The organism is Symbiobacterium ostreiconchae (assembly GCF_055396975.1).
In genome coordinates this window covers 57672-114592 of the sequence record NZ_AP042454.1, presented here as the reverse complement: position 1 = coordinate 114592, position 56921 = coordinate 57672, and the positions used below count along the sequence as shown (strand labels likewise).

At 68.0% G+C, this 56921-nt stretch carries 54 protein-coding genes, 2 tRNA genes and 1 pseudogene (2 of these 57 cut by a window edge); 45 read left to right on the top strand and 12 right to left on the bottom strand.

Annotated elements, in window-relative coordinates:
* Positions 1-426 carry the 3' end of a DUF3794 domain-containing protein gene (locus ACZ5UM_RS00555; protein WP_464846147.1) on the top strand. The gene continues 918 nt to the left of window position 1, outside the view, so only the last 426 of its 1344 coding nucleotides appear in the window; its start codon lies off the left edge, out of view; its stop codon occupies positions 424-426.
* A gap of 115 nt (positions 427-541) precedes the next feature.
* Here ACZ5UM_RS00555 and ACZ5UM_RS00550 read toward each other — a convergent pair whose 3' ends face one another.
* The gene (locus ACZ5UM_RS00550; protein WP_464846145.1) at positions 542-1156 is read right to left on the bottom strand and encodes a hypothetical protein; all 615 of its coding nucleotides are present in this window, start codon (positions 1154-1156) and stop codon (positions 542-544) included.
* A 136-nt stretch (positions 1157-1292) separates the two neighbouring features.
* Between ACZ5UM_RS00550 and ACZ5UM_RS00545 the strand changes: the two genes are divergently transcribed.
* From ACZ5UM_RS00545 to ACZ5UM_RS00445, 21 genes are all read left to right on the top strand, one after another.
* Positions 1293-3008 (top strand): hypothetical protein, encoded by a 1716-nt coding sequence (locus tag ACZ5UM_RS00545; RefSeq protein WP_464846143.1) that lies wholly within the window; start codon positions 1293-1295, stop codon positions 3006-3008.
* A gap of 172 nt (positions 3009-3180) precedes the next feature.
* Entirely contained in the window at positions 3181-4683 is a 1503-nt protein-coding gene (locus ACZ5UM_RS00540) for an ISLre2 family transposase (RefSeq protein ID WP_464846141.1), read from the top strand.
* A 185-nt stretch (positions 4684-4868) separates the two neighbouring features.
* Positions 4869-6329, top strand: a complete 1461-nt coding sequence (locus ACZ5UM_RS00535) for an ISLre2-like element ISSyth4 family transposase (RefSeq protein WP_464846139.1) — start codon at positions 4869-4871, stop codon at positions 6327-6329.
* A 158-nt stretch (positions 6330-6487) separates the two neighbouring features.
* A tRNA-Val gene (locus tag ACZ5UM_RS00530) sits at positions 6488-6563 on the top strand.
* 215 nt (positions 6564-6778) lie between these two features.
* Positions 6779-8461, top strand: a complete 1683-nt coding sequence (locus tag ACZ5UM_RS00525) for a stalk domain-containing protein (RefSeq protein ID WP_464846136.1) — start codon at positions 6779-6781, stop codon at positions 8459-8461.
* A gap of 505 nt (positions 8462-8966) precedes the next feature.
* Positions 8967-9950, top strand: coding sequence for a phosphotriesterase family protein (locus ACZ5UM_RS00520; protein WP_464846133.1), 984 nt, complete (start codon positions 8967-8969; stop codon positions 9948-9950).
* Between the two features lie 32 nt (positions 9951-9982).
* A complete protein-coding gene (locus tag ACZ5UM_RS00515) occupies positions 9983-10906 on the top strand; it encodes a shikimate dehydrogenase family protein (protein ID WP_464846129.1) in 924 nt (307 codons plus the stop codon).
* A gap of 210 nt (positions 10907-11116) precedes the next feature.
* The gene (locus tag ACZ5UM_RS00510; RefSeq protein WP_464846125.1) at positions 11117-12169 is read left to right on the top strand and encodes a sugar ABC transporter substrate-binding protein; all 1053 of its coding nucleotides are present in this window, start codon (positions 11117-11119) and stop codon (positions 12167-12169) included.
* 115 nt (positions 12170-12284) lie between these two features.
* Positions 12285-13313 carry a Gfo/Idh/MocA family oxidoreductase gene (locus ACZ5UM_RS00505; RefSeq protein WP_464846123.1) on the top strand — a complete coding sequence of 343 codons (1029 nt, stop codon included), beginning with the start codon at positions 12285-12287 and terminating at the stop codon, positions 13311-13313.
* 14 nt (positions 13314-13327) lie between these two features.
* Positions 13328-14824 (top strand): sugar ABC transporter ATP-binding protein, encoded by a 1497-nt coding sequence (locus ACZ5UM_RS00500; protein ID WP_464846119.1) that lies wholly within the window; start codon positions 13328-13330, stop codon positions 14822-14824.
* Positions 14821-15810, top strand: a complete 990-nt coding sequence (locus tag ACZ5UM_RS00495) for an ABC transporter permease (protein WP_464846116.1) — start codon at positions 14821-14823, stop codon at positions 15808-15810. Before ACZ5UM_RS00500 ends, ACZ5UM_RS00495 begins: the two co-directional genes overlap by 4 nt.
* A gap of 28 nt (positions 15811-15838) precedes the next feature.
* Entirely contained in the window at positions 15839-16582 is a 744-nt protein-coding gene (locus tag ACZ5UM_RS00490; protein ID WP_464846114.1) for a GntR family transcriptional regulator, read from the top strand.
* Between the two features lie 79 nt (positions 16583-16661).
* Positions 16662-17231: a glucose-6-phosphate isomerase gene (locus tag ACZ5UM_RS00485; RefSeq protein WP_464846112.1), complete on the top strand. Its 570-nt coding sequence runs from the start codon at positions 16662-16664 to the stop codon at positions 17229-17231.
* A gap of 16 nt (positions 17232-17247) precedes the next feature.
* Positions 17248-18270 carry a zinc-dependent alcohol dehydrogenase gene (locus ACZ5UM_RS00480; RefSeq protein WP_464846109.1) on the top strand — a complete coding sequence of 341 codons (1023 nt, stop codon included), beginning with the start codon at positions 17248-17250 and terminating at the stop codon, positions 18268-18270.
* Positions 18271-18286: 16 nt separating this feature from the next.
* Positions 18287-19243 carry a phosphoglycerate dehydrogenase gene (locus tag ACZ5UM_RS00475; protein WP_464846107.1) on the top strand — a complete coding sequence of 319 codons (957 nt, stop codon included), beginning with the start codon at positions 18287-18289 and terminating at the stop codon, positions 19241-19243.
* 43 nt (positions 19244-19286) lie between these two features.
* Positions 19287-20813: a xylulokinase gene (gene xylB, locus ACZ5UM_RS00470; protein ID WP_464846105.1), complete on the top strand. Its 1527-nt coding sequence runs from the start codon at positions 19287-19289 to the stop codon at positions 20811-20813.
* Between the two features lie 13 nt (positions 20814-20826).
* Complete coding sequence (locus ACZ5UM_RS00465; protein ID WP_464846103.1) at positions 20827-21477, top strand: bifunctional 2-keto-4-hydroxyglutarate aldolase/2-keto-3-deoxy-6-phosphogluconate aldolase; 651 nt, start codon at positions 20827-20829, stop codon at positions 21475-21477.
* Positions 21478-21482: 5 nt separating this feature from the next.
* Entirely contained in the window at positions 21483-22355 is an 873-nt protein-coding gene (locus ACZ5UM_RS00460; protein WP_464846100.1) for a sugar phosphate isomerase/epimerase family protein, read from the top strand.
* A gap of 10 nt (positions 22356-22365) precedes the next feature.
* Positions 22366-23400: a Gfo/Idh/MocA family oxidoreductase gene (locus ACZ5UM_RS00455; protein WP_464846098.1), complete on the top strand. Its 1035-nt coding sequence runs from the start codon at positions 22366-22368 to the stop codon at positions 23398-23400.
* A gap of 4 nt (positions 23401-23404) precedes the next feature.
* Positions 23405-24445, top strand: coding sequence for a zinc-binding dehydrogenase (locus ACZ5UM_RS00450; protein WP_464846095.1), 1041 nt, complete (start codon positions 23405-23407; stop codon positions 24443-24445).
* Between the two features lie 21 nt (positions 24446-24466).
* The gene (locus ACZ5UM_RS00445) at positions 24467-26029 is read left to right on the top strand and encodes a xylulokinase (protein WP_464846092.1); all 1563 of its coding nucleotides are present in this window, start codon (positions 24467-24469) and stop codon (positions 26027-26029) included.
* A gap of 816 nt (positions 26030-26845) precedes the next feature.
* On the opposite strand, the gene map is transcribed toward ACZ5UM_RS00445, so the two are convergent.
* On the bottom strand, positions 26846-27592 hold the full coding sequence (gene map, locus ACZ5UM_RS00440) for a type I methionyl aminopeptidase (RefSeq protein ID WP_464846088.1): 747 nt from the start codon (positions 27590-27592) through the stop codon (positions 26846-26848).
* A 143-nt stretch (positions 27593-27735) separates the two neighbouring features.
* Here map and ACZ5UM_RS00435 point away from each other — a divergent pair, with 143 nt between their 5' ends.
* Positions 27736-28551 carry a histidinol-phosphatase gene (locus ACZ5UM_RS00435; RefSeq protein ID WP_464846084.1) on the top strand — a complete coding sequence of 272 codons (816 nt, stop codon included), beginning with the start codon at positions 27736-27738 and terminating at the stop codon, positions 28549-28551.
* Between the two features lie 83 nt (positions 28552-28634).
* Here ACZ5UM_RS00435 and ACZ5UM_RS00430 read toward each other — a convergent pair whose 3' ends face one another.
* Positions 28635-28880: a hypothetical protein gene (locus ACZ5UM_RS00430; RefSeq protein ID WP_011196695.1), complete on the bottom strand. Its 246-nt coding sequence runs from the start codon at positions 28878-28880 to the stop codon at positions 28635-28637.
* A 258-nt stretch (positions 28881-29138) separates the two neighbouring features.
* On the opposite strand from ACZ5UM_RS00430, the gene ACZ5UM_RS00425 reads away from it, so the two are divergent.
* Positions 29139-30101, top strand: coding sequence for an NAD(P)H-dependent flavin oxidoreductase (locus ACZ5UM_RS00425; protein ID WP_464846081.1), 963 nt, complete (start codon positions 29139-29141; stop codon positions 30099-30101).
* 278 nt (positions 30102-30379) lie between these two features.
* Here the strand turns inward: ACZ5UM_RS00425 and ACZ5UM_RS00420 are convergent, their stop codons facing one another.
* From ACZ5UM_RS00420 to ACZ5UM_RS00410, 3 genes are all read right to left on the bottom strand, one after another.
* Entirely contained in the window at positions 30380-30661 is a 282-nt protein-coding gene (locus ACZ5UM_RS00420) for a DUF3243 family protein (protein ID WP_464846079.1), read from the bottom strand.
* A 100-nt stretch (positions 30662-30761) separates the two neighbouring features.
* Positions 30762-31226 (bottom strand): DUF2103 domain-containing protein, encoded by a 465-nt coding sequence (locus ACZ5UM_RS00415; protein ID WP_464846077.1) that lies wholly within the window; start codon positions 31224-31226, stop codon positions 30762-30764.
* Between the two features lie 97 nt (positions 31227-31323).
* On the bottom strand, positions 31324-31545 hold the full coding sequence (locus ACZ5UM_RS00410; RefSeq protein WP_464846075.1) for a hypothetical protein: 222 nt from the start codon (positions 31543-31545) through the stop codon (positions 31324-31326).
* A 182-nt stretch (positions 31546-31727) separates the two neighbouring features.
* Between ACZ5UM_RS00410 and ACZ5UM_RS00405 the strand changes: the two genes are divergently transcribed.
* The 12 genes and pseudogenes from ACZ5UM_RS00405 to thrB all read left to right on the top strand — a co-directional run bounded on the left by ACZ5UM_RS00405 (position 31728) and on the right by thrB (position 42282).
* A tRNA-Cys gene (locus ACZ5UM_RS00405) sits at positions 31728-31802 on the top strand.
* 377 nt (positions 31803-32179) lie between these two features.
* On the top strand, positions 32180-32404 hold the full coding sequence (locus ACZ5UM_RS00400) for a hypothetical protein (protein ID WP_464846074.1): 225 nt from the start codon (positions 32180-32182) through the stop codon (positions 32402-32404).
* 12 nt (positions 32405-32416) lie between these two features.
* A pseudogene (locus ACZ5UM_RS00395) lies at positions 32417-32872 on the top strand (DsbA family protein); the annotation flags it as partial.
* Positions 32869-33303, top strand: coding sequence for a vitamin K epoxide reductase family protein (locus ACZ5UM_RS00390; RefSeq protein WP_464846072.1), 435 nt, complete (start codon positions 32869-32871; stop codon positions 33301-33303). The pseudogene ACZ5UM_RS00395 and the gene ACZ5UM_RS00390, both read left to right, overlap by 4 nt.
* A 105-nt stretch (positions 33304-33408) precedes the next feature.
* Positions 33409-34326 (top strand): putative sporulation protein YtxC, encoded by a 918-nt coding sequence (gene ytxC / locus ACZ5UM_RS00385; protein ID WP_464846068.1) that lies wholly within the window; start codon positions 33409-33411, stop codon positions 34324-34326.
* Between the two features lie 203 nt (positions 34327-34529).
* Positions 34530-36545, top strand: coding sequence for a sodium-translocating pyrophosphatase (locus ACZ5UM_RS00380; RefSeq protein WP_464848248.1), 2016 nt, complete (start codon positions 34530-34532; stop codon positions 36543-36545).
* Between the two features lie 125 nt (positions 36546-36670).
* Entirely contained in the window at positions 36671-37036 is a 366-nt protein-coding gene (locus ACZ5UM_RS00375) for a thioredoxin domain-containing protein (protein WP_464846065.1), read from the top strand.
* Between the two features lie 18 nt (positions 37037-37054).
* Entirely contained in the window at positions 37055-37294 is a 240-nt protein-coding gene (locus tag ACZ5UM_RS00370; RefSeq protein ID WP_464846064.1) for a thioredoxin domain-containing protein, read from the top strand.
* A 43-nt stretch (positions 37295-37337) separates the two neighbouring features.
* Positions 37338-37793: a PaaI family thioesterase gene (locus ACZ5UM_RS00365; RefSeq protein ID WP_464846062.1), complete on the top strand. Its 456-nt coding sequence runs from the start codon at positions 37338-37340 to the stop codon at positions 37791-37793.
* A gap of 350 nt (positions 37794-38143) precedes the next feature.
* A complete protein-coding gene (gene thrS / locus ACZ5UM_RS00360) occupies positions 38144-40099 on the top strand; it encodes a threonine--tRNA ligase (RefSeq protein ID WP_464846058.1) in 1956 nt (651 codons plus the stop codon).
* A gap of 28 nt (positions 40100-40127) precedes the next feature.
* On the top strand, positions 40128-41300 hold the full coding sequence (gene thrC / locus ACZ5UM_RS00355) for a threonine synthase (protein WP_464846056.1): 1173 nt from the start codon (positions 40128-40130) through the stop codon (positions 41298-41300).
* Positions 41301-41307: 7 nt separating this feature from the next.
* Entirely contained in the window at positions 41308-42282 is a 975-nt protein-coding gene (thrB, locus tag ACZ5UM_RS00350; RefSeq protein WP_464846055.1) for a homoserine kinase, read from the top strand.
* Between the two features lie 93 nt (positions 42283-42375).
* Here thrB and ACZ5UM_RS00345 read toward each other — a convergent pair whose 3' ends face one another.
* The 3 genes from ACZ5UM_RS00345 to ACZ5UM_RS00335 are packed head-to-tail and all read right to left on the bottom strand — an operon-like array spanning position 42376 to position 46929.
* Positions 42376-44730: a transglutaminase TgpA family protein gene (locus tag ACZ5UM_RS00345; RefSeq protein ID WP_464846052.1), complete on the bottom strand. Its 2355-nt coding sequence runs from the start codon at positions 44728-44730 to the stop codon at positions 42376-42378.
* Positions 44694-45989, bottom strand: coding sequence for a DUF58 domain-containing protein (locus tag ACZ5UM_RS00340; RefSeq protein ID WP_464846051.1), 1296 nt, complete (start codon positions 45987-45989; stop codon positions 44694-44696). The genes ACZ5UM_RS00345 and ACZ5UM_RS00340 overlap by 37 nt, the downstream gene beginning before the upstream one ends.
* Positions 45970-46929 (bottom strand): AAA family ATPase, encoded by a 960-nt coding sequence (locus tag ACZ5UM_RS00335; RefSeq protein WP_464846047.1) that lies wholly within the window; start codon positions 46927-46929, stop codon positions 45970-45972. The genes ACZ5UM_RS00340 and ACZ5UM_RS00335 overlap by 20 nt, the downstream gene beginning before the upstream one ends.
* Positions 46930-47132: 203 nt before the next feature.
* On the opposite strand from ACZ5UM_RS00335, the gene ACZ5UM_RS00330 reads away from it, so the two are divergent.
* Genes ACZ5UM_RS00330 through ACZ5UM_RS00315 form a run of 4 tightly spaced genes read left to right on the top strand, consistent with a single transcriptional unit; the run spans position 47133 to position 49126 of the window.
* A complete protein-coding gene (locus ACZ5UM_RS00330) occupies positions 47133-47780 on the top strand; it encodes a TlpA disulfide reductase family protein (RefSeq protein WP_464846043.1) in 648 nt (215 codons plus the stop codon).
* A gap of 28 nt (positions 47781-47808) precedes the next feature.
* The gene (locus tag ACZ5UM_RS00325) at positions 47809-48420 is read left to right on the top strand and encodes a DUF1405 domain-containing protein (RefSeq protein WP_464846042.1); all 612 of its coding nucleotides are present in this window, start codon (positions 47809-47811) and stop codon (positions 48418-48420) included.
* Between the two features lie 20 nt (positions 48421-48440).
* The gene (locus ACZ5UM_RS00320; RefSeq protein WP_464846038.1) at positions 48441-48737 is read left to right on the top strand and encodes a metal-sensitive transcriptional regulator; all 297 of its coding nucleotides are present in this window, start codon (positions 48441-48443) and stop codon (positions 48735-48737) included.
* Positions 48734-49126, top strand: a complete 393-nt coding sequence (locus ACZ5UM_RS00315) for a hypothetical protein (RefSeq protein WP_464846035.1) — start codon at positions 48734-48736, stop codon at positions 49124-49126. The genes ACZ5UM_RS00320 and ACZ5UM_RS00315 overlap by 4 nt, the downstream gene beginning before the upstream one ends.
* A 117-nt stretch (positions 49127-49243) precedes the next feature.
* Here ACZ5UM_RS00315 and ACZ5UM_RS00310 read toward each other — a convergent pair whose 3' ends face one another.
* From ACZ5UM_RS00310 to ACZ5UM_RS00300, 3 genes are all read right to left on the bottom strand, one after another.
* A complete protein-coding gene (locus tag ACZ5UM_RS00310; RefSeq protein WP_464846032.1) occupies positions 49244-49486 on the bottom strand; it encodes a hypothetical protein in 243 nt (80 codons plus the stop codon).
* Positions 49487-49582: 96 nt separating this feature from the next.
* A complete protein-coding gene (locus ACZ5UM_RS00305; protein ID WP_464846029.1) occupies positions 49583-50152 on the bottom strand; it encodes an ArsR/SmtB family transcription factor in 570 nt (189 codons plus the stop codon).
* 84 nt (positions 50153-50236) lie between these two features.
* A complete protein-coding gene (locus ACZ5UM_RS00300; protein ID WP_464846027.1) occupies positions 50237-51043 on the bottom strand; it encodes a class I SAM-dependent methyltransferase in 807 nt (268 codons plus the stop codon).
* Positions 51044-51167: 124 nt separating this feature from the next.
* Here ACZ5UM_RS00300 and ACZ5UM_RS00295 point away from each other — a divergent pair, with 124 nt between their 5' ends.
* From ACZ5UM_RS00295 to ACZ5UM_RS00275, 5 genes are all read left to right on the top strand, one after another.
* Positions 51168-51959 (top strand): hypothetical protein, encoded by a 792-nt coding sequence (locus ACZ5UM_RS00295; RefSeq protein WP_464846025.1) that lies wholly within the window; start codon positions 51168-51170, stop codon positions 51957-51959.
* A gap of 378 nt (positions 51960-52337) precedes the next feature.
* Positions 52338-53603, top strand: a complete 1266-nt coding sequence (gene icd / locus ACZ5UM_RS00290; protein ID WP_464846024.1) for an isocitrate dehydrogenase (NADP(+)) — start codon at positions 52338-52340, stop codon at positions 53601-53603.
* 34 nt (positions 53604-53637) lie between these two features.
* Positions 53638-54585 carry a malate dehydrogenase gene (gene mdh, locus ACZ5UM_RS00285; protein WP_464846022.1) on the top strand — a complete coding sequence of 316 codons (948 nt, stop codon included), beginning with the start codon at positions 53638-53640 and terminating at the stop codon, positions 54583-54585.
* Positions 54586-54620: 35 nt separating this feature from the next.
* Positions 54621-55940, top strand: coding sequence for a citrate (Si)-synthase (locus tag ACZ5UM_RS00280; RefSeq protein ID WP_464846020.1), 1320 nt, complete (start codon positions 54621-54623; stop codon positions 55938-55940).
* A 407-nt stretch (positions 55941-56347) separates the two neighbouring features.
* Positions 56348-56921: the 5' portion of a tripartite tricarboxylate transporter substrate binding protein gene (locus ACZ5UM_RS00275; RefSeq protein ID WP_464846019.1), read on the top strand. The gene runs 479 nt beyond the window's last position; the window shows 574 of its 1053 coding nt (coding positions 1-574); the start codon lies at positions 56348-56350; its stop codon lies beyond the right edge, outside the window.

Sequence of the window (56921 nt, the reverse complement as noted above, 5' to 3'; positions counted from 1 at the left end):
CTGAACAAGCCGGCCCAGAAGATCCAGGAGATCCAGGCCCGGGTCGAGGACGTGGCCGTGGAGGTCATCCCCAACAAGGTGATCGTCACCGGCACGCTCCACAAGCAGATCTTCTTCGTGGGCGAGGACGACATCGTGCGCCACCAGGGCGAGGACATCCCGTTCACCACCTTCGTCGACCTGCCCGGCGTGAACCCCGGCGACGAGATCTCCGTCACCCCCGTGGTGGAGCACGTCGGTTTCGACCTGCTCGACAAGGTGTGGGTGAGCCATCACGGCGACGACTGCGACGACGACGAGGGCCGCCCCGTCTTCCGGCGGCTGCTGCAGCGCACGGTGATCCTGATCTGCGTCGTCGCCAGCCAGGAGCATCCCATCCGCATTGCCCAGGCGCCCTTCACCGGGCTGCCGCTGGCGGCCGGTTAAGCATCCGCCCCCGCTCACCGGGGCCAGGGCGCCGGGTGGCTGTACAGCAGTCCTGGCGCCGGGGGCGGAAAAGGGGGAGGCGCTCCCCAGCGGGGCGCCTCCCCCGGCGCGCGGGCTAACCGCAGGACCACTCCAGCCACCACCACCGCTCGAACTCGTCGATGAGCCCCGGCGGGTTTACCTTGCGGCTGGCCTCCAGGCACCAGCGGTCGTACTCCCACTGGTGGACCAGCAGGGGCAGGAGCCGGCCGAACCGGCTCAGGATCACCCCGGAGTCGTGCAGCCGCCGTGCCACCCGGACCACCAGCTCCAGGAGCGCCCGGCGGGCGGCGCTCTCCCACGCGTCGTACCGGCTCGGATCCTCCAGGAGGGCGGTAAGCTGTCCGGGGCTGCGGTAAAGGCCCCTGCGCGCGAGCCAGCGGGCCAGCAGCCGGTGGCTCTCGGTATCGGCCATGCGGCGGCACTCCTCCGCGCTGAGCCCCACGGCGGTGATGAACTCCGGCTCCCACAGGGCGAAGTACCACCGGGCCTCGCCCGGCGCCTCCCCCTGGTCGATGGACTGGCGCAGGTGCCAGGGGGTGTTGTAGTAGAGCCAGAGTTTCATGCGCTGGGGCCCGTCGTCGAAATCGACATAGAGGGAGAGGACGTAGGCCTCCTCCAGCCGGGGGCACTCGGCCAGCAGGATCCCCTCCGCCAGACGCTGGTAGAGGTGTTCCGCGAACGGTTCCATCCGGTTCACCTCGGTCGTCGGGTTTGGGACGGAGACTAGTTCGACCTTCTTCCTTCTTTTTCCTCTCCAGGATGAATGATGAAATGCGGTTCTGGCGCGCGGCGGTGCGGCGTATACGTGCCCTGAGGTGGGACAGGTGCTCTTCTACCGCGCATGGGTGGACAGGCCGGCAGCGGCGGTCGGTGTGTCGCTGAGCCCGGTCCGCCCCGTCGCGGGCGCCTCGCCGGCCGGCCTCTGCGGCCGGGTGCGGGTAGTGGTGCGGTACGGCGACCCGTCGGGGCGCGTGGGGGTCCATCGGGGCTGGCTCCACACCGACCTGGCGCCTGGGCGCCGCCTGCGGCTGGCCGGCTGCCAGGCGGAGGGCGAGTCGCTGCTGCTGTCGCTGGGAACCATGCCCGCCCGGGCGGGGCGGGAGCGGCTGACGGACCGGTTTCGCCTGCCCTTCCAGCTCACCGCCTGGGGCGTCGAGGGCGTGGCCGGCGTGCGGGTGGAGCTGTTCTGCATTCCCTCCGTCGGGCCTGGCTTCCTGCTGCTCCGGGGCCGCGCCGCGGTGACGCTGGAGGCGCCGGCGGCGCGCCTCGTGCGCGTCGTCTCCTTCTGCCGGCGGCTGGCCGTCGACCTGAACCCCCACCTGTGCTGGCGGGCCTTTGCGGCGGTGGAAGGGCTGGACCTGCGGGTCGGGCCGGAAGGAGCGGTGGAGGGCTGGCTCCACGTGGCGGTGGCGTGCCGGGGGGAGCCGGAGGCGGCCCCCGACGCTGGCCGCCCCGGGATGGGCGGCGGGGGCGCTGGCGGCCGTGACGTCGCACAGGCGGGGCCGGTGGAACCGGCGGCGGTGCGGCGCGTGGATGCGGCGGTGGCCCGGCTGGAGGCGAATGTGATCCGGGACGGGTTGGCCCTGGTCTCCGGCGCAGTGGCACTGGACGTGGCCTGGGCGGACCGTTCGGGCCGGGGCCGCTGGACGGGCCGTGAGGTTCCGTTCAGCGCCCTGATGGAGATCCCCGGGCTCCGCGAGGGGGACAGGCTGGAGCCGGTGGCGCAGGTGGAGCGGCTGACCCGGGCGGGGGCGGGCGGGGATCTGCGCGCGCACCTGCTGCTGGGGCTCGGGCTGACGGCCCTGCGGCCGGTCCACCGGAAGCTGGGCGGCGACTGGTATCGGCTGGAGCAGGTGGTCGGCCAGGCGGTGGCGACGGTGGAGCTGGACGAGCCGCTCTTTCCCCGGGAGGACGCGGCTCCGCCGGTGGAGCCGTGGCGGCGGGTCCGGCTGGATACGGGGTTGGCCCACACGGGCGGGTTGGCGCACACGTGCACGCCGGGCCCCTGGACGGCCCTGCGCGCCCGGATCCGCCGCGCCGGCGGCCGGGCCTTTCTGGAGATCCGGGGCGAGCCGTTCGGGGCGGGGCGCGCGGCTTCGGCGCGCGCGGGACACGACGCACCGGTGAAGGCGATGCGCACTGCGCCAGTGACGGCGCGGGTGGAGTTACCCGGCGGTGTGGATGCCCAGATCAGCCTGGCCGCGGTCGGCGCGCGGGCAGAGGTGCGGGCCCGACGCGTCCCGGAGGGGGGCGTGGAGGTGTCCCTGCCGCGGACGGGGGCCGCGGGGAACTGGCACGCGCTGGGCGAGCCGGGGCACCGGGTCCTGGACGCCGTGCCCTGCGGAAACGGCCTGCGGTGCCTGTTGCGCTGCCCCGGCGGGCTGCGGCACGTCACCCTGACGCCGGGCGCGGGCGGCGGGGAGGCTGAGGGCCGCGGGGCCCCGCCGGCGGTCTGGACGGTCGCGGGCACGGCGGTGCGGGGCCTGGGGATGGACCGGCTGTGGGTGGAGGTCGGAGGGGGGCGAGAGCTGGGATCTTGACTGCGCTTTGACCCTGCGCATACGATTGTTGTAAGTTTGGCCGCAGACTGCGCGGCACTGCTTTGAGTAACATCAAATTGGGGCAAGCAGGACCTGCGAACCTGAAATAGTAAAGACCTCCCCTGAGTGGCCACACACTCAGAATCCCGAAGGATTCCGTGGGGGAGGTCCTATGTTCAAGGTAGCGGATTCTGTGACGTCCTTCAAGGATCTTGTTCAGTGGCTGTTGGAGAAGCTGGCGGCGGAGTTCTGCCGGCAGGTTGAGAGGGTGCTGGCCGAGATCGAGAACCAGCGGGAGCGAGACGAGAGCTTGAAGGGGTGGGAATCGATCGGGCCGCGTGAGCGGACGCTGGTCAGCCTCTTCGGGATGGAGATCCGGTTACAGCGCCGTGGCTACCGACAGCGGCGACCGGACGGCAGCTGGGCGTACCGCTATCCGCTGGACGAGATGCTGGGGCTGCTGCCGGAGGAGCGCTTCTGCCCGCTGGTGCAGGAACTGGCGGTGGAGCTGGCGGCGAGGATGTCGTTTCGCGAGGCGGCGACTGTGCTGCAGGAACATCTGAAGGTACCTGTCAGCCACCAGGAGGTGCACCGGTGGCTGCAGGAGGCGGGACAGGAGCGGGATCGGCAGTTCCGTGAAGAGGTGCAGGCGGTTTTTGAACGGGGTCAGGCACCTGAGAGCGAAGGCCGTGGCGCTGAGATGGTGGTGATCGAGGCAGACGGCATGTACATTCCGCTGCAGCGGGAATGCCAGAGAGTGGCGGAGTTGAAGCTGGCCGTGATGCACGAGGGATGGGAGGCCGAGAGCCCGGCAGGCGAGCGGTTCCGGTTGGTGAACAAGGCGGTCTGGGCCGGGTACATGCAGGCAGAGGCGTTTTGGGAGCGTGGGGACATCTGCTTTGCCCAACGGTACGACCCGGAGAAGGTAGGACGGGTGATCGTAAATGGCGATGGAGCGGAGTGGATCAAGGAAGCGCGAAAGCACTTCCCGAACGTGGAACTGTACCTGGACCCGTTCCACCGGAATCGGGCAATTCGAGAGGCGCTCGGCCTTGCGCCGGATCTGGTCAGGCGAGCGCTGAATGCGGTGCGCAGCGGGGACCTGAAGGGTCTTGGGCGGGTGTTGAACGAGGCGGTGGCTGCGGCCCCGGGCGAGGACCAGGTAAAGCGAGTGTGGGAACTGCGGCGCTACCTGAAGGCGAACTGGGACGGGCTGCTGGATTGGCGCGGCGGCCCAAAGCCTGCGCCTGAGGGGGCGAGAGGTCTCGGTGCGGCGGAGGCCGAGATTAACCATGTCCTTGCCGTGCGGATGACAAAGAAGGGGATGAGCTGGGGAACGAGCGGGGCGCACCACATGGCGCAGATTCGCGCTCTGGAGGCCGAAGGACAGCTCAAGCACTGGCTGGACGGATGGCAGAAGCGGCGCTGGCCCGAGGTGAAGGCTGTCGACAGGCGCCATGCCCCGAGCCGGGTCATCGAGAGGCTATCCACGACGGACCCTGCAAGCTGGTTGGCGGCACAGCTGCCGCTGTTGGCGAGCGCGGCAGGAAACAGCGAACTGGGCCGGCGATTGAAGCGTCTGGCGCAGACCGTGCCGACCTCAGAACTCATCTCCCGCGGACAGCCGACTCCGTGGCGCAGCCGCATGATCCCCAACCGGCAGGCGAGTGCATAGCAGGTGCAGGATGGGGTGTGACCAGGGGCGCGCTGTGCCGCAATACTTGCATTCGCAATTGCTGAACGAACACTCAGGGAGAGGAACCTCACCCCACTTTGACTTGGCAGCTACGCGGCACTGTGTGTGAGTAAAGTTTTCGTGGGTAGGCCACAACATTTCTGCTGAAAAAAGCAGGACGAGAGATGGCCCCTTCCAAAAGTGTTGTTGCTGGGAAACAAACACCAACACAGGGAGGGTCATCTCTCGTCATGGTTGAGATTCGTGCAGACAACGGCTTTTCCTTTGAGGAACTTGAAAGTGGTGTTTGGCAGCAGGTAGTGGAGTGTTTCCGCGAAGTGCTGGTTGAGGCACTCTCGCGGGTGGACACTTTGCTGTATGAAAACCGGGACGCCCAGCGGTATGTGTTCAAAGAGATGCGGTCCCGCACCCTCATGACCAAGTTTGGCCCGATCACATTCAAGCGCCGCTACTACTGGGACCAGGAGGAAAAGCGCTTTGTCTTTCTGCTGGATGAGGTGCTGCAGATCGCGAAGCGGCAGCGGGTGAGTGAATCGGTCAGGGCAGATGCGGTTGAAGCTGCAGTGACGGCCGGATCGTTTCGGGGTGCGGCAGCAGAGCTGGGGCGGCGGGACTGTCAGGTTTACGTCAGCCACGAGGCGATCCGGCAGTGGAGCATCGAGACGGGAATGGCCCTTGCGGCAGCGCAGAAGCAGCGGCAGGTGACCGAAGGGGGGACCCGCAAAGTCCGCTTCCTGTACATCGAGGCGGATGGATTCTGGCCGGGTCGTCAGCGCGGCAAGAAGGCGGAAGTGCGGCTGTTCGTGATTCATGAGGGTTGGGTAGAGCGAACCCCGGCTGGTACGGAGTACAGGCTGGTAAACCGCCGCGATTTCATTCCCGACAGCGGACGGGACAGCTGGGAGCAGTTGAGCGAGTTTCTGGAGAGGGAGTACGATCTCAGCGACACGTGGGTGATCATCAACGGGGACCGGGCCCGGTGGATTCGGGAGGGCGTGACGTGGTTTCCGAAGGCGCTGTACCAGATCGACCGGTTTCACCTGAAGCAGGAGCTAAACCACGTGCTGCGCCACCAGCCCCGGCTCCTGGAACGAGCGAACGCTGCGCTGGAGACAAACGACGCCGGAGGATTGCTGGCGGTACTGGAGGAAGCGCGTGCTGCTGAGACCGACTCGAAGCGTCGTGGAGAGATCCGCAGGCTGGTGGCCGACCTCAGGACGATGCCGGAGTCGATACGGGACTACCGCGTCCGACTTCAAGAGCGGGGCGTCAGCGTGGAAGGGTTACGCGGCCTGGGTGCAGCGGAAGGGGCGGTGGAGCGGTACTCAGCACGGCTGCGGAAGGTCGGCCGGAGCTGGTCCGAGAGGGGCTTGAAGGCGATGATGCACGTGCTGGCCGCCTACTTTCACGGCACTTTGCGTGGGGCCGTGGAGATGGTGGAACGCCAGCTGGGACTCGAATCACTGGCTGCAGTTCGGGAAAAGGTGCGGCACCGGGTCGTGGAGACCGTGGGGCAGGGCATTGAGGGAGTCCGCCACGGGCGCATGCCGATCTTGTATGCCGGTCGGAACGCCAGCGGCGGATACTCTCGGATGCTGAGGGCGGCCGCCGGCTTCACCAAGTAGAAGAGGCAACAGACGCATTCGGCGCCAATTCATGAACCAAAATCATACAGAACACTTTTGGAAGTGCGACGTACCCACTTTCACTTGACAGACCCCGGCACTGTGCGGCACTGGACACTGCTATCGCGGCATGTTAAAATACTGTTTGCTTGCGTAACGGTCGCTTAGCTCAGTTGGTAGAGCACGTGCTTTACACGCATGGGGTCGGGGGTTCGAGTCCCTCAGCGACCACCAACTGCCACAAGGGTTTGAGGTGTTCGCCCGAACACCGAATGGGGCTCGGTCGGTAACCGGTCGGTAACCGGCTTCCGATCGGCCCCGCAACCTGACCGGCCGGAGATACCCTGCGGGGTAGCTGGTCGGTAACCGTTGCTTTCGGCGGCGGCCGGTTCATCCTCACGGGAAGCCCGGGCACGTGGCTCGGCCAGTGGTCGGCGGATGGCTGGCGGATGCGGAAGACGCTGGACCGCGAATTCAGCCACGTTTCCTACGCAAATGGCTGGTTCTGGCTGACCGGCGGCAGCGTCGCCTTCCGTTCCGCTGACGGCGAACGCTGGGAGAAGCCGTTCCGGGACCCGAGGGCCTGGCCTGCAGAAACGGATCTTCCTGAGGTCACGGAGTTTGACGATCGACTGGGAAAGGTGCGCTACGGTCCTTACGGCTACATGATGATCAAAGACCTTGGGCACTTGCTGGTCACCCCGGATGGAAACCAGTGGAGCGTACTTCCCGTATCATCAGGGCTCCTGCCGGAGGGCGACATGGCGTATGGCGCCGGCCGCTTCGTGGTCGCCGGATGGTGGGGCGAGTTGCTCGCCTCTGAGGACGGGGTGAACTGGACCCGGGTCGACGAGACTCTGATCCCGGACCCCGTGTCGGTGAAGTTCGTAGGGGGCCAGTTCATCCTGAACGCCCGACTGGACGGCGGTTACCTGAATTACGTCACCTGGACCTCCCTCGACGGCAGGACGTGGTCCCGTGCGCCCACGGTACCGCCTGAGGCCGCCTGGGCGGTCTACGGGGCCGGCCGGTGGGTGGCCCAGGCACAGAAAGGCGGCGTCTGGATTTCGGCGGACGGGCGCCAGTGGGAGTGGGTTCAGACCGGAATCAAACACCGGGGGATCGTGTACGGAAACGGCCGGTTCCTCAGCATGACGGAGGACGGGACCCTCGCCATGTCCCTGGACGGGATAGCCTGGACGACGCACGCCGCCCCTCCGGGTGACGAGCTGGCCAGCCTCAGTTTTGTCAACGATCGTTTCCTGGCCGAGCAACGCGGCGGCGAGCCCGGAGTCTTCGGCGTGAAGCCTGTCATTGCGATCCTGTCGTCCTTCGATGGGATCACCTGGGAGGTCCTGCCGACCAGTGGGCCAGGGCTGCAGCCGCGCATCATCACCTACGGGAACGGGCGCTATGTGGCCTACCGGCCCGTCCGGGTGACCGGCCAGACAGACCCGCTGACGGGAAGCAACATCGCGCAGTTCGGCCTCAGCGTCTCCTCCAACCTCAAAGACTGGCAGGACACGCTCGTGTTGGAGGTCGGCAGTCCGATCATCACGTTTGGCGACTTCATTAACGGCCAGTTCATGTTCGCCGATACCCAGGGGTCGGTGTACACCTCCCTCGACGGCGTTCACTGGCAGGTCACTGCACCGCGCCAGCGGAGGAGCGCTTCCTGGCAGATCGCCTACGGGAACGGGCGGTACGTCCACGCCGGGGAAATGGGCGTTCTTGTCGCCGACGGGCCGGGGTATGCCGCCAACAACCCGCCGGTTCCCTCGCCGGACATCGGGGTGCTCCTGAACGGCGAACCGGTCCCGGTGGAGGTCGTCGTGCTGGACGGCCGGTCGCTGGTACCGGTGCGGGCCATCGCGGAGCTGATGGGAGCGGAGGTCCGGTGGCAGCCGGAGAGCCGCACCGCAGAGATCGTGCAGGGGGAGCGGGAGATCCGGCTCACCATCGGCGTCTCCGAGGCTGCCGTCGACGGGGAGCGGATCCTGCTGGACACTCCCCCGGTCATCTGGGCCGACCGGACCCATGTGCCGCTCCGGTTCATCGTGGAGACGCTCGGCGGGGAGGTCCGCTGGAGCGGCGCTAGCCGCACCGTGGAGATCTTTCACCCGGCGATCTAGCAGTCTGCCTGGCAGGTCGGGGCCTGTTGCCCGGCCTGCTTTTTCGTGCGCGCCGGTCACTTGATCTGTTCGTCTATCGACGCACGCCGGTGGCGCTAACTGGTATGAGAGAAAACCGGAACTAACGAGTCATACCGGGCTGTTGTGGTTTTCTGCTATACTGAGGTAGGCACCGGCGGGAGCTGCACCGCGGGCGCCGCCGGGCGTCCGCCTGCGGGACTGCGCCCGGCTGCCGGCCGCCGATAGGCCACAGGCCCGCCGCCTGCTGGGACGCCACCCCCCGGCCGGCCGCCGGTCTGATCACCGTCAAGTACACATCCCAGGAAGTCTGAATAGAAAACTGCGGGTATTTCCGAGAAAAAACACGGGTAGGGAGGAGGAAACTGGGGGCGCTCCAGAACCTAACTTGTAAAGACAAGTGGACATGTTGACATCATGACAACAAGGCAACCAGACAACATGACAACTTCGGTCTACACATCCGCACAACGAAGGTGGTACCCACATGGACCAAGTCAGCACGCCAAACGGTCGGCAGCCACCCAACCCGGCGGTGATCACCGTGCTCGGACCGCGTCCCTCCCGGCCCGCCGGCGTTGTCGATGCGCACGCCCACCTGTGGATCAGCCCTCCCGAGGGGGTCCAGGCCGCCGATGCCCCTGTCCTGGCCGATGAGCAGGCCATCGTCGCCGAACTGGCCGAGCTGCGTGCGGAAGGCGGCATCGGGGCCGTCGATTGCCAGCCCCCGGGGGCCGGAAGGGATCCGGAAAAGCTGGCGGCCATCTCCCGGGCGACCGGTCTGGAGATCGTGGCCTCCACCGGCTTCCACCTGGAGCGCTACTACCCGCCGGACGCCTGGACATGGACCGCCTCCCCGGAGGAGCTGGCCGACCGGTTCGCTGCGGAGCTGACCCTCGGTATGGAGTCGCCCGACGGCCGCCGCACCGCCCACCCGGCGGGCGTGATCAAGACGGCCCACCCCGGCGCGCTGACCGACCCGCGCTACGTCCGGCTCTTCGCCGCCGCCTGCGAGGCGAGCCGCCGGACCGGGGCGGCCATCCTGGTGCACACGGAGCAGGGGCGCGGGGTGGAAGGGCTCGTTGAGTTCTTCCTGCGGGAGGGCATCTCTCCGACCCGCGTGGTGCTCTGCCACGTGGACAAGCGCCCGGACCCGGCGCTGCACCGTGAGCTTGCAGCCGCCGGCTTCCTGTTGGAGTTTGACACCTTCCTGCGGCCCAAGTACGAGCCCGAGACCCGGGTCTGGCCCCTGTTGGAGGGCCTGCTGCAGGAGGGGGTTTCCGGCGCAGTTGCCTGCGCCCTGGACCTGGCCGATGCCGCCCAGTGGCGGTTCCGCTCGGGCGGCCCGGGAATGCTCGGCCTGATTCGGATCGTTCGTCCCCGCCTTGAGCGACTGGGCGTGGCTCCGGAGGAGATCGCCGCGCTGCTTGGCGGTAACATCTACGGCCGCATCGCCAGGCCGGCGGGGTAATGTTCCAGTTCAGCAATGAGAGGCGGAGTGACATGGAAAAGTATTTCGGCTTCATCGGAGTGACGACCGGACAGTCTGCCATCATGCGAGTGTTTCCTGCCTGGGCCGAGTATCTGGGACTGAAGGACGTTCGGATGAAGGGGTGCGACATCCCCATCGGCGCACCGCCTGAGCGGTACCGGGAGGTCGTGGAGGGCATCAAGGCCGACCCGAACCACCTGGGCGCCCTGGTGACGACGCACAAGATCGACCTCTACCGCGCCTGCCGGGACATGTTCGACTACCTGGACCCCTACGCGCAGATGCTGGGAGAGGTCTCCTGCCTCTCAAAGCGGGGCGCGAGCTTCCAGGGGCACGCCAAGGACCCGATCTCCTCGGGCCGCACCCTGGACTCGATGCTGGAGCCCGGCCACTGGGGCCGGACCGGCGGCGAGGTGCTCTGTCTGGGCGCCGGCGGCGCCGGCATCGCCATCTCGCTTCACCTGATGACCCGGCCTGACCCGGCCGACCGCCCGCGCCGGATCGTGGCGGTGGACAAGGACCCCGACCGGCTGGCGTCGATGCGGCGGATTCTCTCGGCGCTGGATTCCGACACCGAGGTCGAGTACATCCTGAGCGCCGAGGCTTCCACCAATGATGGGCTGATGGCCGCCCTGCCCCCCTGCTCGATGGTGATCAACGCCACCGGCATGGGCAAGGACAGGCCAGGCTCTCCCATCAGCGACGAGGCCCGGTTCCCCGAGCGGGGCATTGTCTGGGAGTTAAACTACCGGGGTGCGCTGGACTTCCTGCACCAGGCCGAGCGCCAGGCACAGGAGCGGTCCCTGCAGATCCACGACGGCTGGATCTACTTCATCCACGGTTGGACGTCGGTGATGGAGCAGGTCTTCGACATCGCCATCAGCCCGCAGCAGTTGGCGGAGATGTCGACGATCGCGCGCAGGGCGTTCGCGTAACCCGGAAGGTGCCATTATGGGATTGCTGGTCACGGGAGGTGATAGACGCGCACGCTCCGGCGCCGTTTCCGCAGGCCGGGGAGACGGTGTCGGGGTACCCGAGTGCGCAGCCGAGGCAGCATTTGGCATGGAGGGACACGTAGGAGAAGCCCCGGCCTGGCAGTTGGCAAGCGAAGACCACAAGGCACTACGTAGAAGGAGGATGCTTGAATGAGTCTGCGCCGTGTTGTTGCCGCGTTGATGACGGTTGCTGTCGTAGCGATGGTTGCTGGCTGTGGTGGCGGTTCGCAGTCCGGTTCGACGACCACTCAGGGTAACACCCCTCAGCAGACTTCCGGTCAGGCTTCCGGTGGCTTCCAGCAGAAGGGCGAGAAGCTGCGCATCGGTTTCTCCCAGTACACGATGGGTGCTCCCTACTTCGCCGAACTGGCTGCCGTCATTCAGCGTGAGGGCGAGGCCAAGGGCTATGAGGTGTTCGTGACTGACGCCCAGAACGACATGACCAAGCAGCTGGCTGACGTGGAGGACCTGCTCGCCAAGAACATCGACATCCTGATCTTCAACCCGAAGGATCCCGTGGGTGCGGTGCCGGCCGCGAAGGCTGCCCAGCAGGCGGGCGTGCCCGTCATCATCGTGGACAGCTCCATCGACGAGTCCGCTCCGTACGTCACGACCATCCAGTCCAACAACTACGAGAACGGCCTGCTGGTCGGCGAGTGGATCGCCAACGCCATGAAGGGCAAGGAGATCAAGATGGCCCTGCTGTCCGGCTCTCCCGGCAACCCCGTCGGCATGGCGCGGCGTGACGGCGTCTTCTCGGGCATCATCGAGTGGCAGCTCCGCAACGTCGGCAAGGCCGGCTTCGAGATCGTGGCCCAGGGCTGGGGCGAGTGGGGCGAGCCGCTCGGCCAGTCGGCGATGGAGGACATCCTGGTCGCCCACAGCGACATCAACCTGCTGCTGTGTGAGAACGACTCCATGTGCCTCGGCGCCATGAAGGCCATCGAAGAGGCCAAGCTGACCGACAAGATCCTGGTCACGGCTGCTGCCGACGGCCAGAAGGAAGCCATCAAGCTGATCATGGACGGCAAGTATGGCGTCACCGGCCAGAACAGCCCGGTCCTCGTCGGCAAGAAGGCCATCGAGGTCGCCAGCAGGATCGCCGCCGGCGAGACCGACTTCCCGAAGATCACCTACACCGAGCCGCGTGCCATCACCAAGGAGAACGCAGCCGAGTGGTACGACCCGAACGCCGGGTTCTAATCTCACGACTCCAGGTCTACAGCCCTTAGGACGAGGCCCGGGGGGCCGCACTGGACTGGCCCCCCGGACCTTCCTAAACACGAACGGGTTGCTCTTGCATGAGGAGGATAAGGGCATGGCTGACGCGGTAAGAGTGGCAATCATCGGCGCAGGGCGCATGGGCATCAAACACGGTACCAACTTCGCGAAGTATGTTCACGGGTCGCAGGTCGCGTACGTCGTCGACTCCGACCGTGAGCGTGCGGACAAGCTGGCGGCGGAACTGGGCACCCGCAGTGCCTACGACGTGGACGCGGTGATCAACAGCCCGGACGTCGACGCCGTCGTCATCAGCACGCCGATCTTCACGCACAAGGAGTTCTGCCTCAAGGCCGCTGCGGCGGGCAAGCACATCTTCTGCGAGAAGCCGCTCGCGCTGACGGAACGGGATGCAGAGGAGATCGTCGAGGCCGTTGACCGTGCCGGCGTCAAGTTCCTCATCGCCTTCATGAGCCGCTTCGACCGTTCCTTCGAACTGGCCAAGGAGAAGCTGGAACAGAACGCCATTGGCACGCCGGTGTTCGTGCGTTCCACCGGCCGTGACCCCGGTCTGCCCCCGGTTCCCGGTTGGGGCTCCGACCCCGAGGCGTGCGGGGACATCGCCTTCGAGCTCTGCTCGCACGACTACGACCGGATGCGGTGGCTCCTGAACGATGAGGTCAAGTCCGTGTACGCCCGCGCCGCCATTCTGTCTTCCAAGGACGTCGCCGCGAAGTGCGGCGGGAAGATGATCAACGACACGCTGGTCGTCCTCGTGGAGTTCACCCGCGGCACCCTGGCGGCGGTGGACGGCCTGCTCAACATCAAGTACGGCTACGACGCCCGGGTGGAGGTCGTGGGCGACCAGGGCTTCATCTCGGTGGGCGACGTGCGGTACGTCGACGTCGGCGTGGCGACCGGCTCCAAGGAGTACAGGGTCGGGGTCGCGCCCTCCTTCCTGGACCGCTTCTACGAGGCTTACATCAAGGAGGCGCAGCACTTCGTCGACTGCATCCTCCACGACCTGCCGACCCGCGCGAACGCCCGCGACGGGCTGGAGGCAGTCCGCATCGCTCTGGCCGTCAACGAGTCCATCAAGTCCGGGCGGCCCGTTACTCTGCGCTAGGGGGGTGCGCCGTCTTGGCGGAACCGTACCGTGTGGAGATGAAGGGCATCAGCAAGTCCTTCGGCGGCGTGCGGGCCCTGAAGAATGTGGATCTGGCCGTGCGGCCGGGTGAGATCCTCGGGCTGGTGGGCGAGAACGGAGCGGGCAAGTCCACCCTCATGAAAATCCTCTCCGGCGCCCTGCAGAAGGACCGGGGCCAGATCCTGATCGACGGGAAACCGGTGGAGATCCCCAACCCCCGCGCCGGGCTGGAACTGGGGATTGCGATCATCTACCAGGAGTTCGCCCTGGTCCCGGACCTGACGGTCTCCGAGAACATCTTCCTCGGCGCAAACCCCGGCGCGGTCGTCAACTGGGAGGCGCTGCACCGGCGGGCCGGGGAGGCCCTGACCAAGCTTGGATTCGACATCAACCCCCGGCTGACGGTGCGGGAGCTGAGCGTCGCCCACCAGCAGGTGGTGGAGATCGCCAAGGCGCTCACCCGGAACGCCCGGATCCTGGTTCTCGACGAGCCGACCGCCGTGCTGGCCCCGGCGGAGGCCGAGCGCCTGTTTGAGCTGCTGGGGGATCTCAAGCGGGCCGGCATCAGCATCATCTACATCTCGCACCGTCTCGACGAGGTGTTCCGGCTGTCCGACGAGATCACGGTGATGAAGGACGGCGAGGTCGTCGGGACCATGAAGGCCTCCGAGACCAACACCAGCGAGATCATCTCCATGATGGTCGGCCGGGAGCTGGCCACGCTGTTCCCGTCCCGCGAGGTGACGATCGGCGAGGAGGTCCTGCGGGTCGAGCACATCTCCGTGGGGAACCGGGTGAAGGACGTCTCCTTCAGCGTACGGGCCGGCGAAGTGTTCGGCATCGCCGGACTGGTGGGCAGCGGCCGCACGGAGTTGGTGCGGGCGATCTTCGGCGCCGACCGCCGGGATTCGGGGCAGGTTTTCCTGGACGGCAAGCCCGTCGTGATCAACTCGCCTGCCGCCGCGGTGCGCCTGGGGATCGGGCTGGTCCCGGAGGACCGCAAGACGCAGGGGCTGATCCTCGAGCACGCCATCCGCACCAACGTCACCATGCCCTGTATCTCGAACGTGATGCGGGCACTGGGGTTCATCGACTTCAAGAAGGAAACGGAAATCGTCGAAGACCAGGTCAAGAAGCTGTCCATCAAGATCGCAAGCATTCAAGACCCTGTGTCCAGCCTGAGTGGCGGAAACCAGCAGAAAGTCTCCCTTGCCAAGTGGTTCGCCTCTAACAGCCGGGTCCTGATCCTCGATGAGCCTACTCGCGGCGTGGATGTCGGCGCGAAGGTAGAGATCTACGACCTGATCAACCAGGCGGTGAAACAGGGAGTAGCGGTTATCTTCATTTCGTCGGAACTGGAAGAGGTCGTCGGCATGTGTGACCGTGTGCTGGTCATGAGCCGCGGAGTTCCCCGGGGGTTCCTTGAGAAACCCGACATCTCGGAGAAGAACATCATGCGTTTGGCAGTTGGCGAGGAGGCTGCGTCGTGAAACCCAACGAAGTGCAGGCGAAGCTCGGGGAGGCACCGGCGAACGGGAACGGAAAGCGCCAGTCCCAGGTGATCACCTTCCTGGCGAAGTACAGCGTTTATCTGATCTTCGTGCTGCTGGTCATCCTGTCGAGCCTGGTGTCCGACGTGTTCTTCACAGAGCGCAACCTGTTCAACCTGCTCCGGCAGGTTTCGGGTCTGGGCATCGTTTCCATGGGCATGCTCATGGTCATCCTGACGGGCGGCATCGACCTGTCGGTCGGCTCCATGATGGCGTTCGGCAGCGTGCTCTCCGCCAAGTTCCTGCTGGACTACCCGCTTCCCGTCGCCGTGCTCCTGACGATCCTGATCGGGGCAGCAATGGGCGCTTTCTCCGGTGTTCTGGTGGCGGCCCGCGACATGGCCCCGTTCGTGGCGACGCTGGCCACGATGACAATCGCCAGGGGCCTGGCGTACATCGTCTCGAAGGGCCGGCCGATCCCGGCGGTCAACCAGGCGCTTGACTCCTTTGGCAACGGGTACTGGATGCACATCCCGAAGCCCGTGCTGCTCATGCTCGCCGTCGTGGTCGTCACGTGGATCCTGCTGCGATACACGACCTTCGGTCGCATGATCGCGGCCATCGGCTCCAACGAGAACGCCGTTCGGCTGGCCGGCATCCGTGTGGCGGGGTACAAGTTCGCCACCTACGTCATCACCGGCGCCCTTGCCTCCGTCGCGGGCATCATCAGCACCTCCCGCACCGGCGTCGGGTCGCCGATGGTCGGCAGCGGCCTGGAGCTGGACGCCATCGCGGCGGTGGTCATCGGCGGCGCGCCGCTGATCGGCGGCCGTGGCAATGCGCTCCACACCCTGATCGGCGTGCTCATCCTGGGGCTGATCGGCAACATCATGAACCTCAAGGACATTCCGGCCTACCCGCAGCAGGTCATCATGGGCCTGATCATCGTCGCGGCCGTGCTGATGCAGGGGAGACAGAAGTCTTAGCAACCTAGGCAGGGAGGTGGACGTTTCCGTGCGTGAGGGACCATCCTCCGTATTTGACCCCAAACTGCCTATCTACTACCAGTTGATGGAGATCTTGCGGGACGAGATCGAGAAAGGGCAGTACAAGCCTGGAGACGCCCTGCCGTCTGAGAACGAACTGACCATCCGTTTTGGGGTCAGCCGCCCGACCGTGCGGCAGGCGGTGAACGAGCTCGTGCGCGAGGGACTGCTCTACCGGATCAAGGGCAAGGGGACCTTCGTGGCGCAGCCGAAGATCGTGCAGGACTTCTTCCAGAAGCTTCTCAGCTTCGCCGAGGAGATGCGGGAGAAGGGCCTGGAGCACCGCACGGAGGTGCTGGGCCTGGACGTCAGGCTGCCCCAGCAGTCGGTCAGTGAGCACCTGCGGCTGCCTTACGGCCGGAAAATCATTCGGCTCGAGCGCGTGCGGTTCATCAACGAGGAGCCGATTGTCCACGTGACCTCGTACATCCCCTGGGACTACTTCCCGGGCATGGAGGCGCTGGATTTCACCAACCTGTCGCTCTACCAGGTCATGGAGGAGAGGTGGGGCGCCCGCGTGAGCATGGCCCGCCGCTGGCTCGAGGCCGTGCCGGCCACCGCAAGGTCCGCCGGCGTCCTGAAAATCCGCGAGGGCGCGCCCGTACAGCTGTGCCGCACGGTGACCTGGGACGACAAGGGCAGGGCCGTCGAGTACTCGGTGGCCAGCTACCGGGGCGATCGCTCCCAGTTCATCCTGGAACTCCGCAGGTAGCGGGCGGCAGCCGGCAAGGTGTACCGCAACGTAGGACCTGCTGAAGGAAGATCGACGAGAAACAGGAGGAACGACACCGATGTTTGCTCCCTATGCCGCACAGATTGACCTGTTTACCGGAAAGATCGGTGTTCCCGCCATTCCGTACACGCGCCGCCTCAGCGACCTGAAGGGGTTCGCCGCGGACGAGGCCGCACTGCAGCAGATGATCGAGCAGGATGACCAGATCGTCTACGAGGTCTACGAACTGCGCACGCCGGAGGAGTCGGGGCACCTGCACGCCTGCACGACGATCATCCACCCCGGCAAGATCGGCGATGAGTACTTCTTCACCAAGGGCCACTTCCACGAACGGCGCGGTACGGCGGAGATCTATACCTGCCTCAGCGGTGAGGGCTACCTGCTGCTCCTGTCGCCTGAAGGGGAGACGCAGGGGATCCACATGACGCCCGGCACCTGCGCGTACATCCCGCCCTACTGGGCCCATCGCACCGTCAACTGCGGGAAGACCGACTTCGTCTTCTACGGCGTGTGGTTCGCGGACGGCGGCCACGACTACGACACCATCAAGGACCGCGGCTTTTCCAAGATCCTCGTGGAGCGCGACGGCAGGCCCGCGCTCGTCGACAACCCGAAGTGGGCCAAGTAAGGCTGGAGGGATTGGCATGATCAGAGCTAACTTGGTAGCGCCTAAGCAGTTCGTCATCGAAGAAGTGCCCATTCCCGAGCCCGCCGCCAATGAGGTGCTGATCCGGGTCAAGAACTGTGGCATCTGCGGGTCCGACGTTCACGCCTACCACGGGCGGCACCCCTTCATCTCCTGCCCCATCGTGCTGGGCCACGAGTTCAGCGGCGTCATCGAGGGCCTGGGCCCCGGCGCCGAGGCGCACGGCCTCTCCCGCGGCCAGCGGGTCACCGTGGAGCCGAACCTGGTGTGCGGGAAGTGCTACAACTGCCGGATCGGCCGGTACAACATCTGCGACGAGCTGAAGGTCATCGGCTGCCAGAGCACCGGCGCCTACGCGGAGTACCTCATCGTGCCCGCGGCCAAGGTGGTTCCGCTGGCGGACTCCGTCTCCTTCGAGCACGGCGCGATGATCGAGCCCCTGGCCGTCGGCGTGCGCGCCTACCGCCGGGCAGGCGTCGGCCCCGGCGACCGGGTGCTGATCATCGGCGCCGGCACCATCGGCCTCATGACCCTGATGGCCGCCAAGGCGCAGGGCGCCCAGGTGCTGGTCAGCGACCTGGTGCCGTTCCGGCTCGACGTGGCGAAGAAGCTGGGCGCCGATGCGGTGGTCAACTCCGGCGAGGAGAACCTGGCCGAGGCGATCCGGCAGTTTGCGCCGTACGGCATGGACGCCATCATCGAGTGCGTCGGCGCGGCGGCGACCATCCGCCAGGCGGTGGAGCTGGCCCGCAAGGGCTCCCGCATCGTCATCGTCGGCGTGGCGAGCGGCGATGTGCCCATTCCCATGAGCCTGGTGCAGGATCGCGAGCTCGAGATCGTGGGCGACCTGATGTACACCCGCGAGGAGTTCGACCTGGCCCAGCAGATGGTGGTGGAAGGCAAGGCGAACTTCCCGCTGGTCCTGTCGAAGACCTTCGCCCTGACCGAGGTGGCTGAGGCGTTCCGGTACATCCAGGCGAACGAGACGACCACGCTGAAGGTCATGCTCAACATCGGGTGACGGGAGGAGGACCATCATGCCTTTCGAGGTCCTGGTGACCCCCCGCTCACTGCGGAAAGGGCTGTCCCGGTACAGTCACCTGTTGGACGAATACGGGCTCGTGGCTCGTCTGCCACAGGCGGAAGGCCGGCTCACGGAGGATGACATCGCCGAACTCATCGTCGGGGCCGACGCGATGGTCGTCGGCCTCGAGCCGGTGACCCGGAAGGTCCTGGAGAAGGCCGACCGGCTGCGGGTGATCTCCAAGTTCGGCGTCGGGGTGGACAACATCGACCTCGATGCAGCCAGGGAGCGGGGCATCACCGTCACCAACACGCCCAGCGCGAACTGCAACGCGGTCGCCGAGTTGGCCGTCGGGATGATGTTCGCCTTGGCCCGGCGCATCCCCCAGCAGGCCTGGCAAGTCAGCCAGGGCAACCCCGCGAAGATCACCGGGGTCGAGCTGGCGGGCCGGATCCTGGGGCTGGTCGGGCTCGGGTCCATCGGAACCCTGGTGGCCACCAAGGCGAGCAGGCTCGGCATGACGGTGCTGGCGTACGACCCGTATGTGAGCCCGGAGAAGGCCGCTTCGCTGAACGTAACCCTGGCGGGTCTGGATGAGCTCCTGAGCCGGGCGGACTTCGTGTCGCTGCACTGCCCGCTGACGCCGTCGACCCGGGGCATCCTGGGCCGCCGGCAGCTGGAGTCCATGAAGCGCGGCTCCTACCTGATCAACACGGCGCGGGGCGGGCTGGTCGATGAGGACGCCCTGGCGGAGCTGCTGCTGCGCGGGCACCTGGCCGGCGCGGCGGTGGACGACGTGGCCGCAGAGCCGATCACGGAAAGCCCTCTTCTCAAGCTGAAGAACGTGATTGTGACGCCGCACGTAGGTGCCTCAACCCAGGAAGCCATTGATGCGATGTCCACGGAGGCGTTGAAGAACGCGGCGGATGTCCTGCGCGGACTCCGGCCGGCCCACGTGGTGGTGGGGTAGGCCGCGCCCAACCGGGACAGACGCCCTCTCGGGGGGAGATAGCATGGCCAGTGAAGTCTACGTTCTCGCTTGCGACCTCGGAACCACTGGTAACAAGGCCACCCTGTACAGCTCCTCCGGCGTCGTCAAGGCCGCCACGTTCGCCGGATACGACGTGCACTATCCCCGGCGGGGCTGGTCGGAGCAGGATCCTGAGGCCTGGTGGCAGTCGGTCTGCCAGGCGACGAGGGAACTGATCGCCAAGGGCGGGGTCAGCCCTTCCGACATCGCGTGCATCGTGTTCAGTGGGCAGATGATGGGCTGCGTGGCCGTCGACCGGAACGCCAAGGCCCTGCGGCCCGCCATCATCTGGTCGGACGTGCGCGCCGAGCGCCAGGCGGCCCGGCTGGCGGATGCGGTGGGCGCGGCCAAGGTCTACCAGGTCACCGGCCACCGCTGCAGCGCTTCGTACTCCGGTGCGAAGATGATGTGGGTCAAGGACAACGAGCCCGAGGTGTACAAGAAGACCCACAAGTTCCTGCAGGCGAAGGACTACATCGTGGCCCGGCTCACCGGGGAGTTCGTGACGGATCACTCGGATGCCTCGGGCACCAACCTGTTTGACCTGAAGGCCCTGGACTGGTCCGAGGAACTGGTTGCGGGGGCCGGGCTGGACCCGGACCTGCTGCCCCGCAGCGTGCCCTCCACCACGGTGGTGGGCAAGGTGCTGCCCGAGGCCGCCCGGGAGACGGGGCTGGCGGCGGGCACGCCGGTGGTCATCGGCGGCGGCGACGGCTCCTGCGCGGCCGCCGGCTCCGGCACGATCCGCCCCGGGATCGCCTACAACTACGTAGGTTCGTCCTCCTGGATCGGCCTCGCGACCACCGAGCCGATCTACGACCCCAAGATGCGGACGTTCAACTGGGCGCACGTTGTGCCCGGGCTGTACAGCCCGACGGGGACGATGCAGGCCGCGGGCGCCTCGTACCAGTGGCTGCGCGACGTGATCTGCGAGTATGAGAAGGAACTGGCGCACCGGCAGGGCGTGAGCGCCTACAAGCTGATGGACGAGGCCGCCGCGTCCGTTCCGGCCGGGTCGGAAGGGCTCATCTACCTGCCTTATCTCCTCGGAGAGCGGAGCCCCCGCTGGAACCCGAGCGCCCGGGGCTGCTTCTGCGGCCTGACGATCCGCCACACCCGGGCGCACATGGTCCGCTCGGTGCTGGAGGGCGTCATCATGAACCTGGCCATCATCCTGGACGCCATGCGCGAGCAGGGCGTCGAGGTCAGCGAGATGCGCGTGATCGGCGGCGGCGCCAAGGGCGCGGTCTGGCGGCAGATGATGGCGGACATCTACGGCTGTGAGATCCTGAAGCCCACGCTCGTCGACGAGGCGACCTCCCTGGGGGCGGCCGTCACCGGCGGCGTCGGGGTCGGGCTCTTCCCGGACTTCAGCGTGACCGAGCGGCTGGTGGAGATCGAGGATCGGTGCTGGCCGAACGAGGCCAACCGCGCGACCTACGCCCGGCTGAGGAACCTGTTCGAGCAGTATTATCAGGCCCTGGAGCCCGTATTCAACACGCTGGACTGAGGGGGCAACTGCGGTGACCAAACGGCTGAAGACGCTGCAACGAATCGTGGACGGCGGGCTTGTTCCGGTGGTGCGCGCCGAGAGCGCCGAGAAGGCGCTCCGGCTGATCGATGCGCTGCTGGCCGGCGGGGTTCGGGCGGTTGAGGTGACCATGACGATTCCCGGCGCCATCGGCGTGATCGAGGAGCTGCGCGGGAAGCTCTCCGGCGACATCCTTCTCGGCTGCGGCACCGTGCTCGATGCGGAGACGGCGCGCATGGCCATCCTCGCCGGGGCGGAGTTCATCGTGTCGCCGGCGCTGGACACCGAGACCGTGCGGCTCTGCCACACGTACGACATTCCGTGCATTCCCGGCGCCATGACCCCCAACGAAATCATCAGGGCCATGCAGGCGGGCGCCGACATGGTCAAGGTCTTCCCTGCCGCCCAGCTCGGCCCTGCCTACATCAAGGCGGTGAAGTCTGCGCTGCCGCAGGCTCCGCTGATGCCCACCGGAGGTGTGAGCCTGGATAACATCGCCGACTGGATCAAGGCCGGTTGCGACGCGGTGGGCGTCGGCGGCGAGATGACCGCCGGGGCCAAGACCGGCGACTACGAGCGGGTCACCGCAACCGCAGCCGAGTTTGTGCGCCGCGTGGCGGAAGCCCGGGCCCAGGTGAGGTGATCGCCATGTTCCGCTACTCGCTGAGCAACTGGACCTGCGGCCGGGAGCCGATCGCCGAGACGTTCGAGCGGCTGCACCGGCTGGGGTTTGACGGGATCGAGCTGACCGGCGAACCCGAGCGGTACGACGTGAACGAACTGGCCGCCCTGTCCCGGCGTTACGGCCTGAAGATCTTCTCCGTGCTGGGCCAGTACCCGTGGCCCGGGAACCACGACCTCGCCAATCCGGATCCCGAGGTCCGCAACCAGGCGGTCCGGTACCTGGTGGACTGCTGCGAGTTCGCCAGCCGGATCGGCGCGGGCATCGTGGTGGTGCTGCCCTCCTCGGTGGGCAAGCTTGCGCCCGTGCGATACACCGGCGGCAGCGCCGAGGAGTACCAGCTCGCCTTCAACGAGGAGTGGGACTGCGCGGTGGATGCCATCGGGCGGGCGGCCCGCCGGGCGGAGGAGCTGGGCGTAATCCTCTCCGTCGAGCCCATCAACCGGTACGAGACGTACCTGGTCCGGCAGGTGGAGCAGGCCCTGAAGATGGTCTGGGACATCGGCTCACGGGCCGTCCGGATCCAGCTTGACACCTTCCATATGAACATCGAGGAGCCCGACATGGTCGCGGCCGTGCGCGCGGCCGGCGACCTGACGGTGAACATCCACATGGCCGACAGCCACCGCGAGGCCGCCGGCACCGGGCACATCGACTTCCGGGCCATCCTGGCCGAGTTGATCAGGCTTGGCTACGACGGGCTGCTGACCATCGAGCACGTGCCCGCGGGGTCCGACGCCGGCGTCCTGATGGGCATGCCCAACTTCCCGGAGCTGCGGGAGCGGTTCGCCGCGACGGCCATCCAGCACCTGAAGTCCATCGAGCAACAACTGAGGTAGGTGTATTCGTATGGAACGGCTCAGTCAGGTCGGCGTCGGCCTCATCGGGGCCGGCCGCGCAGGCATGGTCCATGCCCGGGACTTCTTCACCAGCATCCCCGAGGCCCGGATGGTGGCCGTCTTTGATGCCAATGCTGAGGCTGCGGCCGCTGCAGCCAGTGAACTCAATGCGACGGCCTACACGGATCTCGACGCCTTCTACGCCAATCCGGACCTGGACGCGGTGGTCATCGCGACCCCGACGTTCACTCATGCCGACCACGTGGTGCGGGCGGCCCATGAGAAGAAGGCCATCCTGTGCGAGAAGCCGGTTGCCATCAGCCCCGAGGAAGTGATCCGCATGGAGGAGGCCCTGAAGGCCACGGGCGTGACCTTCCTCATGGCCTTCATGCGCCGGTTCGACGACAGCTTCATCCGGGCGCGTGAGGCCATTCAGAACGGCGAGATCGGCGACGTCATCCTGGTGAAGTCCACCGGCAAGGGTCCGGGCCTTGCGCCGCCCTGGTCCTGGGACATCCGCAAGTCCAACGGCGTGCTGGCCGAGGTGAACAGCCACGACATCGACTGCATCCGCTGGCTGACCGGCCGCGAGTTTGAATGGGTCTTCGCCCGCGGCGGCAACTTCCGCACGCCCGAGCTGCGGGAGGACTACCCGGACTACTACGACAACGTCGTCATGGTCGCCGGCCTGACCGGCGGCGTGCTGAGCACGGTGGACGGGGCCTGCCCGTCCGAGTACGGCTACGACGCCCGTGTGGAGATCCAGGGCACCGAGGGCGTGCTCTTCATCGGTAGCGTGGCCCGGCCGGGACTCACCGTGTGCACCAAGAAGGGCGTGACCGCCCAGACGATGAACTCCTGGCGGAACCTGTTCCGGGAGGCCTACGTGGCCGAGGACCGGCACTTCATCAACTGCGTGCTCGGCCGCGAGAAGCCGAAGACCACGCTGGAGGACGGCGCCCGGGCGCTGGCGGTCGTCAGGGCGGGCACCCGGTCACTGCTCTCGGGGAAGGTGGAGACGGTCGATGACTGGCGGGCTTCCTAGCAAGATGCTTGCCGGCGTCTACTGCGACGGCGCCTTTGCGCTGAAGGAGCGCCCGCTGCCCCGGCCCGGCCCCGGGGACGTCCTGATCAAGGTGGAGGCCTCGGCCTTCTGCGCCACGGACGCGAAGATCCTCACGGTGGGCCACCGCCAGATCGGGCCGGGGCAGGAGGTCATCATCGGGCACGAGTTCGTGGGCCGCGTGGCCGCGGTGGGAGAGGGGTCCGCCGTGCCCCTGGGCGGGCGGTTTGCCGTCGCCCCCAACGTCGGGTGCGGCCGCTGCGAGGCCTGCCGGCTCGGCCTGGACAGCCTGTGCGTGAACAACCGGGCCTACGGCATCAACATGGATGGCGGCATGGCCGAGTACGTCCTGATCGGGGCCGATGCGGTGGCGCGCGGCTGCCTGGTGCCGGTGCCCGAATCGCTGGATGCGCGGCTCGCCGTCCTGGCCGAGGCCATGGGCTGCTGCTACCGGGGCCTGGACTCCTGCGACCTGCGGGCGGGCGAGACCGCCCTCATCGTCGGGCTCGGTGCCATGGGCCTCTTCACGGTGATGCTGGCCAGGGCGATGGGCGCCTCCTGCGTCATCGCCAGCGACGTGCTGGCCGAGCGGCGCAGCCTGGCCCGCGACCTGGGCGCCGACGTTACGGTGGATCCGGCCTCTGAGGACGTCGCCCGGGTGGTGCGGGAGGCCACCGGGGGACGGGGCGCCGACGTGGTGATGGTCACGGTTCCGCGCGTGGATGCGCAGATGCAGGGGCTCCAGGCCGTCGGCCTCCGCGGCCGGATCAACTTCTTCGCCGGGCTCCCCAAGGGAACCGCCGTCGACGGCTTCCCGACCAACCTGCTGCACTACCAGGAGGTCCGGGCGCTGGGCAACACGGGGGCCCGCCCGCTCGACATGGAGCGCTGCATTGCCTTGATGGCCGCGGGGCGGCTTCCCGGGCTGGAGCGGATCGTCACCCACACCTTCGCGCTGTCGGAGATCGAGACCGCCGCCGCTGCCGTTGTGGCCCGCCAGGGCTTGAAGCTCGTCGTTGAACCGTAGCCTGGCGAGGAGGGGCTGACCATGGGCAAGGTCTACCTGGTTGGTTGCGACCTCGGCACGATGGGCGCGAAGGCGGCCATCTACGACACCGAGGGGCACCTGATTGCCGACGCGTACGAGGAGACCCCCATCCGGTATCCCAAGGCCGGGTGGGCCGAGCAGGATCTGGATGAGATTTACGGCTGCGCCGTCCGCACCATCGCCCGCTGCGTCGAGAAGAGCGGCATCAACACGGCGGACGTGGCGGCCCTGGCCTTCAGCAGTCAGATGTCGGGCATCGGCATGATCGACCGGAACTGGCGGCCCGTGGCTCACTTCGACAGCTGGCTGGACACCCGCTGCGAGCCGTACATCCAGGTGATGTCGGAGCACGCGCGGGAGATTACGGCGCTGAACGGTTGTCCGCCGACCTACGCGCACGGCCCGAAAATCCTTTGGTGGAAGCACGAGGAGCCCGAGGCGTACCGGGCGATCCACAAGTTCGTGGTCCCGTCCGGCTACGTGGCGGGGCGCTTCGCCGGGCTCCCGGCGGATGAGGCGTTCATCGACGACACGGTCATCCACTTCTCCGGCTTCGCCGACCTGCAGAACCGGCGCTGGTCCGACGACCTGCTGAACCTCTACGGCGTGGACGGGGCCAAGCTGCCGCGCATCGTGCGGCCCACTGAAATCATCGGGCGGCTCACCGCCGAGGCCGCGCGGGCGACCGGGCTGCGGGAGGGGACCCCCATCGCGGCCGGCGCGGGCGACCAGGCGGCCGGCTCCCTGGGCGCCGGCGTGGTCGATCCGGGCGACGCCTTTGACAGCGCGGGCACCGCCGCGTGCTTCTCGATCTGCGTCGGAGACTTCAAGCCGGACGTCGAGAACCAGATGGTGCTGTGCGCCCGGACCGCGATCGACGGGCGGTACTACGCGCTGTCCTTCATCCAGGGCGGCGGCCTGAACCTGCGGTGGTTCCGGGACGAGTTCGCCGCTGAGGAGAAGGCCCGGTGCGAGGCGGCCGGGGAATCCATCTACGCCTACCTGGACCGGCTGGCGAGCGAGGTGCCGGCGGGCGCCGGCGGGGCCATCTTCCTGCCGCACGTTCAGGGCCGGGTCCTGCCGCCGACGCCGTACCTGCGGGGCGCCTGGGTGGGGTTCACCTGGCACCACAACAAGGCCGCCCTCTTCCGGGCCATCCTGGAGGCGGTGGCGTTCGAGTATGCCAGCTATCTCCGGATCGAGCAGGACCTCGTGCCCGGCCTGACCTGCCGTGAGGTCAACGTCATCGGCGGCGGCGCCAGCAGCGAGCTGTGGTGCCAGATCAAGGCGGACGTTCTGGGCGCCGACTACTGCAAGCTGCAGTGGGCCGACGTGGGCACGCTGGGCTGCGCGCTGGTCGCCGGCGCGGCGGTCGGCATCTACAGCGACCTGGCTGCCGTGGCGAAGCGGATGGCCACGACCACCGAGCGCATCCGGCCCCGTCCGGAGTACCACGCTTTCTACCAGCCGTACGTCAGGGCGTACGGGCGGCTCCTGCGGGAGCTGAACCCGCTGTTCGCGGAGCTCGCCGCCCTGCCGCGGGAGCTGTCTGAGGCGAAATGAGGGGCTTGTGCGGATATGTGTTGGGCTGATCCCGGGTCACCTGCGTGACCGGGGATCAGCCCCTTCTTCTCTCAGCCATATCCGTCCCGAGGTTGGTGCGGGGGTACCGCCGGGGTGGCCGCTGGGTTGGCGCGGGGGCACCGCCGGGGTGGCCGCCCGGGGCGCCGCTGGGTTGCCGCGGGGCACTCCCAGGTCGTCCCGGGGGATGTTCGCCAGGGCCTCTGGGGTGGCCCCCAGGGGTGCCCTCGAAGGATACCCCGAGGGGGTTTACCGGGGTTTGATACAGTCGGCTTGATACAGTCGGCCCGTTTTCCCGGTCCGTTTTGATACAGTCGTCGGGCATGCGGCGGTTATGCAGCGCTATGCGCCCTTCCGAACAGGGGTATTCGCGCCCCCGCACCGGGGCCGGGACCCGTCACGGGCATGCGGGTGACCGATCAGGGTCTGACGTTGACATAACCCGAGCGTGCGGTTGACGTAAGGTTCCCCGGGGCGGGCGAAATCCCCAGGGATCCCCCGGCTCTTGATACAGTCGCCGGGAAAACGTCGTGACTGTGTCTCTGACTGTATTGTATCAGGGCCCGATTTCGGCCCGACTGTATCCCTTCACTATTGAACTTCATGCAGAATCGCTGCATATCCATGCATTTGAGCGCCCTGTGTCGTCTGCAGGGCGCTCGCAGGTGGACTACCGTGTTCCCGCCAGACCATGGCCCCCCCGTGCCGCCCGAGCAAGCAGCCCGGAAGGCCGGCAGGGCCGTGCGCAAGCCCGCCTGCGCCTCGTGCGCGGGCGGACCGGTCGGGTGTCATGCGGAATCAGAGCTTCGTCAGGATCTCCGGTCCGTTGTCCGTGATCGCGATGGTGTGCTCGTACTGCACGCAGATCGAGCCGTCCACCGTCCGGGCCGTCCAGCCATCCGGGTCCAGCTTCGAGCGCCAGTCGCCCAAGGTGATCATCGGCTCGATGGCGATGGTCATGCCCGACCGGAGCGCGATGCCCGTGCCCGGCTGGCCGTAGTGGGGCACCTCCGGCGGCTCATGCAGGTTCTGGCCTACCCCGTGGCCGATGTACTCGCGCACCACGCCAAAGCCGTGGCTCTCCGCCAGGCTCTGGATCGCGTGACCGATGTCGCCCATGCGGTTCCCCGGCAGCGCGACCGCAATGGCGGCATACAGCGCCTCCTCGGTCACCCGCATGAGCTCCTGAACCGACGGCGAGACCTCCCCCACCGCGTACGTCCAGGCGGAGTCGCCGTGGTACCCCTTGTAGTAGGCGCCGATGTCGATGGTGACCACCTGGCCGGCCTTCAGCCGCTTCCTGCTGGGGAAGCCGTGGCAGATCACGTCGTCGACCGACGCGCAGATCGAGGCCGGAAAGCCGTTGTATCCCTTGAAGCTCGGGGTGGCGTTGTGCTTCAGCAGGAACTGCTCGACGAACTCGTCCAGTTCCTTCGTGGTGATGCCGGGCTCGATCTTCTCCGCCAGTGCGGCATGGCACTCGGCCACGATGCGCCCGGCGTCCCGCATGATCGCAATCTCACGCTGCGACTTCAGTCTGATCAACATGAAGCCTCCTACTGGATCTGGTTCTCCCTACATCCTAGCGCATATCCGTCCTTACCGGAAGTCAATATGATGAAAACTCCGCACCGGAAGGAGACCGCACTGCCAGGGGCGAACAGAGGGCCGGAGGAGGGAGATCCACCTTGCTGAACCGGCTCGCGGATTACCACATGCACACGGTGCGCTGCGGCCACGCCGCGGGCACCATGGAGGAGTACGTGGAGGCCGCCATCGCCCGGGGGCTGGGCGAGATCGGCTTCTCGGAGCACGTGCCCATGTACTGGCTGCCCGAGGCGCAGCGCGACCCCACCGCGGCCATGTCCATGGGCGAGCTGGAGGCGTACGTGGGCGACGTGCTGCGCCTCCGGGAGCGCTACCCCGAGATCCCCATCCGGCTGGGGCTGGAAGCCGACTTCATCCCCGGGCGCGAGGAGGACCTGGTCCGGCTGCTGGAGCCGTACCCCTGGGACTATGTGATCGGCTCTGTCCACTTCCTGGGCGACTGGAACTTCGATCACCCGGACCTGGTGCACCGCTATGCCGAGTGGGACATCGGCGAGCTGTACGAACGGTTCTTTGCCCTGGAGCGGATGGCGGCCGAGAGCGGCCTGTTTGACATTCTTGCCCACATCGACCTGATCAAGAAGTTCGGCCACCGCCCGGACAGGGACCTGCGCGGCCCTTACGCGGAGCTGGCGGACGCGATCGCCCGGTCCGGCGCCGCCATCGAGCTTTCCACCGCCGGGCTGCGGAAGCCCGTGGGCGAGCCGTACCCGGCCCCGGCCCTGCTGAAGGCCTGCTGCGACCGGGGGGTGCCCCTGGTCATCTCGTCGGACGCCCACGCCCCGGGCGAAGTGGGATGGGGCTTCGAGGAGGCCCGGGCGCTGGCCCTCGAGACCGGCTTCACCCACACCGTGCGGTTCGAGGGACGGCGCAGGCAGACCGTGCCCCTGGTCTGAAGCCGGCGGCGATCGGATCCCTCTGACGGGTCGGATACACAGAGCGAGCGGGTCCTCCCTGACGGGAGCCCCGCTCGTCTTGTCTAGATGCCGAAGCCCTTGCCCGCCGGGTAAGCTGCGATTCCCGGGATGCCGGCAGTGGTTGGGTACGCGGAGGGAACGGTCGCCACGGTCGTCACCGGCACGGCGTACTCGTAGACGCGGTAGACCGTCGCGTTGGCGGCCGGGTAGGCGGCCGCGCCCGGGGCGATGAACAGGTCATCCGCGCCGGCCTGCGCGCCGATAAACGGAGAGAAAGCCGGGATCTTGCCAAAGCCACCGTAATGCAAAGCGGTGCACCTCCTCTCCTACACAGTCTATGGATGCGGGAGGCGGCTGGTGAAAGGGGCCCCGCCCAGCCCATCATACGCCCGTCGGGGGAAGGGAGTGCCCGGGGCGGAGCTCTACGCACAGATGGCTGCAGGTCCCGTGAAACGGAGCCGGCGGTTCACCGCCAGCATGGCCGGGCTCACAGAAGATTCGTGATCCCGTGAGAAGGATTCGCCTCCGTGCCGGGTTAATACTTGGGGGGAGGAGGTAGAGCGGAGATGTTGCGTACCCGACTGTGTGAGCTGCTCTCGATCGAGTACCCCATCATCCAGGGCGGCCTGGCCTACCTCGCCCGGGCCGAGCTGTGCGCCGCGGTGTCCGAGGCCGGCGGGCTGGGCCAGATCACCGCCGCGACGCTGAGCGACCCCGAGGAGCTGCGCCAGGAGATCCGCCAGGTGAAGGCCCGCACGCGCAAGCCCTTCGGCGTCAACTTCGCGATGGGCTACCGGTCCCTGGAGCCGTACATCGACGTCGCCCTGGAGGAGGGGGTGCGCATCGTCACCATCACCGGCGGCAACCCCGAGCCTTACATGAAGTACATCGATGCCCGGGTGCCGGGGGTGAAGAAGATCATCCTGGTGGCCGGCGTGCGGGCGGCCCAGAAGGCGGAGTCCCTGGGGGCGGATGCGGTCATCGCCGTCGGGTACGACGGCGGCGGGCATCTCGGGCGCGATGATGTGGGCACCATGGCGCTGATCCCCCGCATCGTGGACTCGGTGAAGATCCCCGTGGCGGCGAGCGGCGGCATCGTCGACGGCCGCGGCCTCATGGCTGCGCTGGCGCTGGGCGCCGACGGCATCGAGATGGGCACCCGTTTCGTCGCGGTCCAGGAGTGCCCGGCCCACGAGGCCTACAAGAAGCTGCTCCTGGAGACCAGGGAGAACGAGACCATCATCATGGAGCGCTCCATCGGCCGCCCGGCCCGGGTGCTGAAGACCGGCGGGGCCCAGCGGGTGCTGGAGGCCGAGGCCCGGGGGGCCACCCTGGAGGAGCTTCTCCCCCTCATCTCGGGCAAGGTCAACGCGAAGGCCGCGCTGGAAGGGGATATGGAGGAAGGGTTCGTCTACGCCGGCCAGGGCGTGGGCCTCATCCACGACATCCCCACCGTGGCCGAGCTCTTCGGCCGCATCCTGACCGAGGCCCGCGCCATCGGCGAGCGTCTCCGGGGGCTCGGGGTCTGATCCCCGGAAGGGCGCCTGTCTCCGGAGCCGGACCGGAAAGCCGTGCCCGGAGCGGGCAGGGAAGCGGTGCCCGGAGCGGGCAGGAAAGCGGTGCCCGGAGCGGGCAGGGAAGCGGTGCCCGGAGCGGGCAGGAAAGCGGTGCCCGGAGCAGGCAGGAAAGCTGTGTGCGGGGCGGGCAGGAAAGCGGTGCCCGGAGCCGGGCGGGAGAGCTGTGCCCGGAGCCAGGAAAACAGCTGTCCCCGGGTCGTCCAGGATGACCCGGGGACAGCTTTTCCCTCTTAGTGCACCTTACCGTCAGAGACCATCTTCGTGACCATGCTGGCGAGCGCCTTCCGCTCGTCCTCCGTGCCGACGTCCCACAGCTCCTTCAGCAGCCGCTGCTCGCGGTTGCGGGGGTCGACCCTTTCGGCCAGGAAGTTGCCGATGTTGGTCGCGATGTTCGTGATGGTCGAGTCCGAGGCGCCGGTGGAGCGCTTGAACTCCTTGACGCGGTCAGAAAGGAACTGCTTCCACTGCTCGAACGACTCCAGGATCGGGGTGTTGGGAGACACGTTCTCCATGTTCGCGCTGACCTCCTAAGCGGATTCCATCGGATGTAGACCGTGGTCTCAGCCGGTAGTCTGCGCACTCGTCCCCCAGATCATCCCTCGTGCGGGCCCTTCATTTGCGCGCACAGCGCGTGTGCGCGTAGACCAGCCGCTTCCGCCCGAGCACCGCCGCGCGGGTGCTCGCGCGCATGAGCCGCCCGCAGACCGAGCAGGGCATGTCGGAGGGCAGCGTGACCGTCCTGAGCGGTTCCGGCGCCTGCCGCCGCGCCGCCGGCGCCGGGCGCTTCGCCTTCCAGTCCACGATGCCCTCGGCGCCCAGCCACTCCAGCACCGCCTCTTTCTCAGGCGCGACGATATAGACCTCCTGCACCGCTGTGCCGTTCTTGGCCAGCAGCCGGAGGCCCGTTTCGGTAAACCGCTGGAAGGTGACTTCAAAGCCCTGGGTGCTGAGCGGGCGGATCGGCCCGGGGATGATGCTGGTCACCTGCTCGCACTCGGCGATCTGCTCCAGCACCGGCCACAGGCGCTCGATCACGCTGTGCTCCCGCTTGATCTTGCCGGCGCGATACTTCTTCAACGGATCTCCGTCCTCAGCGAAAATGGCTTCTTCCTCAACTGTACCCCAGATCGCGCCCGCTGCGCTACCCCCGCGCCCACGGGGGGCCGTTCCGGGCCTAGTTGCCGAAGATGGCCCCGATCGTGGCCTGCAGCAGGTTCTGCTTCCCTGCGACCAGGAAGAGGGTCATGCCGCAGATGAACAGGAACGTGCTGAACAGCGCCGGGACACGGGTCCTGGCGAAGGGCCCCACCTTGGCCAGGAGACCGGTGGCCACGGCGAGGATGCCGTTGGCGATCAGGAACAGTACCCACCACAGGATCAGTTCGCTGACACCCATCGTAGCGCCTCCCCCGTCGAGAAGTGAAATGGTGACAAGAGACCGTTGCCGCTGCCTAATTATAGACGAAAGTTTCGATAGGGTCTAGTCCGAAAGGGAGGACGAAGCGGGCCTTTCGGGCATGCAGTCCGACGGTTGACGCTGCTCCGCGGTCTGTGTTAGAATGAGCGTTGCCGTCAGACGGTGGGTTGGCGAAGTGGTAACGCGGCGGTCTGCAAAACCGTTATCCGTGGGTTCAAATCCCACACCCACCTCCAAGTGCGTGACGCCCGGCTGGTGTACACCAGCCGGGCGTCCGGCCGTTCATGCGGAGGGTCGGGCCCAGCGCCGCCGCCCGGGTGGCGGGCACAGGACCGGGTTCACACCATCTTTCCCGGTTACATAACATGGACCGGAGGTGGGGTCTGTGCTGTATGGTAAGTTCTGGAAGTCCTTCTTCAAGTGGCCTTACTGGAAGTTCTCTAAGTTTCCCTGGGGAATCTAATGTAGGAAGGGCGGGCCTGGTGGCGGGCCCGCCCGCTGCGCGCCTGCGCGGGTGATTCTTCCGCACGGCGGGAGGAGATGCGCCCGGCGCGGCCAAAATAAGAGGTTACAAACGCAGGTCCAACCACGGATCAAAGGATGTGCTTGAGCAGTGCGCACAACTCGTCGAAGCAGGGGACGTTCCTCTCGGGTCTGGGTGGTCTCCCTGGCGGCCGTCGCGCTGGCGGCGGGCCTGATCGGGGCGAGCGTGTGGTCGGCCAGGAGCAGCAAGCCGGGCGGCCCGGGCGTCAGCGACGCCGACCTGGGCGCCGTCCCGGGCGCCATGGGCCCCGCGGACGCGAAGGTGACCGTCATCGAATACATGGACTACGTCTGACCGGCCTGTGCCACGGCCCACAGGGTCGTGGGTCCGCAGTTGGCGGACATGGCGGCGGCGGGCGACATCCGGTTCGAGATCCACTACCTGCCGATCTTCCCGGCCACCGGCCCGGCGATCGTCGCGGTGGAGTGCGCCGGCGAGCAGGGTTACTGGTGGGCGATGCACGACCGCATCCTGGAGGACCAGACCAACGGGATCCGCGCCCGGCAGACGGTGGAAGACCTGGAGGCGCTGCTCTCCGACTACGCGTCGCAGCTGGGGCTGGACATGGCGGCGTTCGGTCAGTGCCAGGCCTCGGAGGCGGCGCTCGAGGGCATCATCGACCGGGTGAACGCGCAGATTGCCGGCGCGCAGGAGCTCGGCATTCGGGGAACGCCCACATTTGTCGTAAACGGCGTACCGCTCGAAGTCGATTCCTTTGACGACGTCGTAGAGGCGGTGCGAAAGGAGCTGAACCGCGAGTGAGCTTGAGACGGCTGCTTCAGGCAATCGGCGTTCTGGCCCTCCTCGGGCTGGCCATCTCGCTGTACCTGACCTGGGTCTACACCACGGACCAGGTCGCGATCTGCCTGGGCAGCGGCGGCTGTGAGACCGTGCAGTACAGTCCCTACGCCTGGATCCTGGGGATCCCGATTCCCACGCTGGGCGCCGGCGCGTACCTGCTGGTGCTGGTCCTCGCCGTGCTGGGCCTGCGCGGCGCGCACCCGGCGGAGTGGATCGTGCTGGCGCTTTTTGGGACGGCGCTGGTCGGCCTGCTGTTCTCCGCGTACCTGACGTACCTGGAGCTGTTTGTCATTCACGCGATCTGCCTCTGGTGCGCGGTGTCGGCGGTGATTCAGGTCTTCCTGTTCATCCTGGCCGTGCTGGGGTGGCGGCGGTTCCAGGAGGCTGTATAGCTTTTTCGCGGCCGGTCATATACTACTACGGCAGATACCCTCGGCTTCGAGACGCTTCATGCGATCCCTCGGAGCCGATTTCCTTCAAAGAGGGGTGAAACGGCCGTGCACGCGATCACGATAGGGACTGCGGCAGGAATCGACGAGATTCGCCAACGTCTGGACGACGAGTTCCGGTTCCTCCAGGAGGAGGGCGTGAAGGTCCGCATCGGCCAGTCGCACAGAGGCCCCTTCGCCTTTCTCGACTGCGAGGTCGACGCTGCTGCCCGGTCGTCGCAGACAGATGCCCTGTTGCGCCACTATGTCGCCAACGCCCTGTCCGACGTGATCGTGGAGAAGTGGGAGAGCGATCTCATCCGGAAGATCATCCGCGGCTCGTACTCCTACTTTTCTCGGGACGAGCAGGATCTCATCGCCGATTACACCGGACGCACCCTGAACGCCGGCAGTGACTCCCCCCACGGATACAAGGTCAACCGCAAGAGCCAGATCCTGCACCGGCTGCGGGACTACTTCGACACCGCCGACGAACTGGTGCTGGAGGGCTTCGTCCACTTCCGGCTGCGCGATTACATCGAGGAGCTGGAAGACGCCGTGGACCGTGCGGTTGATGAGTTCCTGATGGAGCGGGAGCACCGCGAGTTCATCCGGCTCCTCCGGCACTTCGTGGAGATTCAGGAACCCCGCATCGACCATGTCCACGTGCTCCTGGGTCCCGGCACCGCCTTCCGGCTGGTCGATGACGACGGCGGCGCCATCCGCAGCGAGTCCCTGGAGGAGTTCGTGGTGGAGATGGTGGACAGCGAGGTCAGTTACGAGGACCTGCTCATCTCCGCGCTGATCACGCTTGCGCCCCGTGCCCTTACGGTCCACGCCACCGACCGGCCGCCCGGCCGGGATGAGGCCCTGGAGACGATCCTGGGCGTGTTCGGCGACCGCACGGCGCGGTGCGAAGGCTGCCACGTCTGCCGTCCATCCCGGGTCCAGGCCTGCGAGCCATCCCAGGCCACGCTGCACCACTAGGTGCAGGCCCGTGCTGACACAAGAGGAGGGCCGACCGCCCTCCTCTTGCTGTTTCCTGAGTAGTCCGTTTGGGCAGACTCATTTCCTGATTTCGTTCGTCTATTTGTTGCGTCTGACATAGGAGGAATTGTCCCCTCCCTTGGATAACTAGCATTGGGTCAGTCTACGCTAGAGTTTGGAAAGGAGATCGGATCCCAGTGAACATGGCAAGTCTGGCCTGGACGGCCCCGGCTGCAGGCGTGCTCGCGCTCATTGTGGCCGCGCTGCTCGCCAGCAAGATCCGCCGGCAGGATCCAGGCACCCCGCGTATGCAGGAGATCGCCGCCGCCATCCACGACGGCGCCATGGCCTTCCTCAACCGGGAGTACCGGACCCTCGTCTTTTTTGTGCTCGCCCTGGCCATCATTATTCTGATCGCTGGCTTCACCACCGACGCCATGCAGTGGCAGACCGCCATCGCCTTCGTGGCCGGCGCCCTCTGCTCGGTGCTGGCCGGCAACTTCGGCATGCGGGTCGCCACGATGGCCAACGTCCGCACGGCCAACGCTGCGCAGCACGGCCTGAACCGGGCCCTGGACATCGCCTTCTCGGGCGGCGCGGTGATGGGCCTCTCCGTCGTGGGCCTGGGCATGCTCGGCGTCGGCGTGGTTTACCTCATTTTCGGTGATCCGGACATCGTGAACGGCTTCGCCCTGGGCGCCTCCTCCATCGCCCTGTTCGCCCGCGTCGGCGGCGGCATCTACACGAAGGCCGCGGACGTCGGCGCCGATCTGGTGGGCAAGGTGGAGGCCGGCATTCCGGAGGACGACCCCCGCAACCCGGCCGTCATCGCCGACAACGTCGGTGACAACGTGGGCGACGTGGCCGGCATGGGCGCCGATCTCTTCGAGTCCTACGTCGGCGCCGTCATCGCCGCAATGGCCATCGCCGTCGTCGACAAGGACATCGACCCGAACCTGGCCGCGCTGCCCTTGCTGATCTCGGCCGGCGGCATCGTCGCCTCCGTCATCGGCACCCAGTTCGTGCGCGGCAAGGAGGGCGGCAACCCGGCCAAGGCCCTGAACGCCGGCACCTACGCAGCGGGCATCCTCACCCTCATCATCGCTGCCGTCATCTCGTTCCTGGGCTACGGCACCCACATCTACTTCACCGCCGTTGTCGCGGGCCTGATCGCCGGCATCCTCATCGGCCAGCTCACCGAGTACTACACCTCCGGCGACTACGGCCCCGTCAAGTCCATCGCCGATGCCTCCCGGACCGGCCCGGCCACCAACATCATCTCCGGCCTGGGCGTCGGCATGATGTCCACCGCCCTGCCGATCCTGGTCATCGGCGTCGCCACGCTGGTGGGCTACCTGGTGGGCGCCTCCAGCGGCCAGGGGCTCTTCACCATCGCCCTGGCGGCCGTGGGCATGCTCTCCACCACCGGCATGACCGTCGCGGTGGACGCCTACGGTCCCATCGCCGACAACGCCGGCGGCATCGCCGAGATGAGCCACCTCGATCCGAAGGTCCGCAAGACCACCGACACCCTCGACTCGGTGGGCAACACCACCGCGGCCATCGGCAAGGGCTTCGCCATCGGGTCGGCCGCGCTGACCGCCCTGTCGCTCTTCGGCGCCTTCGCCACCGCCGCGAACCTGGGCGACGTGTCCCTCACCGACCCGAAGCTGATCGTCGGCCTCTTCATCGGCGGCATGCTGCCCTTCCTGTTCGGCGCCCTGACCATGAACGCCGTCGGCCGGGCCGCCATGCAGATGGTGGAGGAGGTCCGCCGGCAGTTCCGGGAGATCCCGGGTATCATGGAGGAGAAGGCCAAGCCCGACTACGCCCGCTGCGTGGACATCTCCACCGGCGCCGCCCTGAAGGAGATGGTCGTCCCCGGTCTGATGGCCGTGGCCGCGCCGCTGCTCATGGGCTGGCTGGTGGGCGTCACCGCCCTCGCGGGCCTGCTGGCGGGCGCGCTGGTGACCGGCGTCATGATGGCCATCATGATGGCCAACGCCGGCGGCGCCTGGGACAACGCCAAGAAGTACATCGAGGCCGGTCACCACGGCGGCAAGGGCTCTGAGCCGCACAAGGCGGCCGTCGTCGGCGACACCGTCGGCGACCCCTTCAAGGACACCTCGGGCCCGTCCATGAACATCCTGATCAAGCTGATGACCATCGTGTCGCTGGTCTTCGCGGCGACCTTCGGCAGCGGGCTCCTGCCGTTCTAGACCCATCTGTGCTGAGGCCGCCCCGCCACCGGGGCGGCTCTCTTCTTCTACTGCGCCCACCCTTTCGCGACAGGTGTCGGACACCGGAGCGGCGAAAAGTTCCTGACCGGGGAGGAGTGTCTGCGGTGCGAGTGATATCGGATGCGGCGCTGGCGCAGGCCCGCGCCCGGCTGAACCGGATGGTGGGACCCGTGGTGCTGCGGGTGCCGTCTGACAGCGCGCAGATGCGCGCCCTGGCGGAGCAGCTGGCCGACGGCGAGCTGCTGACGGTGGAGCCCTGGCCGGGAGAGGGGCTTACGCTGCTGGACGGCTACGGCAGGGATACGGGGATGGTCTTCGGCGACCTGCCGCAGGGCCAGGAGCTGGTCGCCCTGGTGGAGGCGATCCTGGCCGCTTCCCGGGGCGGATCGGTCCTCTCGCCGCTGGGCCGGCAGCAGGCCGCGGCGCTGCCTGCGGGCACCCGCCTGCAGGTGCTCACGACCCCGGCCTGACCGCGGTGCGTCCAGGCCGTGCGCCTGGCCCACGAGATCGCCCTGGAGAGCCGGGGGCGCGTGACGGCTGTTGCCGTCGACCTCTTGCAGCACCCCGACCTGGTGGAGCAGTACGGGGTGAACACGGTGCCCTACTTCATCCTGGATGAACGGCTCGGGCTGGCCGGGCCGGTGCCCGAGCTGCACCTGCTGCAGTGGCTGTCCGACAACGCCGGGTCGTCCGCCCCGGCATCGTCGGCCGATGCGGATCCGTGGTAGAATAGTCGGGGAGGATCTCCTGCCGAAAGGGGCCGGTAGTTGTATGAGCGAACCGTTTGTCTCTGAGCGTGATCACCTGCAGGGTCTACACTGGCAGTGCTTCGGCTGCGGTCAGGAGAACCGGCTGGGACTGCGTCTCAACATACGGCTGGTCGGCGACAGGACCGAGTGCACCTTCACGCCCATCCCGGAGTTCCAGGGCCCGCCGGGGGTCACCCACAGCGGCATTATCGCCACGGTGCTCGATGAGGTGATGAGCCAGCTGATCTACGCGCAGCTGCAGCTGGCGGTCACCCGCAAGATCGAGATCACCTACCGCCGTCCGCTGCGCGTGGGGCAGACCTACTACTTCAGCGCGTGGATCGTCAAGCAGAACACCCGCATCATCGCGGCCAAGGCCGAGGCCCGCGACGCCGAGGGCAACCAGGTCGCCCGGGCCCGGGGCATCTTCGCCCCGATGGACGAGGAGCGGGTGGCCAAGTTCCTCGACAAGGATTAGGCGGCGCACCCGGGGCCCTTCGTCTGCGCTTGACACGCCCGGAACACCGTGGTATGCTTGCACACAAATCCGGAAACAGCGATGATCGGGGACAAGACCACGTTCATCCCCTGCAGAGAGGGAGCGCCGCAGGCTGAAAGCGCCCCGGGGCCCTGTGCGTGGGAAACCACCCCGTAGCTGCCCGCCGAAGCCGGAGGGGGATAAGGCGGGAGGGGGCGCCCTGTACAGCGCGCGAGAGCCCGGCAGCGCGCCGGGAAGAAGGGTGGAACCACGGGAGCACGGCCTCTCGTCCCTTGCGGGACGGGAGGTTTTCCTTTTATGACTTACTTTGGAGAAAGGGGCTCGACAGCATGTCCAGCGTCGTGCACGTCACGCTGCCGGACGGCAGCGTGCGGGAGTACCCACAGGGAATCACGATCGCCGAGGCGGTGGCCCAGATCGGCCGGGGGCTGGCCAAGGCCGCGCTCGCGGCGAAGGTGGACGGCCGGGTCGTTGACCTGTCCGCCCGGCTCGAGAAGGACTGCACCCTGCAGGTCCTGACCTTCAAAGACGAGGAGGGCCGCGAGGTCTTCCGCCACACCTCCACCCACATCATGGCCCAGGCGGTGAAGCGGCTCTTCCCCGAGGCCAAGCTGACCGTCGGCCCGCCCCTCGAGAACTCCTATTACTACGACTTCGACCTGCCCCGGCCGCTGACGCCCGAAGACCTGGAGAAGATCGAGGCCGAGATGGCGAAGATCGTCGAGGCCGACTACCCGATCGTCCGCCAGGAGCTGGACCGGGAGGAGGCCAAGCGGTTCTTCGCGGAGCGGGGCGAGGACTACAAGGTGCTGCTGATTGACAAGATCCCCGAGGACGAGGTCGTCTCGGTCTACAGCCAGGGCGAGTTCGTCGACCTGTGCGTGGGGCCGCACCTGCCCTCCACCGGCCGGGTGAAGGCGTTCAAGCTGCTGAACGTCGCCGGCGCCTACTGGGAGGGCAACCAGGCCAACAAGCAGCTGCAGCGGGTCTACGGCACTTCTTTTGAATCGAAGAAGGACCTGGAGCAGTACCTGTTCCAGCTGGAGGAGGCCAAGCGGCGCGACCACCGTAAGCTGGGCCCGGAGCTGGGGCTGTACCGCTTCGAGGACGTGGCCCCGGGCTTCGCTTTCTGGCTCGACAAGGGCTACCGGATCTACCGGGAGCTGGAGAACTGGAGCCGGAGGCTGCAGGAGGCCCAGGGCTACGAGGAGGTCAGCACGCCGTGGATCGTCTCGTCCAAGCTGTACGAGACCTCGGGCCACTGGCAGCACTACCGGCACAACATGTTTGAGATCCGGTCGGAGGACCAGGACTTCGCCACCAAGCCGATGAACTGCCCGTGCCACTGCGTGCTCTACAAGGCCGAGCTGCGCTCCTACCGCGACCTGCCGCTGAAGATCGCCGAGTACGGGCCGCTCTCCCGCTACGAGCCCTCCGGCACGCTCCACGGCCTGCTCCGGGTGCGGGGCTTCCACCAGGATGACGCCCACCTCTTCGTCCGCCCGGACCAGATCGAGCAACAGATCCGGGAGGTCATCAGCCTGGTCGACACCATCTACGGCACCCTGGGCCTGGAGTACGAGATCAAGCTCTCCACCCGGCCCGAGGACTTCATGGGCGAGATCGAGCTGTGGAACGAGGCCGAGGCCGCCCTGGCCCGGGCCCTGGAGGGCATGGGCCGCAGCTACAAGCTGAACCCCGGCGACGGCGCCTTCTACGGGCCGAAGCTGGATTTCGACGTGACCGACGCCCTGGGCCGCAAGTGGCAGTGCGCCACGGTGCAGCTCGACTTCCAGCTGCCCATCAAGTTCGATCTGAAGTATATCGGCGAGGACGGCAAGGAGCACCGGCCGGTGATGATCCACCGGGCGATCATGGGCACGCTGGAGCGGTTCATCGGTATCCTCACCGAGCACTACGCTGGCAACTTCCCGCTCTGGCTGGCCCCCGTGCAGGTGCGGGTGCTGCCCATCACCGACCGGCACCACGACTACGCCGGCGAGGTGGTGGCGAAGCTGCAGGAGGCCGGCCTGCGGGTGGAGAGCGACCTGCGCAATGAGAAGGTCGGCTACAAGATCCGCGAGGCCGAGCTGCAGAAGATCCCCTTCATCCTGGTGGTGGGCGACAAGGAGGCCGCCTCCGGCGCCGTAGCGGTGCGCCGCCGCGGCATGAAGGACCTGGGCCCCATGCCGCTGGCGCAGTTCCTGGAGCTGGCCGTGGGCGAGGTCGAGTCGAAGGCGATGGACGAGGCCTGCCGGAAGGCGGCTTCTGGGAAGAAGGAGTAGCGGCGCGTTCCGTCCTGGAGGTGTGCATATGGCCCGCTGGCAAGGTGTCATCCGGCAGTATCAGCGATTCCTGCCCGTAAGCGAAGCGACCCCCGTGGTGACGCTGCTGGAGGGCAACACCCCGCTGGTCCCTGCACCCCGGCTCGGAGCCGAGCTGGGGCTCGATCTCTACCTGAAGTTTGAGGGGCTCAACCCCACCGGATCCTTCAAGGACCGGGGCATGACCATGGCGATGTCCAAGGCGGTCGAGGCGGGGGCCAAGGCGGTCATCTGCGCCTCCACCGGCAACACCAGCGCCTCTGCGGCGGCCTATGCCGCCCGGGCGGGGCTGCCCTGCTACGTCGTCATCCCCGACGGCGCGGTGGCCATGGGCAAGCTCGCCCAGGCGCTCATGTACGGCGCCCGCACGATCCAGATCGAGGGCAACTTCGACGACGGGCTCCGGCTGGTGCGCCGGCTCGCGGAGGAACACCCGGAGATCGCCCTGGTCAACTCGGTCAACCCGTACCGGCTGCAGGGGCAGAAGACCGCCGCGTTCGAGATCGTGGACGCCCTGGGGGGCTACCCCGACTTCCTGGCGATCCCCGTGGGCAACGCGGGCAACATCACCGCCTACTGGATGGGCTTTAAGGAGTACGCCGCCGCCGGGGTCGGCGCCGTCGAGTCGTGCAGCAGCAGCGGAGCGCCCTCGGGCGTCATGCTGCCCCGCATGCTGGGCATCCAGGCCGCCGGCGCGGCGCCGCTGGTCCGGGGCGGCGAGGTGGAGGATCCCCAGACGGTGGGCACGGCCATCAAGATCGGACGCCCGGCCACCCGCCAGGGCGCGCTGAACGCCGCCCGGGAGTCGGGCGGGGCCTTCTGGGCCGTGACGGACGAGGAGATGCTGGCGGCCTACCGGCGGCTGGCCGCGACCGAGGGGATCTTCGCAGAGCCGGCCTCCTGCGCCTCGGTGGCCGGGCTGATCAAGCTGAGCGAAAGCGGCTACTTCGAGGGGCAGGCCGGCGGCTTCATCGACGGGGAGCCGGCGCCGCCGCCCGAGCCCCGTCCGTTCACCGGCCGGGGCGGCCGGCCGAAGGTCGTCGCCGTGCTCACCGGCCACGGGCTGAAGGATCCCGACACCGCCATCCGGGTCTCGCGTCCGCCCGAGAAACTGCCTGCGGACTACGGCCGGCTGGAGCGGCTGATCCTCTCCGGGAGCTGAGTCCGCCATGGTCAGGGTCAGTGTGCCGGCGACCAGCGCCAACCTGGGCCCGGGCTTCGACACCCTGGGCGTGGCGCTGGAGCTCCGCAACGTGATCGAGATGGACGAGACCGGCATCGACGACGTGGTGATCGAGGTGGAGGGGGCCGGGGCCGGCGCGCTGAAGGACCCGGAGCAGAACATGGTCTACCAGGCCGCCCGCCGGGTGTTCGAAAGGCTCGGCTACGAGCCCAACGGCCTCCTCATCCGCGAGCGGGTCGCCATCCCGGTGGCCCGCGGCATGGGCTCCTCCGCGGCCGCGATCGTCGGCGGACTGGTGGCCGCCAACGCCCTGGTGGAGAAGCGGACCGGGCGACCGGGTCTCACCCGCGAGGAACTCCTCCGTATGGCGGTGGCGATCGAGGGCCACCCGGACAACGTGACCCCGGCGATGGTCGGAGGCTTTACGGTGTCGTGCATGGATCCCCAGCGGGGGCCGCTGTACCTCCGCTTCCCGCCGCCCCGGGGACTGCGGGCGGTGGTGGTGATGCCCGAGGTCCAGATCAAGGGCAGGAAGACCGAGCAGTCCCGGGGCGTGCTGCCCGCGCAGGTCAGCCTGCAGGACGCCGTCTACAACCTGAACCGCACCGCGCTGCTGGTGGCGGCGGTGGCGCAGGGGCGCATCGATCTGCTGCGCGTGGCGATGCAGGACCGGCTGCACCAGCCCTACCGGGCTTCACTGGTGCCGGGGATGCGGTCGGTCTTCGAGGCCGCCCTCAGTGCGGGGGCTCTGGGCGTGGCGCTGTCCGGCGCCGGGCCCAGCGTCCTCGCCCTGGTGGCCGAGTCCGCCGAGCCGGTGGCCCTGGCCATGGAGGCCGCCTTTCAGTGGGCCGGCAGCGACGCCCGTTCGCTCACGATGGATCTCGCCCGGGAGGGCGCCCGCGTGCTGGCCGGGCCCGGGCGGGAACAGGACATGCTCGACCGGCCGCCGCATTGGGGATAGCCGGAGCCACCCATGATCGCCAGGACCGCCGCGGGCTGTCAACCCGGCAGCCTCCGGGGACGCCGCCGGCGGTGCCCACAGCGCTGCTCGCGTTCACCGGCGTCGCCGCCGCTCCCCGGCCACACGCCGCCAACCGGTGAACGGCCGCCACCCCAGCCGCCGGAGGAGGTACGTCCGCCAGCCGTACCGGTCGAACAGCGCATCCTTGGCCCGCTGCCAGAAGGCGCGGGCCCGTCGCGCGTGCTCCGCGGGCACCGGCCGGCCGGGCGGGCCGTAGCGGGCGGCGGCGTAGTCGGCGGCCGCCTGCAGGGCATCCTCCCGCAGGGCCGGCAGCGCCCGGGCTACGTGTTCCGCGTACTCCAGGGCCGTCTCATGGGGCCGCCGGCCGATGCCGAAGCGGCCCAGGAGCCAGGCGGCCTTCTCCCAGGCCTCCTGCACCACGGACCGGGCGTCCCGGTAGCGGAACCGCTCCTGGGCCCCCAGGACCCGGGCGACCAGCAGGATCAGGACGGCCGCGGCGGCCAGGGGAGCGGCGAGCCAGGCCCAGTCGCGCGGCTCCTGCACCGGGGCCGCCCCGCCGGATTCGGGCGCCTCGGGCTCCTCCCGCCCGCCCGGCGGCCGGGCCGGGCTGTCGGGAGCGTCGGCGGCGGTGTCCTCGGGCACCTCGGGTTCGTCGGCGGCAGGCGCCGCAGGCGTGGACGTGCGGGCGATGACCGGCAGGTCGCTCCGGGGGGTGGGGTCGAACGTGACCCAGCCGTAGCCAGGGAAGTACGCCTCCACCCAGGCGTGGGCCTGGGAGTTGCGGGCCTCGTAGACGTACCAGCCCCGTTCGTTGAGCGTGAAGGGGGAGGAGGCCCCAATGGCGTAGCCCTCCACGAAACGGGCGGGGATGCCCAGCTCGCGCAGCATCACCACCATGGCCGAGGCGTAGTAGGTGCAGTAGCCCTCCTGCAGGTCGAACAGGAAGTAGTCCACGAAGTCGCGGTCCCGCGGCGTTGGCGGCGGGGTAAGCGTGTAGGGCATCTGCCGCAGGTAGGCTTCGACGGCGACCGCCTGGTCGAAGGGGTGCTCCGCTCCTGCCGCGATCTGGCGGGCCAGTTCGCCCACCCGGGGCGGCAGGTCCGGCAGCTGCAGGTAGCGGCCGAGATCGGGGACGACCCCGGCCGGCAGCTGCAGGTAGCGCCTGACGTCGGGCTCGGCTGGCAGTGCGAGAACCGAGCCGGCGAAGTACGGGGGGGACTGCCGGATCTCCTCGGCTCGGTAGAGCGGGAGCCTGGCCGTGACGCCGTACGTCTCACCCGGCGCAACGGGCCGGGGCGCGAGCAGGTTGGCATCCGCATCCGCGGTGTACCCGGGCAGGCCGTCGATGCGGACCGGCTCCAGCACATGGAAGATCGTCCGCCCGAAGCTGAGCACCGGGGTGATCTCGGCCATCAGGCTGCGGCGGGAGGTCTGCTCGCCCATCTGGGAGGGCAGCCCGTCCTCCCCGGGCTCGAACGCGGGCGTGTCCCCCATCTCCCAGGTGGAGCCGGTGTACGTGGTGAAGGTGGCGCCCCGCACGTACAGCGTATGGCTGAGGGGCCCGCTCAGGGCGATGCGGAGGGCGACCCGGCTGTCCAGCGAGACGGCGCCGCCGAGCCGGCCGAGGTCCGGCGTGAAGCCGGTGGAGGCCAGCGAGAAGTCGCCGGCGGTCTGGATGCCCCCGCCCCGGAACTGCTGCAGGGCGGGAATGGCGGTCTGCAGCCTGCGGCCCATCTCACCCAGGCTGACCGGCCGGAAGTGGCTGGGCAGGACGGCGGCCGCCAGCGCGAGGCTGAGGACGGCGGCGACGCCCGGAGCCAGCGCCGGCCGCCTGCCGATGCGGCGCCCCTCCGCCCGCCAGCGGGCCTCCCGCAGGGCCGCCTGGCCCAGGACCCAGAGCAGGAGCGCGAGCACGCTGTAGACCGGGAAGTAGACGGCCGCCGGCTCGAAGTACCAGCCCCACTGGGTGCCAAAAAGCAGGAAGCCCAGGGCGATCGTCCAGACCGTCCGTCCCCGTCCCAGGGTCTCGCCCGTGACGACGAGGCCGGCGCCGGCGGCGGCCAGGACGATCAGGACCACGCCGATGGCGGGCCCGAAGGTCGTGCCCAGGTTGCCGCCGGCCAGTTCCCGGGCAAGGCTCGCCCCGTCGGCCGCGGCCCGCGCCGCCCAGCGGGCGGCCTCCGGCACGTGGCGGGCCGCGAGCAGGAGGGCCGCCCCCGCCGCTGCGGTGGTGAGCAGGCCCAGCGTGCGGCTGCGCCACCAGAGCCAGCCCCACACCACGCTGCCCAGCGCCAGCGCCAGCGGCTGCTCCGGGGGCAGCTCCATATGCCAGAACTGGTTGAGCGACTGCAGTACCAGGGCCACCAGCCCCGCCGAGATGAGCAGGAGCGTCAGCTGGTAGCCCGCGGACGGGCGGGCGGCTGACATGGACGCACCCCCTCTCCCCCTAGCAGGCGCAGGCCGGAGAGCCGGCGCAGGTCGGCGCCTGCCGGCACCACGTAGACCCACAGCCCCCGCCTCACCAGCACTTCGAGGAGCTGCGGGTCCGCCGGGCGGATCTGCCGCCGCGCCAGGCCCGGCGGGGCGAAGGTGGGTGCATCCAGCAGGATCAGCACCACCCGGTGGCGGGCGCGCAGGGCGACCAGCTGGTCGCCCAGCCGCGGAGTCAGCCGCGGGGTGATGACGACCAGCGTCGCCCGGTGCGCCAGGTGGCCTGCCTCGTTCTCCAGCAGCCGCTCCAGCAGGACCTCGCCGACGGGCTCCACCCGGGCCAGCGCTTCCATGATCTCGCGGAAGGTCCGCTCGCCCCTGCCCGGTCCCACGGCGAACCGGGCCTGGCCCGTGCAGAAGAGGCCGGTCTCCATCTTCCGGCGGATGCCGAGGGCAGCCAGCGAGGCCGCGATCTCCGCGGTGACCTCCGCGGTCGACCCGCCGCCGGCGGCCGAGCCGTCCACCTGGACCTCCCGGTGGAAGTCCGCGAAGAGGATGAGCTGGGTGGTGGCGTTCAGCTCGAACTGGCGGGTCATGAGCGTGCCCATCCGGGCCGAGGTGCGCCAGTGGATGTGGCGGGGATTGTCGCCGGGCACGTAGCGGCGGATTTCGGCATGGTTGGACGGATCCTCGAAGGCCCGCTCCTGGGTGCGCACCGGGCCGAAGGGCTGGGCCAGGGGCACGGGCAGGTCGTCGATGGGATGGACCCGGGGGTAGATGGTCACCCGCGCGCCCGAGTGCACGACCACCTCACGCGCAAACAGCCCCAGCGCGTCGCCGGTGCGGATGCGGAACGGCCCCACCTCGCACTGCCCCCGGCGCCGGGCGGTGAGTGTCATCTGTACGAGGTGGCTGCCCACCAGCGGCAGGGATCCAGCCGCCCGGGGGCAGTCGCTGGCGAGCAGGTGCTGTGGCGTGCCGTCCTCGATCTCCACCCAGGGGAGCGGGGCCCAGCCCTCGTTCTCCAGCCGCAGTTTCACCTGGATGGCCTCGCCCACTTCCACCTGCCGGCGGTCGACGGCCACGTGGCCGGTGATGCGCCGTGAGGCATACTGGGTGTACAGCCAGGCCCCGGCCCACAGCAGGAGCAAGAGGTAGAACGCGAAGTACGGAAGGCTGCCGCCGCTGAGCCGGGCCGCGGCGTAGGCGGCGGCGATCAGGGCCGGCAGCTGCCACTCACGCGCGCCGCGCCGCATGGCTCTTCAACCCCGCCGGCACCTGGACCTGGCTCAGCAGGTCCGCGACCAGCGCCTCCGCGCCGCCGCCGCGCAGCTGTGCCTCGGGACGCAGGATCATCCGGTGGGCGAGCACCAGCGGCGCCATTTCCTTCACGTCGTCCGGCGTGACGTAGCTGCGGCCCCGGGTCAGGGCGAGCGCCTGGCTGGTGCGGTAGAGGGCGATGGATCCGCGGGGCGACGCGCCCAGGTAGACCTGGGGGTGCTCCCGGGTGGCCTGGACGACGCGCACGATGTACTCCAGCACCGACTCGTCCACGTGCACGTCCCGGGCGGCCTGCTGAAGCGCCAGCACCTCGCCGGTCGTAAGCACCTGTTCCAGCTCCTCCAGCGGCGGTCGCCTGGACCGCTCCACGACGGTCATCTCCTCCCGGAGGGAGGGGTACCCCAGCCGCAGCTTCAGGAGAAACCGGTCAAGCTGCGCCTCGGGCAGCGGGAACGTGCCCTCGTACTCGATGGGGTTCTGGGTGGCCAGCACCAGGAAGGGGCGGGGCAGGCGCCGGGTGACGCCGTCGACGGTCAGCTGCCCCTCTTCCATGCACTCCAGCAGCGCAGACTGCGTCTTGGGCGAGGTGCGGTTGATCTCGTCGGCCAGCACGATCTGGCTCATGATGGGCCCCGGGCGGAACTCGAACTCGCCGGTCTTCTGGTTGTACACGCTTACCCCCGTGACGTCGGTGGGAAGCAGGTCCGGGGTGAACTGGATGCGGCGGAACTCGCAGCCCAGCGACCGGGCGAGGCTGCGGACCAGCGTGGTCTTGCCGACGCCGGGCACGTCTTCGATCAGCACGTGCCCCTGGCAGAGCAGGGCGACCAGGACGTACTGGATCTCGCGCCGCTTCCCCACGACCACCCGCTCGATGTTCTGGGTGACTCGGGACAGCGCTTCGCTGGCGTTCAAGGGCAACCTCTCCTTCAGCGGCTCTGGTGCCGGACGGCCGACCGCCAGGGGACGGCGCGCCGTACGCGATGCTCACAATGTTAATACGTAACCAGAGAAACCAAGGTTCGGTCTCCGCCCGAAGCCGCGGGCAGGTGGGCGCCCGGTGGTTGTGGTATACTTGCCATAATGTGAGATTGGGTAAGGAGTGGAGTGAACGTACCATGTTCACGTTGGCCAAGCGTCGTGCCGGATGGCGCCGTTCCGTTCTCCTGCTGGCCGTCGCGCTGCTGCTGGCAGGCTGCGGCGGCGTCCGGCCGGACGGAGGGGCCGCAGGGCCCGCCGCACAGCCGGAGAGCAGCGGCGGCAGCGCGGAGACCGAAGAGGCGCCTGCTCAGATCCTGGAAGTGAAGCCGCTGCCGGGGTACCTCGCGGCCGACTTCCGTGTCAAGGACGTGTTCACCGGAGAGGTCATCACCCTCTCCGATCTGAAGGGCACACCGGTGTTTCTCAACTTCTGGGCCACCTGGTGCCCCCCGTGCAAGGAAGAGATGCCCGAGATGGAGGCGTTCCACCAGGAGATGGGCGAGGACGTCCGCGTGGTGGCGGTGGGCGGTGACCCCACCGAGTCGGCGGCCAAGATGGCCGGCTTCGCCGAGGCGATGGGCCTCACCTTCAGCATCGGCCACGACGGCGGCGCGGCGGCCCGGGCCTACCGGGTATCGGGACTTCCGACCTCCTTCTTCATTGATGCGGAAGGCGTGATCCAGGTCCGGTACACCGGCCAGCTCACGCTGGAGCAGATGAAGGAGTACGCCGAGCTGGCCTCGAACCCACCAGAGGGTCCGGCGGAAGAGCCGGAAAGTCCGTAATCCCACCGCGAGGGGCTAGAATCGGGGAATGAACTGGCTGCGCGCGTTTCTGCGGAGCGTCACGGACGACCGCCGCTGGTGGTGGGCGCTCCTCACCGTCAACTTCCTGGGTTCGCTCTACGGCTTCTACTGGTACTGGCCGCAGCTGTCGCAGACGCCGCCGGCCCGGTGGTTCATCGTGCCGGACAGCCCGGGCGCGACCTTTCTGTTCACCCTGTGGCTGGGGCTCATGCTCGCCGGGGCGGACTGGCGGAGGCCCGGGATGCAGCTCCTGGGGGCGGTGGCTTTCGTTTCGAACATGAAGTACGGCCTGTGGACCGCCACGGTGCTGCCGCAGGCCGGCATCAAGTACGGCTGGGAGTTCGACTTTGTCCACCTGAGCCTGTCCCATCTGGGCATGTGGGTGCAGGGGCTGCTGTTTGCGCGCCGGTACCCGCCTGCGACGACCGCGGCCGGGCTGGCCCTGCTGTGGATGGTGGTGCAGGACGCGGTGGACTATCGCCTGTGGATGACGCACCCGACGCTGCCTTACGTCCAGGAGTTCGAGTTCGCCCGGTGCGCGGCGATGACCCTGTCGCTGATCTGGGGGCTGTTCCTGCTGGGGCAGTCGCGGGCGCACAGGCGGCACGTCCACGGGTGAGGAAGGAGGAGGGCTTCCCCATGGCGGAGAACCGGCTCAGCGTGCGCGTGCCGCTGGTGCGCGACAAGGAAGGGATTCTCGCCAGGCTGAAGAAGATCGAGGGCCAGGTGCGGGGCCTGCAGCGCATGGTGGAAGAGGACCGGTACTGCGTCGACATCCTGAACCAGGTGGCCGCGGTGGAGGCGGCCCTGAACCGGGTGGGCCTGATGCTGCTGGAGGGGCACGTGAAGGGCTGCATGGCCGCGGCTGTCCGGCGCGGCGAGGGTGATGCCGCTGTCGCCGAGCTCATGGAAGTGCTGAGGCGGTTTGTCAGATGAGCGGGAAGGAGCCGCGAAGGCGGAGGGGGGCCGAGCGTTGGGGTCCTGCGGCGCTCACCGCGCTCTTCTCGCTGCCGCTCTGGGCCGATCCGGTTGCGCAGGCCCTGGGCTATGAGGTGTTCTACCTGGCGGATCCCAAGCTTCAGGCCGTGTACGCCTCCCTGGTTCAGCTGTTCGGCGGGTGGTCCGCCTACGCCGGTGCGCTCCGGGAGCTGGCGGGCCGACGGGTCGCGCGGGCCGTGCCCGTGACCCTGGTTTCCACCCTGCTGTACGCCGGGGGACTGTACGCCGCGGCGCTCAACCGGCAGGCCGGCCTCTGGTTCCTCGCCGCCGGCGCAGTGCTCCTGGCCGGCTACCTGTGGGACGTGCGGGGCAGCCGCGCCCTCTGATGCCGCACGGGCGCATCAAAACCAGCGGGCCGTGGGGAACGCCCACGGCCCTTGCGCGTCTCAGCGCAGGCGGTCGGGTCCGCACGGACCCCTTCGGTTTCGCAATGTAGGCCAGGATCAGACGCCGTACCAGCCCGGGTAGCCGGCGATGCCCGGGATGCCGGCCGTGGTGGGATACGCGGAGGGTACCGTCGCCACGGTGGTCACCGGAACGGCGTACTCGTACACGCGGTAGACGGTTGCGTTGGCGGCGGGGTAGGCGGCCGCCCCGGGCCAGATCGCCAGGTCGGTGGCGCCGGCCTGGGCGCCGATGAACGGGGAGAAGGCGGCGATGCCGGTGCCAAATCCACCAAAGTTCATCCGCTTGCGCTCCTTTCGACTCGTGGCCTCCGAGGTTCTCCTGGAGAGGGAGCCTTGCTCCCACACTATGTGAAGCCGCGGGCCGAGGTGACAGCGCTAACCCTGCCCGGACGTGCCGGGGTAAGGGTACGCCAGGAAGTGGAAGGCGTGACCGCCCGCCGCGTCCTCGTACCGGGCGAGGAGCGCCCGCAGGTCACGGAGGAACGCCTCCCGGCGCGCACCGTCCAGGTTCAGGCGGTGCAGGCCGTGGTGGACCGAGCTGCCGGCCGCATCCTGCGCAGCGGACTGCGCGCGGCCGGCCCGGAAGGCCCGCAGGAAGTCTGACTGAACCTGGTTCAGCTCCCGCACCAGGCCGGCCTCCGCCCGGCTGGGCGCGCCTGGCCGGGCGGTCAGCAGCGGGTCCGTCTGAAACTCCCGGGCGATCGCCTGGTAATACTTCTCCACAATGCCGTTCTGGGTCTCGCGGGTGAACTTCAGTTCCACCAGGCCGACCTTGAGGAGCTGCTTCACGTGGTAGCTGGTCTTGGCGGGCTCCTCCCCGAACAGGTCGGCCAGCTGCTTGGCGGTCATCGGCTTTTCCGCCAGGGCCGCGAGAATGCGGACCCGCACGGCGTGGCTGAGCGCTTTCAGCTGGCGGATGTCACGAATGGTATACGACTCCAGCACCCGATCGTCGCCCCTTCGCTTGCATGGCGCAACAGCACCTTTGTGCACACCAAGTTTAACATGCGAAGGGCGAATATCAAGCCCCTAAAGTATCTTCCTGGCAAGGGCTTCCACGGCGGACCAGGTGAAGGGGAACCCCTCGGGCCATGCCATCGCCATGAGCTGCGCCGCGGCGGTCTGCACACGGCGCACCTCCGCCTCGGTGAGGTCCCCGGACCAGGTGGGGGCGATGACCGACATGATCTGCACGAAGGGGACCGGCTGCGTGATGAGGTCGCGCTGGATGCGGTTCTCCATCCGTTCGACGGCGAGCCCGGCCTCCCGGATCAGGACCGCCAGCTCGGCCGGGGTGGGCAGCTCCGGCATCGGCGGCGCACGGTGGGGGCCCAGGACCGCGCGGATCACGGCGTCGATGAGCAGGAACCACTCCCGGAAGCCCGGAGCGGTGGCGGTGATGAGCGCCAGCTGCCCGCCGGGCTTCAGCACCCGGGCGAGCCCCCGCATGGCGGCCGGCCGGTCCCGGAACCAGTGGAAGACCGAGTTGCAGATCACCAGATCGAAGACGCCGTCGGGGAACGGCAGCCGCTCCGCGTCCCCCAGGAGGATGGTGGCCGGGATGCCGAGCTGCCGGGCCTTGGCGGCCGCGACGGCCACCATCCCCGGCGAGATGTCGATGCCGACCAGGGGGCCCGTGGGGGCGAACCAGCGCGCAGCCTCGAAGAGGTTGAGGCCGGTGCCGCAGCCGACGTCCAGGATGGCGGGTCGGGGCCCCACCCGCACCCAGGGCAGCAGGCGGCGGATGGCCGCCAGGTAACCGTGTCCGGCCAGCAGGTCGTACAGGAAGGACGTCCGCGAGTACCCCATGGCCAGGCGCGCCTTCTCGCCATCCACAGGACTGCACCCCCCGGACCCCAGCATATTCACCCGGCGGCGAACCGTCCCAGGGACCGATCGGGCCGAACCTCCATAAGATGGCGTCAGTCACGCGAAATGCGCCCTGAGAGGTGGTTGACCGATGCGACACGGTTTCATCGCCGCGCCGCCCTTCATCCCGCCGGGCGGAATGCGGCTGCCCGGTCCCCCGCCCGCCATGCCTCCCCTGCCGGTTCACATGCCGCTGCCCCCCGCCCATCCCCAGACGGCGCAGCTGATGCAGCCGTCCGTGCCGGCCGGAACGGAGGTGTCGCTCGGGCAGGCGCCCGGGGCGGCCCCCGCAGCGCCCGCCCCGGGGGTTCCGCCGCTGACGGCCCAGGACGGCCCGGGCACGGCGCCGCAGGGCTTCACCGTCCTGCCTTCGCCGGGCTTCCCGGGCGCCGCGGGGCAAGGCTTCCCCGGCACCCCGGCGCACGGCCCCCAGAGCAGCGTCCAGGGGCTGCCGGCGCCGGGCTTCCCGCATCCGGCGTCGCCGGGCCCCATGGCGCAGGCGCCGGGCTTCCCGCATCCGGCGCCGCCGGGCCCCATGGCGCAGGCGCCAGGCTTCCCGCATCCGGCGCCGCCGGGTCCCTTGGCGCAGGCGCCGGGCACCGGCGCCGATGCCGGCGCGGCCGCGCCGATCACGCCCGCCACCGGCGCCGATCCCTTCTGGCTCCAGCGGCAGGCGCTGGCCCAGCAGCTGCTCGCGCAGCAGGCGGTCCAGCAGCAGGCGGCCATGGCGGCGCTGCTTCCCGGCCTCGCCGAACAGGCCTTCGGCGCGGGCGGCGAGGCCCGGCAGGCTTCCGGAGAGCCGGAACCCGCCCCGCCGCGCCGGCCACGGGCAGGTACTTATTCGACCCGGGGGCTGCAGGGCGGGTACTCCACCCGCGGCTGAGCCATCGGCGATGCACGGCGAGGCCGGGGGCTCCGCAGGCGCGGAGCCCCCGGCCTGTTCGCGCGTGAAAGCCAAATCCGATATTTTTAGCTTCGAAACGTCAATGGCACTTCCCCATCGGACGAAGAGTTGGTACTATAGTGCGTGAGGACGATGTGAACATAGTACCGTTGTGCCCCGGCTATCCTCCGCTGTGCTCATTCTGTGATAGTTTTCACGAGCTTGGCCGGCGCGGACAGCCCACCGCGCCCCGGCCAGATGGCGATATCCGGAGGGATCAGGCTCACCTGGCCCCGTGCCCACAGGGGCCGTCTCCAGCAGGCTGCCTGCGCCCTCCACGCGGCCCGGAAGGCCGTGAACGACGATGGAGGTGCTGATGTGGCGAAGTTTACGAAGCTGACCCCGCCCGAAGGCCAGAAGATCACCATGGTAGACGGCAAGCTGGTCGTCCCGGACAATCCGATCATCCCGTTCATCGAGGGCGACGGCACGGGGCCCGACATCTGGGCGGCTGCGCAGCCCGTGATTGACGCCGCGGTGGAGAAGGCGTACGGCGGGCAGCGGAAGATCGCCTGGTTCGAGGTCTACGCCGGTGAGAAGTGCCTGAACAAGTTCGGCGAGTGGCTGATCGACGACACGGTCGAGGCCATCCGCGAATACCGCGTCGCCATCAAGGGGCCCCTGACCACGCCGGTGGGCGGCGGCATCCGGTCGCTGAACGTCACCCTGCGGCAGGTGCTGGACCTGTATGCCTGCGTCCGGCCCGTGCGCTGGTTCCCGGGCGTGCCCAGCCCTGTGAAGGATCCGCAGAAGACCGACGTGGTCATCTTCCGGGAGAACACCGAGGACATCTACGCCGGCATCGAATGGAAGGCCGGCACCGCCGAGGCCCGCAAGGTCCAGTCCCTGCTGGCCGAGGAGATGGGCGTGAAGTTCCCCAACAGCGACAAGAGCGACATGATCGGCGTGGGCATCAAGCCCGTCTCGGAGTTCGGCTCCAAGCGGCTCGTGCGCGCCGCCATCCAGTACGCGATCGACAACAAGCGCAAGTCCGTCACGCTGGTCCACAAGGGCAACATCCAGAAGTTCACCGAGGGCGCCTTCCGCGACTGGGGCTACCAGGTCGCGATCGAGGAGTTCCGCCCGTACGTGATCACCGAGGACGAACTCTGGTCCGACGAGTACAAGGGCAAGATGCCCGAGGGCAAGATCCTGATCCGCGACCGCATCGCCGACATCACCTTCCAGCAGCTGCTGCTCCGGCCCGAGGAGTGGGACGTGATCGCCACCCTCAATCTGAACGGCGACTACCTATCGGACCACGTCGCGGCCATCGTCGGCGGCATCGGCATCGCGCCCGGCGCCAACATCTCCTACAGCGGCGGCTACGGCCTGTTCGAGGCCACCCACGGCACCGCGCCCAAGTACGCCGGGCTGGACAAGGTCAACCCCGGTTCCGTGATCCTCTCGGGCGAGATGATGCTCCGCTACATGGGCTGGCACGAGGCGGCCGACCTTATCATCAAGGGCCTCTCGGCCACGATCGCCCAGAAGACGGTGACGTACGACTTCGCCCGTCTCACGGAGGGCGCCACCGAGGTGAAGTGCTCCGAGTTCGGCCGGCTGATCATCAAGAACATGTAGCCGCATGGCAGCAGGGGAAAGGGGCTAGGACGGGATGAAGCGCAACAAGATCGCGATTATCGGGTCCGGGTTCACCGGCCAGGGAACCGCTGTGTTCGCGGCCGCCCGCGGCCTGGGCGATATCGTGCTGGTCGACCTGCCCGCGAGGGAGAACTACGCCAAGGGCGTCGCCCTGGACCTGATGGAGGCCATGCCCGTGTACGGCAGCGATACCCGCGTGACGGGCACGGCTGACTACGCCGACATCGCCGGGGCGGACGTGGTGGTCATCACCGCCGGGGTTCCCCGCAAGCCCGGCATGAGCCGTGAGGACCTGGTCAACACCAACGCGGGCATCGTGAAGGACGTGGCCCAGAAGGTGGCCAAGTACGCCCCCGACTCGGTCATCATCGTCCTCACCAACCCCGTGGACTCCATGACCTACGTGGCCCTGAAGGCCTCAGGCTTCCCCAAGAACCGGGTGATCGGCCAGTCCGGCGTGCTGGACACGGCCCGCTTCCGCACCTTCCTGGCGGAGGCCATCGGCTGCTCGTTCCAGGACGTGGTGGGCTGCGTGCTCGGCGGCCACGGCGATGACATGGTGCCGCTGGTGCGGTACACCTCGGCGGGCGGCATCCCGGTGGAGAAGCTGCTTCCGAAGGAGACCATCGACGCCATCGTCGAGCGCACCCGCAAGGGCGGCGGCGAGATCGTCAACCTCATGGGCACCTCGGCCGGCTATGCGCCGGGGATGGCCCTGGTGGAGATGATCGACGCCATCCTGAACGACCGCAAGCGCATCCTGCCTTCCATCGCCTATCTGGAGGGCGAGTACGGGTACAACGACATGTGCCTGGGCGTGATGACCGTGCTCGGCGGGAGCGGCCTGGAGCGGGTGATCGAGCTCGACCTGACCGACGAGGAGAAGGCTGCGCTGGACAAGGGCGCCCAGGGCGTCAAGAAGCTCATCGAGATGCTGAAGGCCGGCGTGCTGGCGCAGTAGGCCAAAGAGATCGAGACCGAGGGGGGAAGGGGATCGTGTCTCAGCTGAAAGCGACCCTGGCACGGAAGATCGAAGAGCATCGCCCTCGGACCCAGCGCCTGCTGAAAGAGTTCGGCCACGTCGTCATCGATGAGGTGACGATTGCACAGGCCATCGGCGGGGCGCGGGATGTCCGCTGCCTGGTCACCGACATCTCCTACCTGGATCCGCTGGAGGGGATCCGCTTCCGCGGCAAGACCATCGCCGAGACGTTTGAGGCGCTGCCCAAGGCGCGCGATGGGGAGTACCCGACGGTGGAGGCCTTCTGGTTCTTCCTCCTGACCGGCGAGGTTCCCACCCAGGAGCAGGTGGACGAGGTCGTGGAGGAGTGGAAGCAGCGGCGGATCGTGCCGTCGTACGTCTACGACGTCATCCGGGCGCTGCCCAAGGACAGCCATCCCATGACCATGCTCTCCGCCGGCATCCTGGCCATGCAGCGGGAGTCCAAGTTCGCACAGTACTACCATTCGGGCGAGTACAACAAGCAGAAGGCCTGGGAGTACATGTACGAGGACGCGAGCGATCTGGTGGCCCGCATCCCCATGATCGCCGCCTACATCTATCGCTACAAGTACAAGGACGACGTGCACATTCCGCCCGACCGCGACCTGGATATGGGCGCGAACTTCGCCCACATGATGGGCGTCCCGAAGCCGTATGACGACGTCTCCCGCATGTACTTCATCCTTCACTCCGACCACGAGTCGGGCAACGTCTCCGCCCACACCGGCCACCTGGTGGCCTCGGCGCTCTCCGACGCCTACTACGCCTACTCGGCGGCGCTGAACGGCCTCGCCGGCCCGCTGCACGGGCTGGCCAACCAGGAGGTCCTCCGCTGGATCATGGACTTCCAGAAGAAGCTGGGCGAGGGCGTGGAGCCGACCCGGGAGAACGTCACCCAGGCGCTCTGGGATACGCTCAACGCCGGCCAGGTGATTCCGGGTTACGGCCACGCGGTCCTGCGCAAGACCGACCCGCGCTACACCGCGCAGCGGGAGTTCTGCCTGAAGCACCTGCCCGACGACCCGCTGTTCAAGCTGGTCAGCATGATCTACGAGGTCGCCCCGGGCGTGCTGATGGAGCACGGCAAGGCCAAGAACCCCTGGCCGAACGTCGACGCCCAGTCCGGCGTCATCCAGTGGCACTACGGCGTGCGGGAGTGGGACTTCTACACCGTGCTGTTCGGCGTGGGCCGGGCCCTGGGGATCATGGCCAACATCACCTGGGACCGCGCCCTGGGCTACCCGATCGAGCGGCCGAAGTCCGTCACCACCGACATGCTGGAGGAGTGGGCGGCGGCCGGCGGGCGCAAGTAGAGAGCCGGTTTCGCATGGGCCCCGGGAGGGGACGCAGCGCGCGTCTCCTCCCGGTCTTTTTTTGCTTCATGGGGAAGTGGTGCAGCCCAGCGGTCGACATCTATGAGTCTGCATCGCCCGTAAGTGAAGCCATACCGAGATGCAACACCCAGGTGCAACACCCGGGTGCAACACCCAGGTGTGACACTCAGGTGCAAAGTGTTCCGAACAATGGCTTTAAAAACAGATTTTAAATCTATAGGAGGAGTTTAAACAGTCGCGGCCAATTAAATGTTCTCTAAGCTGGGTTGCAGATCTTTGCGTCGGCCCGAAACACCTCAGGCTGTGTCCCGCCGCCGAGGTCTGGGGCGCACAGGATCAACACCGCAACGTAAATGGTCGGCTGAATCTTACGGGAGGTATTCGGTATGGCGTGTCGTTCCCGGGGTTACGTGTTCACCGCGCTGGCGGTGATCCTCTTGGTGCTCCTTTCCGCCTGCTCTTCCAGTCCGTCGGCCGCGCCGGGCTCACAGGACTCCCAGCCGCAGCAGTCTGCAGGCAGCAAGTACCCTGACAAGCCCATCATCGTCATCGCCCCGGCCGGCGCCGGCGGCGGCTGGGACCTGACGGCCCGCACCACCGCCAAGGTCCTCACCGAAGAGAAGCTGGTCCCCGTCAGCATGCCGGTGGAGAACCGGACCGGCGGCGGCGGCGCCATCGCCCTGGAGTACGTCGTGAATGAGAAGAAGGGCGATGGGAACACCCTGGTGGTCTACTCGCCGCCCCTGTTGCTGATTCACCTGAACGGTACCACGCCCAAAAGCTTCCGCGACCTCACGCCGCTGGCCCAGCTCTTCACCGATTACCAGATCATCGCCGTAAAGGCCGACTCCAAGTACACCGACATCAACCAGTTGATGGAAGACCTGCGGCAGAACCCGCAGGCGGTCACGGTGGGCGGCGCCTCGGCGCCGGGCTCCATGGACCACCTCTCCTTCATGC

What these genes read in the sequence shown, in the direction of transcription:
- ACZ5UM_RS00550 (WP_464846145.1), bottom strand. Translation starts at nt 1,156, where the DNA reads ATGGAACCGTTCGCGGAACACCTCTACCAGCGTCTGGCGGAGGGGATC.
- ACZ5UM_RS00540 (WP_464846141.1), top strand. Translation starts at nt 3,181, where the DNA reads ATGTTCAAGGTAGCGGATTCTGTGACGTCCTTCAAGGATCTTGTTCAG.
- ACZ5UM_RS00535 (WP_464846139.1), top strand. Translation starts at nt 4,869, where the DNA reads ATGGCCCCTTCCAAAAGTGTTGTTGCTGGGAAACAAACACCAACACAG.
- ACZ5UM_RS00525 (WP_464846136.1), top strand. Translation starts at nt 6,779, where the DNA reads ATGCGGAAGACGCTGGACCGCGAATTCAGCCACGTTTCCTACGCAAAT.
- ACZ5UM_RS00520 (WP_464846133.1), top strand. Translation starts at nt 8,967, where the DNA reads ATGGACCAAGTCAGCACGCCAAACGGTCGGCAGCCACCCAACCCGGCG.
- ACZ5UM_RS00515 (WP_464846129.1), top strand. Translation starts at nt 9,983, where the DNA reads ATGGAAAAGTATTTCGGCTTCATCGGAGTGACGACCGGACAGTCTGCC.
- ACZ5UM_RS00510 (WP_464846125.1), top strand. Translation starts at nt 11,117, where the DNA reads ATGAGTCTGCGCCGTGTTGTTGCCGCGTTGATGACGGTTGCTGTCGTA.
- ACZ5UM_RS00505 (WP_464846123.1), top strand. Translation starts at nt 12,285, where the DNA reads ATGGCTGACGCGGTAAGAGTGGCAATCATCGGCGCAGGGCGCATGGGC.
- ACZ5UM_RS00485 (WP_464846112.1), top strand. Translation starts at nt 16,662, where the DNA reads ATGTTTGCTCCCTATGCCGCACAGATTGACCTGTTTACCGGAAAGATC.
- ACZ5UM_RS00480 (WP_464846109.1), top strand. Translation starts at nt 17,248, where the DNA reads ATGATCAGAGCTAACTTGGTAGCGCCTAAGCAGTTCGTCATCGAAGAA.
- ACZ5UM_RS00475 (WP_464846107.1), top strand. Translation starts at nt 18,287, where the DNA reads ATGCCTTTCGAGGTCCTGGTGACCCCCCGCTCACTGCGGAAAGGGCTG.
- xylB (WP_464846105.1), top strand. Translation starts at nt 19,287, where the DNA reads ATGGCCAGTGAAGTCTACGTTCTCGCTTGCGACCTCGGAACCACTGGT.
- ACZ5UM_RS00460 (WP_464846100.1), top strand. Translation starts at nt 21,483, where the DNA reads ATGTTCCGCTACTCGCTGAGCAACTGGACCTGCGGCCGGGAGCCGATC.
- ACZ5UM_RS00455 (WP_464846098.1), top strand. Translation starts at nt 22,366, where the DNA reads ATGGAACGGCTCAGTCAGGTCGGCGTCGGCCTCATCGGGGCCGGCCGC.
- ACZ5UM_RS00450 (WP_464846095.1), top strand. Translation starts at nt 23,405, where the DNA reads ATGCTTGCCGGCGTCTACTGCGACGGCGCCTTTGCGCTGAAGGAGCGC.
- ACZ5UM_RS00445 (WP_464846092.1), top strand. Translation starts at nt 24,467, where the DNA reads ATGGGCAAGGTCTACCTGGTTGGTTGCGACCTCGGCACGATGGGCGCG.
- ACZ5UM_RS00425 (WP_464846081.1), top strand. Translation starts at nt 29,139, where the DNA reads ATGTTGCGTACCCGACTGTGTGAGCTGCTCTCGATCGAGTACCCCATC.
- ACZ5UM_RS00420 (WP_464846079.1), bottom strand. Translation starts at nt 30,661, where the DNA reads ATGGAGAACGTGTCTCCCAACACCCCGATCCTGGAGTCGTTCGAGCAG.
- ACZ5UM_RS00410 (WP_464846075.1), bottom strand. Translation starts at nt 31,545, where the DNA reads ATGGGTGTCAGCGAACTGATCCTGTGGTGGGTACTGTTCCTGATCGCC.
- ACZ5UM_RS00380 (WP_464848248.1), top strand. Translation starts at nt 34,530, where the DNA reads ATGGCAAGTCTGGCCTGGACGGCCCCGGCTGCAGGCGTGCTCGCGCTC.
- ACZ5UM_RS00365 (WP_464846062.1), top strand. Translation starts at nt 37,338, where the DNA reads ATGAGCGAACCGTTTGTCTCTGAGCGTGATCACCTGCAGGGTCTACAC.
- thrS (WP_464846058.1), top strand. Translation starts at nt 38,144, where the DNA reads ATGTCCAGCGTCGTGCACGTCACGCTGCCGGACGGCAGCGTGCGGGAG.
- thrC (WP_464846056.1), top strand. Translation starts at nt 40,128, where the DNA reads ATGGCCCGCTGGCAAGGTGTCATCCGGCAGTATCAGCGATTCCTGCCC.
- thrB (WP_464846055.1), top strand. Translation starts at nt 41,308, where the DNA reads ATGGTCAGGGTCAGTGTGCCGGCGACCAGCGCCAACCTGGGCCCGGGC.
- ACZ5UM_RS00345 (WP_464846052.1), bottom strand. Translation starts at nt 44,730, where the DNA reads ATGTCAGCCGCCCGCCCGTCCGCGGGCTACCAGCTGACGCTCCTGCTC.
- ACZ5UM_RS00340 (WP_464846051.1), bottom strand. Translation starts at nt 45,989, where the DNA reads ATGCGGCGCGGCGCGCGTGAGTGGCAGCTGCCGGCCCTGATCGCCGCC.
- ACZ5UM_RS00330 (WP_464846043.1), top strand. Translation starts at nt 47,133, where the DNA reads ATGTTCACGTTGGCCAAGCGTCGTGCCGGATGGCGCCGTTCCGTTCTC.
- ACZ5UM_RS00325 (WP_464846042.1), top strand. Translation starts at nt 47,809, where the DNA reads ATGAACTGGCTGCGCGCGTTTCTGCGGAGCGTCACGGACGACCGCCGC.
- ACZ5UM_RS00320 (WP_464846038.1), top strand. Translation starts at nt 48,441, where the DNA reads ATGGCGGAGAACCGGCTCAGCGTGCGCGTGCCGCTGGTGCGCGACAAG.
- ACZ5UM_RS00315 (WP_464846035.1), top strand. Translation starts at nt 48,734, where the DNA reads ATGAGCGGGAAGGAGCCGCGAAGGCGGAGGGGGGCCGAGCGTTGGGGT.
- ACZ5UM_RS00310 (WP_464846032.1), bottom strand. Translation starts at nt 49,486, where the DNA reads ATGAACTTTGGTGGATTTGGCACCGGCATCGCCGCCTTCTCCCCGTTC.
- ACZ5UM_RS00295 (WP_464846025.1), top strand. Translation starts at nt 51,168, where the DNA reads ATGCGACACGGTTTCATCGCCGCGCCGCCCTTCATCCCGCCGGGCGGA.
- mdh (WP_464846022.1), top strand. Translation starts at nt 53,638, where the DNA reads ATGAAGCGCAACAAGATCGCGATTATCGGGTCCGGGTTCACCGGCCAG.